We start from the raw sequence: 57,325 nt of genomic DNA on the forward strand, positions 1-57,325 counted from the left end.
GACTACGGGGCGGAAGAAGTGACGTATGACAACGCGACAAACGAAGTCTATTTGCGCGACGTCTCGATCGGCCGGACCGATGTCATCTTGAACGATTATTATTTATCGACTTTCGGGGTGGCGGCATTCCCGGAACTCAACATCACGATCCATCCGGACATTAAATATTTGCCGTCCGAAGTCGGCCTGGTCGTCAACAAGGACCATGAAGAATTGCTCGAACAAGTAAATGGCACACTTGAGGAAATGCTTTCGGATGGCACCATCAGTGATATTTCGGCTGAATTCTTCGGCGGTGCCGATGTCTCCATCGAACCGGACATCGAAGAGGAAAACTAAAGGAGGCCCATTTTTATGAGCGATATCGAATGGGGGTTGTTATTCGATCCTGAGCTTGCGATCAATTCCTTGCCATATGTGCTCGAAGGCATTTGGCTGACGCTATTGATTTCCATGGGCAGCATGCTCGGCGGCCTCGTCATCGGCTTTTTCCTCGCGCTCGCGAGGACTTCGAAACTGCCGTTGCTTCATTTGCCGGCACGGCTTTATATTTCCTTCATGCGCGGGGTGCCGATTCTTGTCATCTTGTTCTTGCTGTATTTTGCACTCCCTGTCATCGGCGTTGAGTTCACCGCCTTACAGGCTGCACTCATCGGCTTCACCATCAACAGCGCTGCCTATATCGCGGAAGTGTTCCGCTCGGCCCTGGCGTCCGTCGATAAAGGGCAATGGGAATCGTCCACCGCACTCGGCCTCACCTATTGGCAGACGATGCGCAGGATCATCCTGCCGCAATCGGTGCGCATTGCGGTGCCGCCTTTATCGAATGTCTACTTGGACCTGATCAAGGCCTCCTCGCTCGCTGCGATGATCACGGTGCCGGAAATTTTCCAGAAAGCGCGCATTGTCGGCGCGCGGGAATACGACCTGCTGACATTGCTCATCCTGGTCGCACTCATCTACTGGGCCATCTGCACAGTCATGACCGTGCTGCAGAACTACCTGGAAAAACGCTACGCGGAATACCTTTAAACCTTAAAAACCGCACCGGAACTTTATCCGGTGCGGTTTTGTTATTCGAAGGCTTCGTCTTCCATGTACATGACTTCCCATAAATGGCCGTCGGGGTCATAAAAGCTCCAGGAGTACATGAACTTGTTGTCCATTGGCTCATTAGCGGAACTGCCGCCTGCTGCCAGTGCCCTCTCCACCCATTCATCGACTTCCTTGCGGTTTGAAGCGGATAGGGCAATGATAGACTCGGCGCTATTCGACGTATCGGCAATGTCCTTGTGGGTAAAGCTTTTGAAAAAATCCTCCACCAATAGCATCGCGTACATATTCGGGCCGATGATCATGCACGTGGCGTTATTGTCTGTCATCCGCTCATCAAAATCAAACCCCATCTCCCCGAAAAACTTCATCGATCTCTCCAAGTCCTTAACCGGCAAATTAACGAAAATCTGGTTCGCTTGAATAGTCATATCTTCGCTTCCCTTCTTTTTCGTTTATCGTTCACTTTTCTATTCGTGGCATGGAATGAAATTCCTGCCTAGCGTTTCAGTTTCTCCAACCCTCTTGCATAAAAACCGGCCATCTCTTCTTCGGGCACGAGCGCCCCGCCAGTCAGCCAGACGATATGTGCCGCTTTTTCCGGATCAATTGAATGCTCTTCCGCATAGTTTGTCGCTGCCATCATGAAGGGCCCGGCAAAACCGGCTGCTGCGGAAGGTTCGATCTGGATCCCTTCACTATCTTTCAGCATGGCGAGCAGCGGGAACAATTCATTGTCCTCGACCGTCGCAATACCCGATATCAATTGTTCGGAACTCGCCGAGGCAAAACTTGACGCCCTGCCGACGGCGAGCCCGTCCGCTTCCGTCCTATTGTCGATGCCGATGTCCTGGACACAAATCCCGTTCTTCAAGCCTGTCATAAGCCCGAGCAGGACCGCTGGCGCATGTGTCGGCTCGATAAACACCGGATGTACGTAATCGCCGAACATGTAACGCAAACCGAATGCCATGCCACCCGGCGCCCTGCCGACACCGCATGGCAAATAGACGAACAGCGGATGTTCTTTATCCACTGCCACTCCCATATGTTCCAGTTGATGTTTCAATCGGAGCGCAGCCACGCTATAGCCAAGAAACAAGTCACGGGATTTTTCATCATCGACAAAATAACCGTTCGGCAGACGGAGCGTTTCTTCGCGCCCTGCTGTTACCGCTTCACTGAAATCCCCGCTGAACTCAACGACACGGACCCCTTTTTTCCGCAGCAATTCCTTCTTCCATTCTTTCGCGTCCGCTGACATATAGACAGAGACTTTGAATCCTAGTTCAGCGCTGATGATGCCGATGCTTAAGCCCAGGTTCCCGGTCGAGCCGACACCGATGGCATAGTTTCCGAAGTACTTTTTAGCTTCATCCGTCGCAAACCATTCATAGGAATCTCCAGGTGCAAGAAGCCCTTCTTTCAGCGCCAGCGTTTCCGCATGGCGCAGCACTTCAAAGAATCCGCCGCGAGCTTTCACCGACCCCGCAACAGGCAGCTCATTGTCACATTTAATGAATAATTTCCCAGGCAGGTGCTCGCCGTAATATGACTCCAATTGCGTTTGCATATTTCCTGCTTCCCGCAATTCCGACTCGATAATGCCTTCAGTCCCTTCCGTTTCAGGAAACACTGCCCTCAAATAAGGGGCAAAGCGCTGCCATAATCGTTCGGCCTCCTCCAAGTCTTCAAAACTGACCGGCAAGCCTTGGACGTGTTCCATCTCCCTGCGCTTCGGGTTGAGCCAAACGAGCGGCTGCAACTTGAGTAAATTGGCCATCTGCGGATATTCCTCCATCCAATTACCGATTTCCTGTTTGGTAAGTCCCATGCCTACCGCCTCCTTGTCGTTTGTTATACCATACCCTATTCACTTACTTTATTTCCCTTTATGGCTAAAAAAACCTTCCCCCATCCTGTCGATGGGGGAAGGTTTTCTTATGAAATCAATGTACCAGCTTTCAGTTTTTCATGCCAATCGCTAAGCATAGGCAAATCTTCTGCCGCGATCGAACCGCTTTCTTTTGCTTGTTCAACCAATGCCGGAAAATCCGTCAGTGTGTGGAAAGTGAATCCGGCTTCGTGTATCGCCTGTTCTGCTTGGGGCAACCCGTAAGTGAAAATCGCGGCGATACCGGCCACTTCAAAGCCGGCTTCTTGCAGCGCTTGCGCTGCCTGCAGCACCGACCCGCCTTTGGAGATCAAGTCTTCGATGACCACGGCTTTTTGGCCGGGCTCGATTTTACCTTCGATCAAATTCGATTGCCCATGCCCTTTCGGTTTCGAACGCACATAAACCATCGGCAGATCGAGGCGTTCCGCCACCCATGCAGCATGCGGGATACCCGCTGTCGCGGTTCCCGCTATCACTTGTGCATCCGGATATTCGCGGCGGATCGTTTCCGCCAGCCCATCGGCGATCGCCTTGCGGACTTTTGGATAGGACATCGTCAGCCGGTTGTCGCAGTAAATCGGCGATTTGACGCCGGATGCCCAGGTGAATGGATCGTTCGGGCGCAATTCAACTGCGTCGATGGATAATAGCTGTTGTGCGATTTGCTTTTTCATGAATGACCGCTCCATTCTCCGTTGATGTAATCGTAACTTTTTTGGGGGTTTTCCGAGCGGGTGATGGCTCTCCCGACGACGATATGCGTCGAACCCTGCATTTTTGCGTCGTAAGGAGTAGCGATGCGCTTCTGGTCGTGTGATTCAGAAGAAGCCGGGCGGATGCCGGGCGTCACGCGGAGGAAATCCTCCCCGCATGCATTCCCGATCGCTTCCGCTTCATGCACCGAACAGACAACGCCATCAAGCCCGGCCTGTTTCGCAAGTTTCGCGTAATGCAAAACCGACTCTTTTAAACTCACAGAGATCAATTGCTCTTGTTGCATTTGCTCTTCGCTCGTCGAAGTCAATTGCGTCACCGCAATCAATTTCGTCCCGCTGCCGGCAAGCCCCCGTTTCGCAGCTTCCATCATCGCAAGGCCGCCTGCTGCGTGGACATTGACCATATCGACGCCGAGCTCTGCGATGCGGCGCATGGCGGATTCGACGGTATTCGGTATATCGTGCAATTTCAAGTCCAGGAAAATGTCATGGCCATAGCGGTTCAATGCATGGACGAGTTCTGGCCCTTCCTGATAGAACAATTCCATTCCGACTTTCAGAAACAATGGTTCCGCAAACTCCGACAAGAATTCTTCCACATCGAGCTTCGACGGGAAGTCGAGCGCGATGATTGGTTTGGTAGTCATAAGCGGTGGCTCCTTCCAGTGAGTTCTTGTACAGATTCGTAACCCAGTTCGTGCAAACGTTCCGGCAGTTTATCGATCAGTTCCGGACAGACGAACGGATTGACGAAATTCGCCGTACCGACTGCGACAGCATTCGCTCCCGCTGACAAAAAGTCGATGACATCGTCCACTTCCGCTACGCCGCCCATGCCGATGATCGGCAAGTCGGTGTGACGCCGCACTTCATACACCATGCGCAGGGCGACCGGTTTGATCGCGGGCCCTGATAGGCCGCCTGTAAGGTTGGCGATGACCGGGCGGCCTGTTTTCGGGTCAAGCCGCATGCCAAGCAGCGTATTGATCATCGTGATCCCATCCGCCCCGCCTTCTTCGACCGCTTTGGCGAGTTCGACGACATCGGTGACGTTCGGCGATAATTTCACGTAAACCGGCACGTCCGAGACATCTTTCACCATGCGCGTCAATTCTTTTGCCACATATGGGTCCGTCCCGAAAGTGATGCCGCCTTGCTTGACGTTCGGGCAGGAAATATTCAATTCCAGCGCATGCACATTCGGCGCTTTGGAAATGGTTCTTGCCACTTCGACGTAATCCTCTGCGAGCGATCCCGCCACATTGGCGATGATCGGCACATCGAATTGATCGAGCCACGGAAGTTCTTCACCGACCACTTTTTCAAGTCCTGGGTTTTGCAACCCGATGGCATTGAGCATGCCGGATGAAGTTTCCGCCACGCGCGGTGTCGGGTTGCCGAGTCGCATCTCGGCAGTCGTCGCCTTGATCATGATCGAGCCGAGTTTCGACAAATCATAGAGCTGGGCGTATTCTTTCCCGAACCCGAAGCAGCCGGATGCCGGCATGATCGGGTTTTTCAAGTCAAGGCCAGGCAATTTTACGCTTAGATCCGTCATGAAATCACCACCCCTGCTGGAAATACAGGGCCATCGGAACATACTTTGATGTAATCCGTTTCGCTTCTCGTCGTCCGGCAGACGCACGCAAAGCATGCGCCGATGCCACAGCCCATGCGCTGTTCATAGGACAAAAACCCTTTTTTCTCCGGGTATGCCCATTGCACCGCTTCGAGCATCGGCGTCGGGCCGCAAGAATAATACGTGTCAAAATCATTCGGCAAACCATTTAAGATATGGGTCACGAAGCCTTCCGTCCCATGCGAACCGTCGACTGTGGCAATATGCGTATCGCCGAGAGCGCAGAATTTATCTTCATAAAACACCGCTTCGCTGCTTTCAAACCCGAGAATATGGACGGTCTCCACGCCTCTTGCATTCAATTGCCGTGCCAGTTCGTAAAGCGGCGGCACGCCAATCCCCCCTCCGATCAAATAGGCTTTTTTTCCGGCTTCATCAACCGGGAAACCGTGGCCAAGCGGCCCCAGCACATCCAATGTGTCGCGTTCTGTCTTCTGGGACAATAAGCTCGTGCCGCGCCCTTCCGAACGGTAGATCATCGTGAAGCTCGATGCGTCCTTATCGATTTTCGCCACGGAAATCGGCCGGCGCAGGAGCGGTTCAAAACTGTCCGCCACGCGCACATGGACAAATTGTCCTGGTTCGTTCATTTCCTGCACTAAAGAACCTGATACGGTCAGTTCGAAAATATTCTTGGCGATTTCGGATTGGGAGATAATTTCCATTTTCTCCTGTTTGATCATACACCTGCCCCCATTTCCTCTGCCTGGAATGTCATTGATTCGATGACTCTGAGCATCGCTTCTGCCGTGTCGAGTGAAGTCAAGCACGGTACACCGTTTTCGACCGATTCCCGGCGGATGCGGAACCCGTCGCGCTCCGGCTGCTTGCCTTTGGTCAAGGTGTTGATGACGATCTGTGCGTCGCCGTTTTGGATGACATCCAGCAACGTGCGGCCTTCCGCCCCGATTTTCCCCACTTCAGCCACGGCAATGCCTGCGGCTTCAAAAGCTTGAGCCGTCCCGCCAGTTGCCATGATCTGGTATCCGATATCCCGGAAGCGTTTCGCAAGCCCAACCGCTTCTTCTTTATCTTTATCGGAAACGGTCAGAAGCACAGTACCATGGTCTTTCACTTCCATGCCAGCTGCCGCTAATCCTTTATAGAGCGCTTTTTCAAGCGTGACGTCTTTGCCCATCACTTCCCCGGTCGATTTCATTTCCGGCCCGAGCGTGATGTCGACGCGGCGCAGTTTTGCGAATGAGAACACCGGCACTTTGACATACACCCCATTTTTCAACGGTGCAAGCCCTGGCGTATACCCTTGATCGATGATGCTTTGCCCCAAAATCGCTTTTGTGGCGATATTCGCCATCGGGATGCCGGTGATCTTGCTGAGGAACGGCACCGTGCGGCTTGAACGCGGGTTGACTTCGATGACAAACACTTCGCCTTTCGAGATGACGTACTGGATATTCAGCAAGCCGACAATCTTCAAGCCTTTGGCAAGCCGTGTCGTGTAATCGGTCAACGTCGCGATTTGCTGCTGCGAAATATTTTGCGGCGGATAGACGGCAATCGAATCTCCTGAGTGTACGCCTGCCCGTTCGATATGTTCCATGATGCCCGGAATCAAGACATTGTCCCCGTCGCAGATCGCATCGACTTCGATTTCTTCCCCTGTCAAGTAACGGTCGACCAATACCGGATGTTCTGGGCTAGCTTCGACTGCATGTTCCATATAATGGATCAAGTCGCTTTCGTTATAGACGATTTCCATCGCACGGCCCCCGAGTACATAAGATGGGCGGACCAGTACCGGATAGCCGATGTCGGAAGCAATGACGATCGCCTCTTCAGTCGACACCGCTGTTTTGCCGAGCGGCTGCGGGATGCCGATTGCATGGAGCGCCGCTTCGAATTTGTTGCGGTTTTCCGCTCTGTCGATGTCTTCAAGCGTCGTGCCGAGGATCTTCACGCCGTTTTCCTCGAGCTTATCGGCCAAGTTGATCGCTGTCTGCCCGCCGAATTGCACGACGACGCCTTTCGGCTGTTCGAGGTCGATGATGTGCATGACGTCTTCAATGGTCAAAGGCTCAAAATAGAGCTTGTCGGAAATGGAGAAATCAGTCGACACCGTCTCCGGGTTGTTGTTGATGATGATTGCCTCGTAGCCGGCTTCTTTGATCGCCCAGACGGAATGGACCGTTGCGTAATCGAATTCGACGCCCTGTCCGATGCGGATCGGGCCGGATCCAAGCACGATGACGCTTTCTTTGTCGGTGCGGATCGATTCGTTTTCGTCCTCGTAGCTGGCGTAGAAATAAGGCGTTTCCGATTCGAATTCCGCAGCGCATGTATCGACCATTTTATAGACCGGCATCAAGCCTTGTGCTTTACGCCATTCATAGACTTTTGCCTCTTCGGTTGACCATAGTTTGGCGATCGTTCTGTCGGCAAAGCCCATGCGTTTGGCTTTTCTCATAGTCTCATAATCAAATGGGTGTTGCTGCAACACTTTTTCAAAGCGCACGATCTTATCGAACTTCTCCAGGAAGAACAAATCGATTTGGCTCCAGTCATGGATCGTTTCGATCGTCACGCCGCGGCGAAGCGCTTCACCGATGAAGAACAACCTTTCGTCGCCTGCTTTACGTATGCGTTTTTCGATCCATTCATCGCTCATGTCCGTGCCGTTTTTCAGCTCCAAATGGAATTGGCCGGTTTCCAGTGAACGGACCGCTTTCAGCATCGATTCCTCAAACGTCCGGCCCATTGCCATGACTTCGCCTGTCGCTTTCATTTGCGTGCCGAGGTTGCGTTTGGCCGCTTCGAATTTATCGAACGGCCAGCGTGGGATTTTCGATACGACATAGTCAAGTGCAGGCTCGAATGCGGCGTAAGTACGGCCCGTCACGGGGTTCATCATTTCGCCGAGCGTCAAGCCGACCGCGATTTTCGCCGCCAGTTTCGCGATGGGGTAGCCGGTCGCCTTCGATGCCAGCGCAGACGAACGGCTGACACGCGGGTTCACTTCGATGATGTAGTAATCGAAGCTATACGGATCAAGTGCGAGCTGTACGTTGCAGCCGCCTTCGATCTTCAATGCGCGGATGATTTTCAGCGACACATTGCGGAGCATTTGGTATTCACGGTCCGATAAGGTCTGGCTCGGTGCCACGACGATCGAATCTCCGGTATGGATGCCGACCGGATCGATGTTTTCCATATTACAGACGACGATGGCGGTATCTTCCGCATCGCGCATCACTTCGTACTCGATTTCCTTGAATCCGGCGATCGATTTTTCCAGCAAGCATTGCGTCACCGGGCTGTACTTCAATCCTGATGCGACGATTTCATGCAATTGCTCATCATTATGGCAGATGCCGCCGCCCGTTCCGCCGAGCGTGAACGCAGGACGGACGATGACCGGATAGCCGATGCGTTCGACGAAACGCTTTGCCTCTTCCATATTGTGGATGATATCGGATTCCGGTACCGGTTCCCCTAGTTCGTTCATCAAGCTGCGGAACAAGTCCCGGTCTTCCGCTTTATGGATCGCTTCCAGCTTGGTTCCCAAGATCTCAACACCCAATTCATCCAATATCCCTGATTCGTCCAGCTCAATTGCCATATTGAGCCCTGTCTGTCCGCCAAGTGTCGCAAGCAGTGCATCCGGCCGTTCCTTGCGCAAGATTCGGCTGACGAATTCCAAAGTGATCGGCTCGATATATACTTTATCGGCGATTTCAGTATCGGTCATGATGGTCGCCGGATTCGAGTTGATCAAAATGACTCGGTATCCTTCTTCTTTCAAGGCGAGGCAGGCTTGTGTGCCCGCATAGTCGAATTCTGCTGCTTGGCCGATGACGATCGGGCCGGAACCAATTACGAGGATGCTTTTGATATCTTGTCTTTTAGGCATGTTGTTGCTCCTTCCGCTGTGCGTTCATCATTTCCAAAAATCGGTCGAATAGGTAATTCGAGTCTTCCGGCCCTGGAGAGGATTCCGGATGGTATTGCACGGTGAAAGCCGGGTAATCGAGATGTGCCAGCCCTTCGTTCGTTCCATCATTGAGTGCTGTATGTGTCACTTTCAATCGCGTGCCTTGCAAGGTTTCTTCATCGACTGCATAGCCGTGGTTTTGTGAGGTGATTTCGATTTTTCCGGTGACAAGATCACGCACGGGGTGATTGCCGCCGCGGTGGCCGAACTTCAGCTTGAATGTCTCGGCGCCGCACGCCCTTGCGAATAGTTGATGGCCGAGGCAAATCCCGAAAATCGGCACTTGGCCCAGCAATTCCCCGACAACGTCCACACATTCCGGCACGTTTTTCGGGTCTCCCGGCCCGTTTGACAGCATGACGCCGTCCGGGCCCCAGGCGAGGATTTCCTGCGCGCTCGTATTATGCGGCACGACGATGACGTCGCATTTGCGTTTGTTCAGTTCGCGCAAAATCCCGTGCTTCATGCCGTAATCGATCAAGACGACGCGCTTGCCGCGGCCCGGGCTTGGATATGGGCGTGTGATCGATACTTGCGCCACTTGATTAGTTGGCAAAGGGGTTTCTTTCAGTTTCTCGACCACTTGTGCCACATCCGGTTCTTCCCCAGCGGCAGTCAAGATGCCTTTGATCGATCCGTTAACGCGGATCAGCCGCGTCAGCTTCCGCGTATCGATTCCGGCGATACCAGGGATGCCTTTTTTCTCGAGCAATTCGCTCAAGCTCATCGTGCTTCTGAAATTCGACGGGAAATCCGCCGCTTCCCGGACGACCATGCCTTTGACGGCTGGATCGATCGATTCGAAATCGTCGCTATTGATGCCGTAATTGCCTTGCAGCGGGTACGTCATCGTGACGATCTGCCCGCAATACGATGGATCGGAGAGGATTTCCTGATAGCCGGTCATGCTCGTGTTAAACACTACTTCCCCGAATGATGCCGACTCTGCACCGAATGCTTCCCCCGTGAATACTGTTCCGTCTTCTAAGATCAAATAACGTTTCATCAGTTTTCCTCCTGCCATACGATGTCACCGCTGAAGATGGTCATGACCGGCCAGCCGGTGCAAGTTTGTCCGCCGAATGGCGTATTCGTTCCTTTTGAAAGGAAATCTTCCGTGCGGATTTCCTGCTGTTTCTCCAAATCGAGCAGCACTAAATCGGCTGCTTGCCCTGCCTCGAGCGTCCCGTAAGGAAGGCCGAACACATCCGCCGGTTTTTTCGTCAGCCAGCCGATCAACTGAGCGAGTGTCCATTTGCCGCTTTGGACAAATTCCGTATAAAGCAATGGGAATGCCGTTTCGAATCCGACGATGCCGAACGGCGCTTTTTCCATGCCGTTCGCTTTTTCTTCTGCAGCATGCGGGGCGTGATCGGTCGCGATGAAATCGAGCGTGCCGTCGAGCAGCCCTTCGTGTAGCGCTTCGTAATCTTCTTTCGCGCGAAGCGGCGGGTTCATTTTATAGTTCGCGTCATCGCCCGGGATGTCCTCTTCCGTCAGCAATAGATGGTGAGGCGTCACTTCCGCCGTGACGCGGACGCCTGCGCGTTTGGCGTCGCGGATGACGCGCACCGACTCTTTCGTGCTGACGTGGCAGACATGGTAATGGGCGCCTGCCGCTTCAGCGAGCAGGATGTCGCGCGCGATATGGACCGATTCCGCAACAGACGGGATTCCCGGAAGCCCAAGTTCTCGGCTTCGTTTGCCGTCGTGCATGACCCCGCCATAAATCAAGCTATTGTCTTCGCAATGCGCGACGACAGCCATATCAAGCCCAGCCGCTTCCTTCATCGTCTCGAGCATCATCCCGGCTTCTTGGATGCCTACGCCGTCATCTGTAAAGGCGAACGCACCGTGTTCTTTCAGTTCTTTTAGATTGGTCCGTTCTTTGCCCGCTTCGCGGATCGTGATGGACGCATACGGCAAAACCCGGATGAGCGCATTTTTTTCGATCAAGCTGTTGACGAGATCGAGATTTTCTTTCGTGTCCGGTACCGGCCGTGTATTCGGCATGGCGCAGATGGTTGTATAGCCGCCGCGCGCCGCTGACTTCGTGCCGCTTTGGATCGTTTCTTTTTTCTCTCCCCCCGGTTCACGCAAATGGACATGGACGTCCACAAATCCTGGTGCGATCATCCGGCCTTTGCCGTCGATTTCCGTTTCTCCTTGCGCCCGCAAATCATTGCCTATTTCCTCGATGCGGCCATCGTTGATGCGGATGTTCGTTTCCTCCAATTGTTCCCCATTCAACATTTTTACGTTCTTAATGAATAATCCCATTTTACTCTCTCCCTTTCATTGCATATTCAAGTACAGCCATCCGGACGAAAACGCCGTTTTCCATTTGCTTGAAGATCCTTGAGCGCTTGCATTCGACAAGGGAATCGGCGATCTCCACTCCCCGGTTGATCGGGGCTGGGTGCATGATGATGGCACCTTTTTTCATTTTCCGTTCGCGTGCTTCTGTCAAGCCGAATTCTTTATGGTAGCGTTCCTTGGAAAAAAGGGCGGATACCGCATGGCGTTCATGCTGCACGCGGAGCATCATGACGACGTCCGTTTCGCCGATCAAGGCGTCCAAGTCATCGCTCGTCTCGTACTCGCCGCTCCATTCCTCCGGGCAGACGAAGCTGACGTTCGCGCCAAGCTGTTTCAGTGCGGCGGCGTTCGATTTGGCGACACGGCTATGGGCAATGTCGCCAACGATTGTTACATGGATGCCGTCGATCCGCCCGAATTCCTGGTGGATCGTATACAAATCGAGCAAGGATTGTGTCGGGTGCTGGCCTGAACCGTCTCCGCCGTTGATGATCGCCACTTTGCAGCCCGTTAGTTGCTCGTAATACGCTTCTTCCTCGTGGCGGATGATCACCGCCTTGACGCCGATCGCTTCCATCGTTTTCACCGTGTCGTACAGGGTTTCGCCTTTTAATATGCTGGAAAACGCCGTCTCGAATGGCAGGACGGAAAGCCCAAGCCGGTGTTCAGCCATTTCGAAGCTCATTTTTGTCCTTGTGCTCGGCTCGAAAAACAAATTGACGACCGCGCCGTCGAGTGTGGCCACTTCGCCCTTTTCAAACTGCTCTGCACGCTTCAGCAAGTGCATGATTTTGTCGTTTTCAAGATTGTCCATCGTTAACAGATTCGGCAATTCGCTCACGCCCTTTCATTGACTGTACAAAAAAACACCTTCCCAGGGGCAGGAAGGTGTGAGGAAATAAGGGTAGACTGCACCCTCATCCAAAACCCTTTCCATGCCTCTCTGGACATTCCTTAAAAGGTAAATTTATTCAGTTCCATCATCCACTTCCTGTTTATCAAGCCCAGGCAGGACCAAGTTCAACACAACGCCGACGATAGCGGCCAGAGCCATGCCTTCGATCGCGAACGATTCGCTGAACTCCAGTTTCGCTCCGCCGATCCCGATGACCAGGATGACAGATGAGATAACCAAGTTGCGGTTGTTGCCGAAATCGATGCCGTTATCGACGAGCATCCGCAGTCCCGATGAGGCAATGATGCCGAACAAGAGGATCGAGATGCCCCCGAGTACCGCAGTCGGGATGGTGTCGATAACCGCCATCAGTTTGCCGAAGAAGGAAAACAGGATGGCGAATACGGCCGCGCCGAGGATGACGTAAACGCTGAACACTTTCGTGATGGCGAGTACGCCGATGTTCTCGCCGTAAGTCGTTTTCGGCGGCCCCCCGACAAGCGAGGAGATGAACGTCCCGATTCCGTCGCCCAGAATCGAGCGGTGAAGGCCTGGGTCTTTTATGTAGTTGCGGTCGACAATCTTTCCAAGTACTAGCTGGTGGCCGATGTGCTCAGAAATCGTGACGATGGCGATCGGCACCATGACGAACAGGAGCGTCGGCGTCACTTGGAACGAGTAATCGATACCTGGCACGAGAAATTCCGGCACTTGGAACCAGTTCGCAGCAGCGACCGGGCTGAAGTCGATGATGCCGATCATCGCCGAGTAGGCGTAACCCACGATGATGCCGATCAGGATCGGCATGAGCGAGATGATGTTCTTGAAGTAGATATTGCAGATGATCGCCGTAATGAGCGTCACTAAGGCTGCCGAGAAATGCAGCAGGCTGTATTCGGACCCCCCGTCTGCCGTGGGGATGTTCATGGCCATGTCGACCGCTGTCCCGGACAGTGCCAGCCCGATGACGATGATGACTGGGCCGACGACAATCGGCGGCAAGAGTTTCATGAGCCATTTATAGCCGGTCTTCCAGATGATCAGCGAGACGATTGCGTAGACCAAGGAGACGAACATGGCGCCGATCATCGCTGAGCCGATGCCGCCTGTTTCCGTCGCGATCTGGATCGGGACGATAAAGGCGAATGAGGAACCGAGATACGCCGGCACCTTGAATTGCGTGATGAGGACGAAAATGATGGTGGCGATGCCGCTCGTCAATAGCGCGATCGCAGGGCTCAATCCAACCAGCTGCGGCACGAGGATCGTTGCGCCGAACATGGCGAACATGTGCTGCAGGCTAAGGGAAATCCATTGCCCCGTTTTTGGTTTATCGTGTATGTCTAGAATGGCATTGCTCAAGCTGTTTCTCCCCTGTCCCTAATAGTAGTCCTTAGTCATTGATGGTGACGCGGTCGGTGCTGTCGCTTTCTGTCATCTCGACCACAATCCGTTCTTCGCTCGAGGTCGGGATGTTTTTCCCGACATAATCGGAGCGGATCGGCAACTCCCGGTGTCCCCGGTCGATCAGGACGGCGAGCTGGATCTGTGCCGGCCGGCCGAGGTCCATGACCGCGTCCATAGCTGCGCGTACAGTGCGTCCGGTGTAGAGGACGTCGTCAACCAGGATGACTTTCCGGTCTTTGATGCTGTGCTCAATATCGACTTGCTGGACGAGCGGCTCCTGCCCCGGGTTTTTCTGGCTCAGGTCATCCCGGTAAAGCGTGATGTCCAGTTCTCCAGTCAGAATGGCTTTGCCTTCGATTTGTTCGATTTTCTCCGCCAAACGCTTGGCGATGAATGCGCCTCTTGTTTTGATGCCGACCAAGATGCAGCCGTCGATTCCTTTATTGCGCTCGATGATTTCGTGGGCGATCCGTGTAATTGCGCGCCCGATTGCCTTGTCATCAAGAATGACCGCTTTTTCTGCCATGTGTTCCACTCCTTTATGATTGCATTGAAATTTCTGCATGAAAAAACCCTCCGCCAGAAGAGGCGAAGGGTGCATAAGCGCAGAAAAAAACCTTCCGGAAGACACACTTCCGGCTTTGCGAATATCCCTTTTCAGCCTCTCTGGACTGTTCTTAAAGGTGATGCGTATTCAGTTGACTGGTCTAAGTATAAAGAACAGCCATTTCATTTGTCAACCCCCTCAGCGGAGAGTCTCGAGAAGTTCTTCGAATTCAGCTGGCAAAGCAGACGAGAATTCCAAGTATTCCTTCGTCCGTGGATGGATAAAACCGATGACGGCGGCATGCAAAGCCTGGCCACCGATATCCATCGTTTTTCTCGGGCCGTATTTCGGGTCCCCGGCAAGCGGAAATCCGATATAGCGCATATGGACACGGATCTGGTGCGTACGGCCGGTTTCAAGCCGGCATTCCACCAATGTGAAATTGCCGAAACGCTCAAGTACGGTGAAATGCGTCACCGCATGCTTGCCTTTATCGACAACGGCCATCTTCTGGCGTTCCTTCGGGTCGCGTGCGATCGGTGCATCGATGGTGCCTTTATCATGGGCGATATGTCCATGGACAAGCGCGATGTATTTGCGCGTCACGGATTTTTCGACCAATTGCTCTACCAAAGAAGCATGCGCAAGGTCGTTTTTCGCAACCATCAACAAGCCCGACGTGTCTTTATCGATGCGGTGGACGATCCCCGGGCGCACCACGCCGTTGATGCCGGACAAGTCGGTGCAATGGTACATGAGGCCATTGACGAGCGTGCCGCTCGCGTGTCCCGGTGCCGGATGGACGACCATGCCTTTCGGTTTGTTGACGACGAGCACGTCTTCATCTTCGTAGACGATATCGAGATCCAGGTTTTCCGGTTCTGCATCCAATTCTTCCAATAGCGGCGGCGTGATGAGGATCTCGTCTTCCAGGCGCACTTTGTAATTGGGCTTCACCGTTTCACCGTTCACTTTGATATGGCCATCTTTGACCCAATTGCTGATCTGTGAGCGCGACCATTCCTCATCGACTGCAGAGATCACTTTGTCGATGCGTTCGCCTTTTTGTTCTTCTGTAATGTTTATTGTCAATTCTTCCATTAAGACACCTTTTTCTTTTGTTGTTTTTCATCCATGATCACGAAAATGACCATTAAGACGACCCCAATGGTCAATGCAGCATCCGCAACATTGAAGATCGGAAAGTCATAATTGATTACTGGAATCAGCACATCGACAAAATCGACGACTTCACCACGGTACATCCGGTCGATGAAATTACCGATTGCGCCTCCTAGTAGCACCATCAGCGCTAATTGAAACAGCGGCTGTCCGCCGGCATGCTTATGGAAATAATAAAGAATCGCCACAATCACTACGATAGTGATGACGGCAAATAGCCACATTTGCCCTTCGAGCATCCCCCACGCCGCGCCGCGGTTGCGGTGGGAAAGCCATCCGAGATACGGTTCGAGCACAGGAATCCGTTCCCCGAGCTCCATATTTTTGACGACCAGCCATTTGGTCCATTGATCCAATGCAATAATCAGTAAAGCAATCCCATAATAAATCACTTGTAGTTCCCCCGTCATTCATCAGTCTATTCATTTTAACACAGAGCAGGCGAAAAAAGAAAAAGTCCGAAAGCCGGATAACCGGCTTTCGGACCGTTCAAGCTCAAGCGTATTCGATTTCAACGACTTCCGCACAACGCGGGCAAAGTTCCGGATGTGCTTCCGATTCGCCGACATGCTTGGAGATCGTCCAGCAGCGGCCGCATTTCTCGCCTTGTGCTTTTTCGACGACGACTGACACTTCGTCAAGTGACAGCGCATTTTCCGGTGCTTGTTCTCTCGCCCCGCCGAATTCGTATTCGGAAACGATGAACAATTGCGCGAGGTTCGAATCGATCGCCGGCAATAAGTTCGCCAATTCGTCACTTGCGTAGAGCGTCACTTTCGCTTCGAGCGATTTCCCGATCGTTTTCGCAGCACGCGCTTCTTCCAATGCTTTCAAGACATCGTCGCGGACGTCCATGAAGCGTCCCCATTTCTCTTCAAGATCCTTGAACTCAGGACGCTCCACTGCCTCAGGGAAGTCGGTCAATTGGACGCTTTCTTCTGAAGCGGAATCCAAGTACGACCACATTTCATCCGCTGTATGCGGGAGGATCGGGGATGCCAGCTTGACGAGCGCCATCAAGCTGTCGAACATCACGGTCTGCATCGCACGGCGGTGCGGGTGGTCCGCGCGTTCGATATAGACGACATCTTTTGCGACATCAAGGTAGAATGAGCTAAGATCATTTGCGCAATAACTGTTCAGCGCATGGTAGACAGAGGAGAATTCATAATTCTCGTAGCCTTTAGTAGCCGTATCGATCAGTTTGTTCAATTTCATGGCCATATACTGGTCCATCTCGCGCATGTCTTCAAACGGCACGCGGTTTGTTTTCTCATCGAAATCAGCCAAGTTGCCGTGAAGGAATTTCAGCGTGTTGCGGATCTTGCGGTACACTTCAGACACTTGCTTGAAGTTATCATCCGATACGCGCACATCCGCCGTGTAATCGACAGAAGAAACCCATAGGCGCAGGATATCCGCTCCCATTTGGTTCATCACTTTTGCCGGCACGATGACGTTGCCGAGCGATTTGCTCATCTTGCGGCCGTTGCCGTCCAATGTAAAGCCGTGGCTCAAGACGCCTTTATACGGAGCGATGCCGTTGATGGCGACACTCGTCGTAAGCGATGAGTTGAACCAGCCGCGGTATTGATCGGAGCCTTCCAGGTACAGGTCTGCCGGATACTGCAGGTCTTCGCGCTCATCAAGCACCGCCTGATGGGATGATCCTGAATCGAACCAAACATCCATGATGTCCATTTCTTTCGTGAAGATGCCGTTCGGGCTGCTCGGGTGTGTAAAGCCTTCCGGCAATAGTTCAGCTGCTGTACGCTCGAACCAGATGTTCGATCCGTGTTCGCGGAAGAGATCCGCGATATGTGCAATCGTTTCTTCCGTGATGACCGGGTCGCCGTTTTCCGCATAGAATACCGGAATCGGCACGCCCCACACGCGCTGGCGGGAAATGTTCCAGTCACCGCGGTCACGCAGCATATTGTAAAGGCGTGTTTCACCCCATGCTGGCGTGAACTCCGTCTCGTCGATCGCTTTTAGGATCTGGTCGCGGAACGCATCGATCGATACGAACCATTGCGCCGTCGCCCGGTAGATGACCGGTTTTTTCGTGCGCCAGTCATGCGGGTATGAGTGGGTGATGAACGTCAAGGCTTCCAAGGCACCTGCCTCGTCGAGCGCTTCTGTGATCGATTTATTCGCTTTGTCGTAGAACTCACCGGCAAACCCTGGCGCTTCCTCTGTCATGACGCCGCGCTCATCGACCGGGCATAGAACATCCAAGCCATATTTCTTGCCGATCAAAAAGTCATCTTCCCCGTGTCCAGGAGCGGTGTGGACGCAGCCCGTACCGGAATCGGTCGTGACGTGCTCGCCGAGCATGACGAGTGACGTACGGTCATACAATGGGTGTTTCGCCTCGATATGTTCCAGTTCCTGGCCTTTCACTGTGCGGACGACTTCATGATCCGTCCATTCCAGCTCTTTAGCCACTTCTTCAAGCAAATCTTTTGCGACGACGAATGTCGAACCGCCATGAGCAACTTCTACGTAATCCAAATCCGCATGGACAGAAATCCCGAGGTTGGCAGGGATTGTCCAAGGCGTTGTCGTCCAGATGACCAGCTTCGTGCCTTCATCCAAAACGCCCTTTCCGTCCGTTACAGGGAAGGATACATAGATTGATGGGGATTTTTTGTCGTGATACTCAATCTCCGCTTCAGCAAGTGAGGATTCACTTGACGGAGACCAGTAGACCGGCTTCAAGCCTTTATAGATATAGCCCTTATTCGCCATTTTGCCGAATACTTCGATCTGGCGTGCTTCGTAAGAAGGTTTCAACGTGACATATGGGTTTTCCCAGTCGCCTCGTACGCCAATGCGCTTGAATTGTGAGCGCTGGCTGTCGATCTGCTCGTAAGCATATTCTTCGCAAAGCTTGCGGAATTCAGCGAGCGACAACTCTTTGCGGTTGACCCCTTTATTGGTCAACGCCTGTTCGATCGGCAAGCCGTGCGTATCCCAGCCCGGCACATACGGGGCATGGTAGCCCATCATGCTGCGCGAGCGGACGATCATGTCTTTCAGGACTTTGTTCAAGGCATGTCCCATGTGGAGGTCGCCGTTTGCGTACGGAGGCCCGTCATGAAGCACGAAGAACGGGCGGCCTTTCGTGCGGTCCTGCACTTTTTTATAGATGTCCATTTCTTCCCATTTCTTTTGCATTTCAGGTTCCCGGTTCGGCAAATTGCCGCGCATCGGAAACTCGGTTTTCGGCATCAATAATGTATCTTTATAATCCATTTTCCATTCCTCCTGTAAGCATAATAAAAAGCCTCCCATCCCTGGAAAGGGACGAGAAGCTCGCGGTACCACCCTTGTTGCAGCTAAATGCTGCCAACTCGACACCGTAACGTGGCGGGGACGGGCCCGGTTACTTAGCGTTCACCGGTCCAGCTCAGGAGTGATTTTCCAAGACGGTCCCGCGCCAGGCTTCCACCGCCCCCGGCTCGCTCGATCGGATGTCCGTTTCGTACTGTCTCCATCATTGCGTTTATAAGTATGTCGTAATTATAGAAGCTGAATAGATCCCAGTCAAGAGCGGGCTTATTCCTTTGCAGCGCTTTCTGCTTCGTTCTTCTCGATCCGGTCAAGGTTTTCCGTGTCCAGATCGTATTCAAGCAAGGTATTCCAGTCTTCCGTCTCGATCAAATCCAGCTGCGCTTCCACCAGCATCTTGAAACGGTTGCGGAAAATCTTCGACTGCTTTTTCAATTCTTCGATTTCGGTCGCGATGCGGCGTGCTTTCGCAAGCGATTCATTGACGATGCGGTCTGCATTTTTCTCTGCTTCCTGCACAATCAGGTCTGCTTCTTTTTGTGCGTTGCGGCGGACTTCTTCGGACGCTTCCTGCGCCACGAAGATGGACTTCTGCAAAGTCGTTTCCAGATTGGTGAAATGACCCATGCGCTCGTCCGTGGATTTCATGCGCTCTTCCATCTCATTCCGTTCTTTGATGACTTTTTCGTAATCCTTCATGATTTGCTCGAGGAATTCATTGACCTCATCTTCTTGATAACCGCGGAATGCGCGGCTGAACTCTTTATTATGTATATCTAATGGTGATAAAGGCATCGTATCTCTCCTTACTCTCTGCATGTTTACACTCATTATACCTGTCATGGCGAGAAATTTCAGTACTATTCGCTACATTCGGCATGGATTTATTTTTTCAATTCCAATTTACCGACCTGCAGGCGGATCTTGTCCTTTTTCGTCCGCCCTTCGATTGCGATGATTTGCACGCGCCCAAGCCCTCGCGTCGAAATCAAATCGGATTCGTGCAGTTCGAACGAGACGCTTTCTTGGGCCGTCCAATTGACTTTCACTTTCCCCCCATTGATCAGCGCCGCCGCTTTTTGCCGGGAGATATTATAGACCGAGCTCATGACCGTATCCAGCCGCAGCGAACTGACCGTATGCGCCTGTTCCGTCCACTCCTCGATGACCGGGAGATAATCGGCGGGGTCGCCCACTTCTTCAAGCTGGACTTTCACTTTTCCGGCGCTCGTGAAATTGGCGCGCAAATACGGCGCGATTTCCGCCATCACTGCCAGTTGCACGATGCCGTCATCGATCCGGATGTCCCCGAACTTCCCTCTTTCCAATCCCAGCGACATGAGTGCGCCAAGAATGTCCGGATGTTTCAACGTCACGAATTTGGCGGGGTAGCGCAGCTCGAACATGGTGATTTGGAAATCCCTTTCTTCCGGCACATAATAGGAGGGATGCAACAGGACGCGTTGGCGCTCTGCCTGGCCGAACAAGCCGGAAGCAGCCATTTGCACATCACGCCCGCCGATCAGCGATTTGACGATGAAGCGCTGGCGCGGGTCCAGGAAATCCGTGAGTTTCGGCGCATACATATCTTCCACATCTTGCAGCCAGTCCGATGCCTGCTCGATAAATTGTTGTTCGTCTTTACGGAAATGCTGGAATATCTCTTCCATGGGCCGTTCCCTCCGGTTTCTTGGATTCGTTCATTGTCTAACTAGCATTCTACATAGTCTCGGAAAATCCCTTTCACCGTTCGCCCCAACTAAAAAAGACAGAGAACTGGATTCTCCGTCTTCTTATATCAGCTGGCGATTATTCAGCTTCTTATCAGAGAAGGTACTGCGCCAATGTGATGATGCCTTGGCTCGCGAGGCTCAAAGTGAAAATGGCCACAATCGGCGAGATATCGATCATGCCGATCGGCGGGATGAAGCGGCGGAAAATATCCAGATACGGATCCGTGATCCGTGAGATCATCTGCCCGAATGCGGACTCCTTGATGCTCGGCACCCAGCTCATGAAGACGCTGATGATCAGGATATAAAAGTAGATGTTTATTGCGCTTAGCAATAAGTTTACGATAAGATACATTCGATTTTAAGCACCTTTCTATTGTTGATCGTCGTGATAATAATCGGAGATGGCGCCATCGACTTCGACCGTGTCCGGCACACAAAGGAAAATGTCAGTGCCGATGCGCTGGATATCCCCTCCCAGTGCATAGACGGTGCCGCTCAGGAAATCGATGATCCGAAGGCCCTGGTCCCGTTCGATGCGCTGCAAGTTGACCACGACGGCCTGTTTCGTTTTCAAGCTTTCCGCGATGTCCTGTGCTTCTGCATAGACACGTGGTTCCGCCAAGCTGACTTTTGATGATGAAGCAGATGCATTCTGCAAATTGACTATATTCTGCACGGTAGGTTCCTCCAAATTCTCACGGCGTTCTTTCACTGGCTTCGGTGCTTTCGCCACTTTCTTCTGCGGCTGTTCGGCAGCTGCCGGGGCAGGCTTTTCATAGCGCTGCACAGGGCGCTGCTTGCGTTCCTCCTGGACGGGCTCTTCTTCGTACTCGTCCAGGTAAAAGAAATTCTTGAATTTATCTTTCATGCTCATCTTTCCGCCTCACTTTCCGACCCCACCAATGCGGTCCCGACGCGGACGAATGTCGCGCCTTCTTCAGCCGCAATCAGGTAATCATTCGACATGCCCATCGACAGTTCCGTACAAGGGGCATGCGCCCATTTCTTGGCTGCAACTTGCAGCTGCAAATCTTTCAAGCCTCTGAATGTAGCTCTTAATAGCGCTTCGTCCTCTGTATTCGGCGCCATGGTCATCAAGCCGACCACCTGTATCTTATCAAAATCCTTCAAGGATTCGATAAACGCGGGAACTTCCACAGGAGAAAATCCGCTTTTTGATTCCTCCCCCGAAACATTGACCTGGACAAAGCACTTGACGGGTTTATCGGCACGTTTCTGGATCTCTTTCGCCAAACTCAGGCGGTCCAGTGAATGGAGGTAATCGATGAGTCCGATCACTTCTTTGACTTTCCGTGACTGGAGAGAACCGATATAATGCCAACAAACATCCCCTTCAATCGATCCATGCTTCAGCTTAAGGCCTTCAGGACGATTTTCGCCGAGATGGCGGATGCCCGCATCGACGGCTTCCTGTGTTCTGTCGATTCCGACTTGTTTGGTGACTGCGACGATTTCAATGCCGCTATGGATTCGATTTAATGTATGGGCCATTTCTTCAAATTTCGGTTTAATCGCTTTCATATGCTCACAACTTTTCTATAGACGTTCACTTTATTGTACCAAGCTGGAGCTGAATTATCAATTCAGCCTGGCATTAAAACAACAAAGCCGGACAATTTTCAACAAAATTATGAATGGCAGAGGGCAAGTGATTCCGAAACTGGCTTTTCGCGTCCAAACATATAAAAAAACAGCTGCCGGATCGGCAGCTGTTTTCCTATTAACGGCGCTTTTGTCTGTTGCGCAGGAATGTCGGGATATCCAAAGCATCTTCACTTTGCTTATCCTGGCGCTGAGGCTCCTGGTTGTAATAAGGAGCCTGCTCTTCGCGGCGCTGTGACTGTTCTTCGCGGCGTGCTTCACGGATGGAAGGGGCCGGGTTTTGCTGTTGGATCGATTGGATGCGGTTTGCATTCAATCCGGATCCGCGTGGCGCGCGTCCAGCCGGGTTCAACAATTCTTCGTTAAAGCCGGTAGCGATGACCGTGACAACGATTTCGTCTTTCAAGTTGTCATTGATGACGGAACCGAAGATCATGTTCACTTCTTCATCCGATGCTGACGCGACGATATCGGCAGCTTCCTGTACCTCATACAGGCTCAAGTTCGATCCGCCTGTAATGTTCATGAGGACACCTTTTGCCCCATCGACAGATACTTCAAGCAACGGGCTCGATACTGCTTTTTTCGCAGCTTCAGCAGCACGGTTCTCTCCTGAAGAGACACCGATACCCATGAGTGCAGAGCCTTTGTTGGACATGATCGTTTTCACATCGGCAAAGTCAAGGTTGATAAGACCAGGAACTGCGATCAAATCAGAGATGCCTTGTACACCTTGGCGAAGAACATTATCCGCTTCACGGAATGCTTCTAGCATCGGCGTATTTTTGTCTACGATTTCAAGTAGGCGGTCGTTCGGGATAACGATCAATGTATCGACTGACTCTTTCATCGTTGCGATTCCGCCGATAGCCTGAGTTGAGCGCTTGCGCCCTTCGAATGTGAACGGGCGAGTAACGACGCCCACTGTCAAAGCGCCAAGTTCTTTGGCGATGCCTGCGATGACAGGTGCAGCACCCGTACCAGTGCCTCCGCCCATACCGGCAGTGACGAAGACCATATCGGCTCCGCGCAAAGCTTCTTCTATCTGTTCTTTGCTTTCTTCTGCTGCTTTTTTCCCGACATCCGGGTTAGCGCCAGCGCCAAGGCCGCGCGTCAATTTTCCGCCGATTTGCAGGCGTGTTTCCGCTTTCGAAAGGTTCAAGGCTTGCGCATCTGTGTTGACAGCGATGAATTCCACCCCTTGAACTCCATGTTCGATCATCCGGTTGACTGCGTTGTTTCCGCCGCCACCGACACCAATGACTTTAATTACGGCTAATGCATCGATATTTGTATCAAATTCCAACATTCTTTTTTCCTCCTAAGATTGCTCAGCTTTTGAACATAAGCCGGACACAATGATGATTTTATTCAAAAAAACGATCAAACATTTTTTTGGCTTTGCTTACGACACCTTCGTTATCCTGTTTCGGTTGTTTCGGCTGCTTTTGCTTTTTCGGCTGCTGCTCCACATACTCAGGTTTCTGCGAATGTGTCGCTGCTGAACTATGGCCGACGTTTCCGTAGAACAAATCTTCTGCGTAAGCGTATTGGATCAATCCGACCGCTGTTGTGTACTGCGGCTCGCGAACTCCGATGAATTCAGGCGTGAACAAGCGCACCCGCGTTTGGAGAATGCTTCTAGCCAGCTCTGGAAGGCCGTCCATTTTGGCCATTCCGCCTGTCAATACGACACCACCAGGCAGCTCATCGACGCCGAGGCGGTACAACTCATCTAAAATCAATTCGAAAAGTTCTTCCATGCGAACTCCGATTATTTCAGATATGTATTTTTGGCTGTATTGTTCTCTTGAATCCGAACCGATTACCGGCACTTCGAACACTTCTTCTTCAGAAGCATCATCAAAGAATGCGTGGCCGTGCTCAAGCTTGATTTTTTCAGCTTGCTCCGTCGGGGTTTTCAAAACGATCGACAAATCTTTCGTTACATGGTCGCCCCCGACTGGAATGACGGATGCTGCACGCAGGTGGCCATCGCGGAATACTGCGATGGAAGTCGAACCTCCACCGATATCGATACAGGCCGTTCCGTGGTTTTTTTCATCTTCTGTTAATGCGTAGCTTCCGGCTACGAGCGGCTGCACATAGATCTCGCGGATTTCAAGGCCGGCACGTTCAACGCAGCGCAACACATTGTGCAAGACCGTTTTCGAAGTCGTCACCATTGTACCATCCATTTCAAGTCGGATGCCGATCATGCCCCTTGGATCTTTGATCTCGCCCAAGTGGTCGACAACATATTCTTCAGGAATGATATTGACCAGCTCACGTTCTGGCGGGATCGACATCACTTGTGCCGCTTCCAAAACGCGTTCCAGATCCTCATCTGTAATTTCACGGTTCTCGCTGTTCACTGCAACGATGCCCTTAACCGGCTGCAATGCCACCTGGTTGGCCGGGATGCCCAGCACCACTTCGTGTATTTCCTTGCCGATCATGCGCTCTGCTTGGTCGACGGCTTTTTTAATGGACTGGACAGTTGCATCTATATCAACAATCGCACCTTTTTTGATTCCATTAGATTTGACGTTGCCCACGCCGATGACGTGCAACGATTTATTGGTCATTTCCCCGATCAATACTTTGACGGAGGAAGACCCGATATCCAAACTTACATATAATTCTGATTGACTCAACTCGTGGCACCTCCTTATAAAACTTCTCTACATTACATTCTATTGTAAAATACACACCTTGTCTAAGTAAAATAGCGAAACTTAGAAAATTTTCCTGCAATTCGTCAATTTGCCTCACCAAGCTTCTTTTTTTCGGCCCATTTCGTAAGCAGAATGCGGCGGATCACCGCAATATTCTGGAATAGCCGGACGCCGAACGCGAAAATGGCTGCCAAATACAAATCTACACCTAAATGGACTCCGAGAAAAGCAAGGCCTGCAGCAAGCATAATATTGAAGAAAAAGCCCGATACGAAGACTTTATCGTCGTATACCTGCTGTAAATGGGCCCGTATGCCCCCGAAGAGTGTATCCAAGGAAGCCAGCACTGCTATCGACAAATAACTGGCGTATTCAGGCGGTATTCGGATATCCGTCAGCAAGCCGAGCGAAACGCCCAGCAGCAATCCAAGAATCGAGATCCACATGCCTATTCCCCCTCTCCAGCTTCAAGATGTTCCATGCTGATCTCTTCATCAAAAGCCGGCAGCTCCAAATCTTCTTGTGGCTCCGAAATGGCTATCGTCAAATCGTCTATGTAAAAATCGTCATGAATCGCGGATGCCGTCAAATAACTGGAAAGCTTTCGCGCTTCTTCCATGCTTTCTGCCGTGATGCCGATCGTGAACGGAGGTGTGGAAATGGGGTCCGCGTTCACCGTCGTGTAGCCATTGATATCGCGTATTGCCGTCGTATTGATGACACGCTCCCCAGCGATCGATAGTTCGATACTTTCGAAGCGGTTGATTTCATTCACTAAGCGGATCAACAAATCCGGCGGGATTTCCGTTATTTCGGTTCCGAGCGCAACCGCTTCAAGCGAAGGGCTGATCTCGAGTTCGACTCCCGGCCCCCTGATTTGCGTAAGGCCGGCTGCGACACGCAAATCTTCGACCGTTTCCTTCAAGATGGCTTCAGGGTCTTGAGTCGCTTTATCGCTATACTTGCCAAGTGTATCATCCAGCAAACTGATTTCCGACAGCAATTCTGAATGCACTTGCTTTTCACGCGATAATTGCTGGCGGATTTCCCATGTATCACGGGAGTCCCGGCTATCCTCCATGTTCACTGTATTGTATTGTGTGGCACTCATAAAACCGATGACAAAAAGAATGACCGTAAAACGGCCAGTGATGCGTTTTTTCATCGTGATCCCCCTGTATCCAATTCCGACAACAATGCCGGCATACGGATGGATTGTCCCGAATCGAGCGTGATAATGATGTTATCGTTGACGAGCTGGTCCTGGACGCCCCCCGGCAATTCCATGGAGGCAGTCAAAACTTCAGGGCTTCCGATCGCTTCGATGGTAAAAGGCGCAGGGTGCTGTATCCCATCCACTGTTATGACAGGGCCTGTACAGACAATATGGGAATTGCCATGAATCCGCTGCCCATTTACGGCAATCGCCTCGGCTCCGGAAATATAAAGTTCGTTGATGACTTGAAACACATGGCTTTCATGGACTATATAATCATTCGGGTTAACGTGATCAGCTGTGTAATCGCCATCCTCAAGAGTCACTTTCAAGCCTTTCCCCATAACCGGAACAAGCCCGAGGAAGCGTCTTAATTCTTCTGCCTCCCGGGCGTATTCCGTATAGTTTTCCTCGCCGTCCACCACGGACCGTTCGAATTCCTGAACGGCTTTTTGCTTGTCTCCCAGCTCTTCCCGCAATTCCTTATTGCGTTCCTGCTGCTCGATCAATTCTTTCCGGTATTGTTCTTTTTGTTCAAAAAAGCTGGCTCCCGTAAAATCACTTTCCGCTTCCCGCTGGTTCGACAAACTATAGGAATAGGCCATGATGAAGCCGAGCACCAAGAAGACCAGTGAAAAGATGATTGACTTGCTTATGCTTTTGCGGTCATTCTTCTTCGGCATTTTCAAGTTCCTCACCCGCTTCCGCCAAACCGAACACATCGTTATAGGAGCGGAAATAGATCCCGACCTCCATGTCGATGATGCCTTTCCGGTCTTCCAATTGGGCTGTGACAGAAGGATAGTAATTTATCTTCTCTGCCATGGTCGATAGAATCGCCTTGATTTCGTTTCCGTCATTCATGTAGATCGTGATGTAATCCGCGCGTTCCTGTTCCGTATCCAAAATAACTTGTGAGATGAGATTCTGGACTTCCGGATCGGTTTTGACCAATTCCTCGATCAGCGCTTCCCGTTTCGCCTCATCTTCGAAATTCGAAAAGATGGGGCCTTCCACGATACTGATTGGCTGGTTGAGCACCACGCCATTCGACAGGACCACCTGGTAGCTATTACCTTGGTCCAAATAACCCATTTCTACGAACTCCTCGATTTCAATTTCAACGGAGGTCAACCATTTCTTTTCGACAGTGGCAGATTTGACCCATTCAAGCGATTCAATTTCTTGCTCGATCTCCCCGCTGTCGAATGACCACATCGAATCCCCAACCGCCAAGGTGCTTGCTTGCCTATAGCTCTCTCCATCGAATAACTCAGCACCTGTGACTTTGATGTCACGGATTTCGCTATAAGTAGACTGGCTGTATAAAAGAATGAACAACAACGAAACGAAAACGGTCAATAAAGCTGCAAACTTGCGGTTCGACCTTTTCCTGCGCCGCTCCCGGAGCGTTGGTATGCGTTCTTCGATGTCTATAACTTTGTCCATATCCGCCGCTCCTTCGCCTTATTCGTTCGCTTCCGTATATTTTCGTACTGCTTCGATAAACGCATCGCCACGGACTTCGAAACTTTCGTATTGATCCCAGCTCGCACAAGCAGGAGACAACAGGATCGTATCTTCCGGCTCCGAATTGCTGACCGCTTTTTCGACAGCATCGTCCATCAAGCCTGCCTTGATGACTGTCGGAACACGGCAGCTATTTGCAAATTCAACAAAACGGTCCGCCGTCTCGCCGAAAGTGACGAGGACTTTCACCCGGCCCATGTATGGCCGCAATTCCTCCAGCGAATGCTGGCGTTCCAATCCGCCGGCGAGCAATACGATATTGTCGCTGAATGCTTCAAGCGCACTTTTGGTGGCAAGGGCATTCGTCGCCTTTGAATCGTTATAGAAGCGCCGCCCCTGCCATTCTCCCACATATTGGGAACGATGCTTGACCCCTGTGAAAGAAGTCAGCACGCGGATGATCGTTTCTTTCGTTCCTCCCGAAAGAAGCGCTGCCGCAGTGGCGGACAGGATGTTCTCGAGATTGTGTTCCCCCGCGAGCATGATCCGCTTGCGTTCAATCAGCGCTTCGCCCTGCCAGTATATATACTCGCCGTCCGCACTGATGCTTTTCTCTGTACGGCCTTTCAAGGTGAAAGGGATGCCTTGTGCTTTGACTGTTTTGGCATGGTCAACGAGCATTTGCTGGTCGGCATTATAGATGAAATAATCTTCACTGGTCTGGTTTGCCGTGATTTTCTTTTTCGATCCGATATAATCTTCCAGCGATCCGTGATAATCGAGATGCGCTTCATATAGATTGGTGATGATTGAGATATGCGGGCGGAAAGATTCCGTCCCTTTTAACTGGAAGGAAGAAAGCTCTGTGACGATGACCTGGTCAGCATTCGCTTTTTCCGCCACTCCGCTTGCCACCGTGCCGATATTCCCTGCGATAAGCGGTGACTTGCCATCCTGATTGAGCATATGGAACAAGAGCGTCGTTGTCGTGGTTTTCCCGTTCGATCCGGTGATGCCGATAAACGGCGCTTCGCTGATGAGGTAGGCTAGTTCGATTTCCGTCCAGACGGGGATGCCTTTTTCCAAGGCTTTCTGAATCAGCGTATTACGGTAAGGGATTCCTGGATTCTTGATGACCAATTCAAAGCCTTCGTCCAATAAATCTTCAGGGTGGCGGCCGCAGATGACGGTGACCCCCAGATTCAACAGCTCCTGGGCTTCAGGGTTTTCTTCGAACGGCTTGGAATCATTGACTGTTACGAATGCTCCCAGTTTATGTAAAAGGCGGGCAGCCGTAAAGCCACTTTTCGCCAATCCGAGAACGAGCACTTTCTTTTGATGCAATTGCGGCAAAGCTTTCATTTACATAACCTCCAATAGAACGGCAATGGCGGCGCTGATGAGTCCGACACCCCAAAAGACGGTGACCACTTTCCATTCAGACCAGCCACTCAACTCAAAATGGTGATGGATCGGGCTCATTTTGAAAATGCGTTTTTTTCGTAGTTTAAAGCTTCCGACCTGCAGGATGACCGAAGCGGTTTCGATGACGAAAACCAACCCGATCAAGAGCAGAAGCAGTTCCTGTTTCAATAGGATCGAAACCATGGCAAGTGCTCCTCCAAGGGCTAACGACCCCGTATCGCCCATGAACACTTTTGCGGGATATTTGTTGAAGACGAGGAATCCAAGCAACCCGCCTGCTACGGCAAACGTGAACAAGGCGATTCCGGTTTCCTGCTGGATGATCGCCAGGATGCCGAACGCGGCAAAAGCGATGGAGGCTGTTCCTGCGACCAATCCGTCCAGCCCGTCCGTCAAGTTGACGGCGTTAGAGAAGCCGACCAGCCAGAACACGATGAACAAGACGTATATCCATCCGAGTTCGATGGAGGCATCTGTAAACGGAATGCCAAGCGCTGTATCGAAACCGTTTGCGCGCAGCAAGAAGAATGACAAGACGGCGATGACGATCTGTCCCAGCAATTTCTGGAGAGAAGTCAGCCCAAGGTTACGCTTCAGCACCACTTTGATGAAGTCATCCAAAAATCCGATCAACCCGTAACCGAATAGGACGATCAGCAAAATGACCACTTGGGTCGTCAATTCCCCGTTAAATGCAGCTACCAATAGGACCGTCAGGATGATGGAAATGAGGAACACCAGTCCGCCCATCGTCGGGGTTCCTGTTTTTTTCAAATGCGATTCCGGGCCTTCCTCGCGAATGCTTTGCCCGAATTTCATGCGTTTCAATAGCGGGATGAAGACCGGCATCAATGCGACAGTCATGATCAATGCGATCCCAAAACCAAATATATTTATACCTACCATTAATAGAGCTCCTTTAAAGACGAGTACACTCGTTCATTTATTCATTTTCGTTGTTTACGGATTGTTCCGTTGGTTGTCCCGCGGGGTCCGTTGGTTCTTCAGTTGATGGTTCAGTGACTTCCGGGCTTGCCGTTTCCGGCGATTCTGCGCCAGCCTGCTGTTGCTTTTCGGCATTCAGCGACTGCTCCGGATAGAACACTTCCGGAGGCTGCAATTCGATGATAACAGATTCGCCGCTTTCTGGCACTGCGCCTTCTGCTACACTTTGTGTCATGGCAAATCCTTGCCCTGCAATCTCAAGCGGAAGCCCGCTGAGCGCCTGGAATGCCAGAAGCTCACGTTTTGACCAGCCTGTGAAATCAGGGATAGCCGTCGTGCCGCCGGTCCTCAAAATGACATTTTCACCAGCCACCAATTTCTCGCCGGCGTTTGGATATTGGTCACTTATTTGAGAATTATCGCCAGCAATGATTGGGTTCATTCCTTTGGCCTTGAGCTTGGATACCGCTTCTTCCACAGGAAGCCCTGAGTAGTCTTCGATATCGACAGTTTTGGCCTCTACAGAATTTTCAGGTGCGATGTTCAAATATTTCAACCCATTTTCCATTACAGAGGTGAAGATTTTGGATACGGGTACAGAACCATATTCATCCGCCGGCAATTGAGGCTGCTGTACGCCGATATAAATCAACAGTTCCGGATCTTCTGCCGGTGCCATCCCGAGGAATGAGAATAGATAATTGTTCGATCCGGTCATGTATCGGCCATCCTCGCCAGGAACTTGCGCTGTACCTGTTTTTCCGGCCACTGTGTAGTCTTGCAGGGCGAATCCTTGGGCCGACCCGACTTCCGATGTGACAGTGGAAGCCATGACTTCACGCACTTTTTTCGCCGTTTCTGCTGAGATCGGCGAACCGGCTTGTTCAGGTTCTGATTTCAAAGTCACATCGCCTGTATCCGGGTTCTTGATTTGGTCGATGATATATGGTTTCATCATCGTCCCTTCTCCGGCAATCGCGGTAGCAGCCTGGATCATTTGGATCGGCGTGACAGTCGATCCCTGTCCATAGGAAGTGGTCAATTTATTGATTGGATATTGATCCAGGATTTTTCCGGCCGCTTCATTCGGCAAATCAATGCCTGTTTTTTCGCCGAAGCCGAAAGCATCTACATAATTCATGAACGTATCCGGTCCAAGACGTTCCAGCAAATAGCCCATCGAAACGTTGGAAGAACGCTGGAAACCTTCAAGGAAGGTGATGCTGCCCCAGCCGCGGCCGCTGTTATGGTCGCCGATCGTGCGGTCCAGCAATGTATAGGTTCCCGAATCGTAATAAGCATTCGGGTCCCATTTGCCTTCTTCGACAGCAGCTGCCAAAGTGAATACTTTCATCGGCGAGCCAGGCTCGATTGTCAGTTCGATGCTCTCGTTCAACCAGTTGTCCGATAAGCCTTCACGCGTGTTCGGATTGAAAGTCGGGCGCTGAGACATGCCCAAGATCTCGCCGGTATCCGGATCTGCGATCACTGCAATCATGCGCGCCGGATTATATTCTTCCTGGACGCTCGACATGGCATCTTCCAAAAAGTTCTGAAGCGTGCGGTCCAGCGTCAATTGGAGATTGGATCCATCGATAGCGGGAGTCACAGCTTCTTGGCTATTCGGCAATAAATAGCCCCATTTATCCGTATCGAATTCCATTTTTCCGTTCTTGCCCGTCAAGACTTCATCGTGTATCGATTCCAGGCCCATCTTGCCCTTGGTTTTCACTTGCCCGCCCTCTAATTCTTCCTTCATGGCAAACCCGATCAGATGGGACGCGAAGACGCCATTTGGGTAAAGGCGCTTAAGGTCCTTGACGAACAATAAGCCCGGCAGATCCTTTTCTTTCATTTCAAGCATTTGCGTGTGGCTGATTTCCCTTCCGGCTGCGCCGAACTCCACCTGGTAACGGCCTTTTTCCATGCCATTCTCCAAAATGCTTAACAATTGCTCTTTCGGCGTCCCCAACTGCTCAGACAGGTAAGACGCCGTTTCTTCGGCATCGATGACGTGGTTCGGTTGTTCCGGGTTTGTCGTCACCGATTCATCCAGCACCGCCACTAATTTATACGTCAATGTGTCTTCTGCAATGACTTCACCGTTGCGGTCCAAAATCTTTCCGCGTTCTGCGGTCAACACTTCTTCCTGGCTGTATTTCGCTGCCGCCCTAGCAGCCAATTCCTGCCCTTCCACTTTGCCCGTCGCTTGAATTGTGATTATTCTGGCCATTAAAAGGAAAAAGAGCCCTGCAAATAGTAAAAATAGCAGAAAGGCTCCTCCTTGAAAACGAAATTTTTTCTTCATTGCCCTGGCACTACCTTTACATTTCGCTCATTTAATTTTAAGCCGTAATCCTTTGCTTTCGACCAAATGCGCTCATATGAAGACAGTTCACTTACTTGCACGGACAAATCGGTATTTTGTTTCGTCGCTTCGTTGATTGAATTTTCAATTGTCTGGATTTCCTGCGTGGAAGCTTGGATTGTCGACTGGTTTTGCAAGACGAGCAATGCGCACATGATGCAAACCGCCAGGAAAGCCGTATAAAGGATTTTCTCGCCTTTGGTGATGCGTTTTTTCTTTTTTGCCGGCTGTCTATTCGGGCTTTGCGGAACGGCCGGCTGCTGGATGTATGTTTGGGGTCTCGCATTCAACGCCATTTAAACACGTCCTTAGAGTTTGATTTTCTCCGCAATCCGCAACTTGGCGGAACGCGACCGATTATTATGCGCCAACTCTTCTTCAGATGGCAGGATCGGTTTTCGGGTGATTAATTTCAGTTTCGGTTCAAGCCCCTCCGGGATTACCGGCAAGTTCGGGGGCAGTTCGGGAAGCGATGAAGCTTCCTTGAATAAAGCTTTTGTCAACCGGTCTTCGAGAGAATGGAACGTAATGACACTGATTCTTCCTCCGACTGCAAGCATATCGATCGCATCCTGCAAGGAGGTTTCGGCAGCGCCGAGTTCGTCATTCACTGCGATGCGGATTGCCTGGAAGACGCGTTTGGCCGGATGCCCGCCTTTGCGCCTCGCAGGTGCCGGTATGCCATCTTTGATGCATTCAACCAGCTGTGCCGTCGTTTCGATCGGATGCTGTTCCCTGGCCGCCTCGATTTTCCGGGCGATTTGCTTGGAGAATTTCTCTTCCCCATAGCGGTAGAAGATGCGTACGAGATCTTCATAGCGCCATTCGTTGACCACGTGGTAAGCGCTCAGTTCCGCGCTTTGGTCCATACGCATGTCGAGCGGCGCGTCGTGATGGTAACTGAATCCACGTTCCGGCGTATCGAGTTGTGGCGACGAAACGCCAAGGTCATACAAGATGCCGTCGACTTGCCCGACTCCACGCTTCTCCAACTCTTCCTTTAGATACTTGAAGTTTGCATGGATAAAAGTGATCTTATGTAAATGGTCTTTCAGTTTTTCTTTTGCATGCTCGATTGCTGTTACATCCTGATCAAAGCAGTACAGATGTCCCTGATCGGATAGCTGCTGGGCCAAATATTCGCTATGGCCGGCACCGCCGAGTGTACAGTCTACATATATGCCATCAGGACGAATGTTCAGCCCATCGACAGTTTCATGCAGCAAAACTGTAGTATGATTGAACAACCCAGTCCCCCCGTTCGTTAATTAAAAATCAAAGTCAGTTAAGTTTTCAGCAATTTCATTAAAGGATTCTTCGGATTCTTCGAAATACGCTTCCCACGCCTCTTTCGCCCATATTTCAAACCGGTTGGAGACGCCGAGGATGACGCACTCTTTTTCGATTTTGGCATACGACAAAAGGTTGGCAGGTATATTGACGCGCCCCTGCTTATCAAGTTCCACTTCCTGGGCCCCTGAAAAGAAAAAACGGGTGAAAGCACGTGCGTCTTTTTTCGTGACTGGCATTTCTTTTAATTTTTCTTCAATTTTATTCCATTCATTCATCGGATAACCAAATAAGCACTGATCCAGGCCCCGGGTGATGACAAAGTGTTCACCCAGCAATTCACGGTATTTTGCAGGAACGATTAATCTGCCCTTAGCATCAACATTGTGTTGAAATTCGCCCATGAACATGCCTTTCACCCCACTTATTATAATTAATGTACCACATTCCCCCACATGCCACCACTTGTTTTTGAAATATTTCACTATTGTTACAGCATTTCATCTCAAAGAGTTTACTTCACATAAAAAAAACCTGCATAGGCAGGCTTTTCCAAGTTAAAGAATGACAATTTTGTGGGTGTTATCGTATTTCATCGGCAATGCAAGTAAATCTTCTACAAGGGCTTTGCCGTATTGGTTCAAATAAGGAATCGGGTTGTAGATCCGCTCCTGCAAACCTGCTTCAGGCAATAAGGCATTTTCGATGGCCGAAAGCTGGTTGAACTGCGTGCTGTTTTGAATGGCCACTTCATCCTGCAGTTTTTGTTTCAGGAAATCGAGTTGGCCCAAATGGATGCGCAAGTTTTTCTCGGCCAAAGGCGTAAGGCCGGCGCTGACCGACGCAAGACGGCTGATCAGCTCTTCGTACTCTTCAGCCAATCCTCGCTTGACTTCATCGATTTTCGCTTCAGTCTCTTCATCCCTGATATGGTCGAGCAATTCATTGCGCAGCTGGGGGATTTTCCGTTCGACAACTACATCTTCGAAACTCAGTTCCCTTTTCCCCAAAAGCGCCGCAGTCCGGCGGTCGATCAAGCTGACACTAAGCCGCGGCATGACGATCGGCATTTCCATCCCCATCAGTTCGAAGGCACCTTTGAGCGCTGCCCAATATGCGATTTCCCCCGGCCCCCGACAAATGCGAGCACCGGGAAGACAAGGTCCTGCATCAGCGGGCGAGTTACGACATTGTTGCTGAGGCGCTCGGGTTCATGCTTCGCGATATCCAGGAGCTCCTGTTCCGTGTAGCTTAACTCCGTATTCTTGACGGTAAAACGGCTTCCGTCACGCTCAAGCAACAGGCGCTCGCCTTCGATTGTGATGAAGAGATGCGCGGCTTCCTGCTTGGCATCGATCCCCGCAGTGTAACCATCCGCTTGAAGTGCGCTTTCGGTTTCCACCACGGTTTTCGCTATCGCTCCGCTTTTCTCGATGAGCTTTGAGAAAAAGCCTGATTCATAGGCGCGCAATTGTTCATTGGCAGCATCGATAAAAAGCAAGCCTTCCTTTTCGAAGAAATGGTTGAGCAAGCTTGCGAAAAAGGCGGTGAATGTTGCAGCTCTCCCGAGATGGCTGAATACCAAGGAGCGGATTTCCTTGGTATGGGCAGTTTCCGGCAAGCTGCGGAAATATTCGTCCAAAAACGCTTCGATTTCATCTGTCTTGAGCGGCGCCTGTGAAGCAGCGCATTTCCCTAGTTTCGCATGCGGGTAATTCAGTTTTTCGACACGGCCGTTCGTTTCGCGGTAAACATGGCAGATTTCTGCCAAATCATGGTCTTCACCGGCAATCCAGAATACCGGGACGACTGGCGAACTTAATTTTTCGGAAGCTTCTTTCGCCAATAAAATCGATGAAATGGCTTTATGTACCGTGTATAACGGCCCCGTCAACAGCCCTGCCTGCTGGCCTGTCACGACGACCGATGCGCCTTCTTCAAAGCGTGTTAAATTCTGTCTCGCCGCTTGTGATATCCCGAAAGGTTCCATATAGCCGGCGATGATGGAGGCCAGCCTTTTCCGGTCGACCGGGTGGCCTTTTAACGATTCATGCCGAGCACGGGCTTGTTCCAATGAAGGTTCATAAGAAAAGTATTGCAGGATCTTTTGTTCTTCGTTCGTATAATCAGCCATCAATCTGGAGGACGGCGGTATGTATTTTTCCTCTAATTTCATGAATTTGAATCCCCTTTTCGCTTTACATTCAAAGACTACTATAACAAAAGGTGGATTGCTTGAGAAAAAATCCGCTTAGCGGAATGATTCGACCGCTAAAAAGACGAGCCCGGCAAGCCAAGCGGCCGCATAAATGGCCGACAATGCCAAAAAGCAAATGCGCCAGACTTTGCGCAGGAATTTAACCACTTCCAGTTCTTTCTGGGTTTTCCATTCACGGATCAGCAGAAAAATCGCCAATAATAAAGCGGCCATGAAGATGAAAGGCTGGACTTCCATGCCAAACAGCAGCTCAATCGAAGCCGGCACCGAAAAGAACAGCAGAAAAGCAGTGACATCGGCCGCGATGCCGAGCGCTTTGCTTTTCTTTGATTTATAGGTCAAAGCATAGACAAATAAAAACAAGATAAACGGGACGTAAAGCAATACGTTCCCGGCAGTAGATACCCATTCCATCAGTTTTCCTCAACAGTCTTCAATAAATGGTAAAACGCTTTGAACAAGGGCAGATCCAATTTTGAAACCTGCAGGATATACAGCATCAGCCCATCTACATCCATCGGGTCCCCCGCCATGCGGTCTGCAAGCATGGACGAGATTTCTTCTGGGCGTGACGCACAATAAGCGGCGACGCGTTCGATCGGCTGTACGCTTTCGATTTCCGGAAATGCCAAATACATCTCATTATACAAGTTGCGGAATAATTCGTAGGCGTTCGGGTCGGTGATCAATTGGCCTTTTTCGATTTTCATCAAGGCCGTCAATGGATTGATGAGGCTGTCCCTCAATAGCTGTTCGAACAGCCGCTTCTCGATATCCTCCACCCACTGCACAGCCATATGGTCTACAGCCAAAAGCGGTTCGAAATGCGAAGGCTCGCCTTTCAATAAGCCAAAGTTGAGCTGAGGCGTTTTTGTGTACGTAATTTCATGCGTGTTGACTTTGACCGCATCGCAGTCCAATGTGCCGGCTGCAATCTGCCGGTGCGCCAACAAGCGGGCTTTTTCGACATAGAGCATGCCCTGCTGGATAAACACGAGCGGATTGCTCGGGCGGCGGATCTTCAACAGCCTCAGCATAGGCGGCAGTTCTTCTGAATGGACCGTAATGAATATATAAGCATCCGGGTCCACTTGTTCCAGGTCGGTATAGACAGCAATGCGCTGTTTTTCTGTCCCACATACAAGGCCATGTGCGTTAAGTTCAGCAGCTTGTGCTTCATTCGTGGCGATCAGCTGAACATCCCCTTGTTTTTCCAATAAATGTGCGAGCAACAATGCCTGGGCGTTTCCGCCGATAATTGCGAATTTCATGGAAACCCCTCCTTTTTGAGAGCAATCGTATGTAGCAGACACTCCGCTGTGTCGAGCGTCGGCTAAAAAAGAAGCCTGCCTTATCAGGCAGACTCCAAGTCTATTACTCATTATACAGGAATGATCGGATGTTTTCGATATGGCAAAGGCAAATCTTTCGTCGCATAAATCGATAAGCGCTTGGACAATTCCTCGCGGAGTGCATATGGCGCTACGATTTCATCGACAATGAGCTCTGATGCCAACCGGTAAATATTGATTTCTTCTTTGTATTCCTGATGCTTCTGCTGGACATAGGCAAGGCGTTCTTTCGGGTCTTCAATCGCTTCGATCTTGTTGGAATAGACTGCATTGACCGCTGCCTCAGGTCCCATGACGGCAATTTGCGCTGTAGGTAGCGCAATGCACACATCAGGCTCGAATGCCGGGCCGGCCATTGCATATAAACCGGCACCATAGGCTTTGCGGACGATGACAGATATTTTGGGCACAGTCGCCGCACTCATCGCGGAGATGAACTTGGCGCCATGGCGGATGATGCCTGCGCGTTCCACTTTCGTCCCGATCATGAATCCAGGGACATCGGCGAGGAACAGGAGCGGAATCGAGAACGCATCACAAAGATTGATGAATTTCGCCCCTTTATCCGCAGAATCCCCGAACAGCACCCCGCCTTTCACTTTCGGCTGGTTGGCGATGATGCCGACCGCTTTCCCATCGATGCGTGCAAGTCCGGTAATCAATTCCGGTGCGAACAACTTCTTGATGTCGAAGAAACTGCCTTCATCGATCAATTGATCGATCAATTCATACATATCAAACGGCGCGTTCTGGTTTTCCGGAATGATCTCTTCCAGGCTCCGTCCCGCCTTCTTCGCTTTTGCTTCAAGCACTTCCGGCTTGCCGGCAAAATTCGCCGGGAAGAATGCCATATAGCGGCGCGCTTCAGAAATCGCCTCTTCCTCAGTGGAGACGAGAACATCCCCTACGCCGCTGACAGTGCAATGCATGCGCGCGCCGCCCATTTCCTCGAGCGACACTTTTTCCCCGATGACTTTTTCCGCCATGCGCGGCGATCCCAAATACATGGAGGCGTTGCCTTCGACCATGATGACGATATCGCAAAAGGCCGGAATGTATGCCCCGCCCGCTGCTGATGGGCCGAACAATAAGCATACTTGCGGCACCATTCCGGACATGCGCACTTGGTTGTGGAAAATGCGCCCGGCGCCGCGGCGGTTCGGGAACATCTCCAATTGATCGGTGATGCGTGCACCTGCAGAGTCGACCAGGTAAAGCATCGGCACTTGCATCTTTTCAGCCGTTTCCTGGATGCGGATGATTTTCTCCACCGTCCGCGAACCCCATGAACCTGCTTTAACGGTGGAGTCGTTGGCCATGACGCAAACGGTTTCGCCGTTCACCTTGCCGATCGCCGTGACGACGCCGTCTGCCGGAAGATCGCCCGCTTCCACATTCGCGAAACGGCCGTCTTCAATGTAATCACCGTCATCAAACAGCAGATTTAGACGGTCGCGGACGAACAATTTATTGCTTTCTTTCAACTTCTCATGGTATTTCTCTTGCCCGCCTGCGAAAATCTTGGAAAGCTTTTCTTCAAGCCTTGTATTATATCCCGTTGTTTCAGTCGTTTTCGTCATTTCTTCCACCCCTTTGGATTCAAATGCCTTATTCGCCGAGCGTTACCAATGTGTCCCCTTCATTGACAAAGCTGCCAACTTCCACATCGATTTTTTCGACTTTCCCGCCAAATTCCGCTTCGACCGGAATTTCCATTTTCATGGATTCGAGGGTCATGATCGCCTGTCCCGCAGAGACGGACTCCCCTTCGGATACTGAAATATTCAAGACCGTCCCGGCCATGGTTGCTGTTAGTTGTTTCATACTGTTTTTTCCTCCTTTTGTTGTGTAAGCCACTGAGCCAATACGGCCGTCGCATAGTTTCCTGTTGTAAATGGTTCCGATTCAATGAATCGGTCGAATAACGGCAAATTGGTTTTAACCCCGTCAATGGCCGTTTCGTCAAAGAACTTTCTCGATTTCTCCAAAACCTCTTCCCGTGAAGCGCCTGTCAACACCACTTTAGCGATCATCGGGTCGTAGAAAGGCGTCACTTTATTGCCTTCTTCGTACCCCGTTTCGATGCGAGCGCCAGGGCCCCATTTCAAGACTGTCAATGTTCCCGGCGACGGGAAGAATGTTTTCGGGTCTTCTGCATAGATGCGGTATTCGATCGAATGGCCGTTTGTACGGATTGTCTCCTGGCCGGGCAAAGTTTGGCCCCTGGCCACGTTTATTTGCCATTCGACAAGGTCGACGCCCGTCACTTCTTCAGTGATTGGGTGTTCCACTTGCAGGCGGGTGTTCATTTCCAGGAAATAGAAGTCGTCGTTCTCATCGACGATAAACTCTACCGTTCCTGCGTTTGTATAGCCGACCGCACGCGCTGCTTGAACGGCCGCTTCACAAAGCTTGGTTCTGGCGGATTCCGGCAAATCGGGTGACGGTGATTCTTCGATGACTTTCTGGTTGCGGCGCTGAACAGAGCAATTGCGCTCATACAAGTGGACGATATTGCCTGACTCGTCCCCGAAAATCTGCACTTCGATGTGGCGTGCATTGGCAATGAATTTCTCTAAATAGACAATGTCGTTTCCGAAGTACGCCTTGGCACGGTTCTTGACCGATTCGAACTGCTGAGTGAGCGCTTGCTCATTTTCACACAACACCATACCGATGCCGCCACCGCCTGCACTCGCTTTCAACATCAACGGATAGCCGATCTCCCGCGCTTCCAATACAGCTGCTTCAATGTCTGATACCCCTTCAGCTGTCCCTGGAACGACAGGCACACCAGCTTGTTTCATCGTGCGCCTGGAGCCGAGCTTATCGCCCATCGTTTCGATGACTTCAGGTTTCGGGCCGATAAAGATTAGTCCCGCTTCTGTAACTTTGCGCGCGAACTCCGCGTTTTCCGACAGCAGGCCATAGCCTGGATGAATCGCTTCCGCATTGCGCTTTAGTGCTTCTTCAATGATATTATCTGCTTGTAAATAGGATTGCGCGACCGGATTTGGGCCGATCGCTGATGCTTCTGTCGCTTCACTCACATATGGCAGTTCCCCATCCGCCTCGGAGTGGATCGCGATGGTTTCGATGCCGAGGCGGTCGCATGTGCGAATGATGCGCCGCGCAATTTCGCCCCGGTTGGCAATAAGGATTTTTTTCATGTATGAAATACCCCCTAAGTTTTCTCCCTTCTCTAGCATATACGAATTTTGTAAGCGATTTCAACTGTTCAAATAAATATTTTCCATAATGTTCCGCCTATTCGCTTCGTTTATGGCTGCTGGACAATGTATCTCCATAAAAAAAAGCCCCATAGGAGCCTTATTTTTTGCTTTTGTTTAAAAATCCGTCTACAGCCTGATGATGCGCTTCCTCTGCCCATAACCTGGCGCACTCGCGGATCTCTTGGTCGACCCGCAGTTTCAAATTCGTCTCCTGCCATTTGCGGATCGCTATGGCTTTATACGCACGGTGGACGGATGGCAGCACATTGTTCATCGATGCCAGGAACCGGTCAATATCCCCGTTTTCCTCGATGATGGCACTGGCCCAGCCATTCTCCAGCAATTCAGTCGCCGTATAGGCGCGCGCCTCGCTAAGCATCTTGAGCGCTGCGTCATGCTTCAAGGATTCAAAAAGATAGGTGCCGCCTCCCCAGCCGCTTGTGATGGCAAGTGTCCCTTGGATGAACCCGCATTTGGCATGGCTTCTGACAAGGCGGTAGTCGCAAGCCGTCGCTATTTCGCAGCCGCCGCCGACTGCCGTGCCGTTGACGAGCGCAATGACCGGGACAGGGATCGTCTTGATGCGGTACAGAGCTTCCCCCATACGGCTGAGCATCGGCCACGCCTGCTGTTCTGTTTTCAGTTCATGAAAAACGGACAAGTCACCGCCTGAACAAAATGCCTGCTCGCCAGATGCCGTGATGATGACATAACGTATGTCTTCTTCTCTGGCGCGCTTTGCGAGTTCTTCAAACCCTTCCATCACTTCACTATTGACGGCATTGCGAATATGCGGCCGGTCGATCGTAAACCTCATCACCTGATTTTTCGTTTCAATTATGTATGCCATGTTTTACTCACCCCTGGCTTTATTCTACCCGTTTTTCGGCAAATGAAAAAGGTTATCCGGAGCCATGGCCTCCAGATAACCTCTTTCTTAGCAAATACTGTTTTATTTGCTAGCTACTACTTCTTTGCCTTTGTATGATCCACATGCTTTGCAGACATGGTGAGCCAATTTACTTTCGCCACAGCTTGGGCACGCTACCATACCAGGTACGGATAGCTTGAAATGCGTACGGCGTTTTCTTTTAGCGGTTTTGGATGTTCTTCTGAACGGTACAGCCATTGGTGACACCTCCTTACAATGATTCTATTCATCTGTCTGATCGAAATACTTGGCTAAATCAGCCAGTCTTGGATCCGGTTTTGATTGTGCTTCTTCCTTCTCGGCCTGAACTTCTTCATCTGTCGAATAAGACCAGTCGTTGCCGCCCTTGATGACGGTTTGTTCCGAGTCTTCCTTGAAGACCTGTATTGGCACTTCAAGGGCAATCAGCTCTTCCAAGATCGGCTGAAGATCAATGACTTCAGTCGTTACCGCGTGGACATATTCGTCCTCGCCTTCTTCACGGCCTTTTTCAGACCAATCGAAGATTTCCACGGTGTCGATGCTGAGCGGGTATTCGACATCTTCCCAAGTCCGTGCGCAGGGCAGCGTAAGCGTCCCTTCAAGATGGAGCATGCACGTCATTTGTTGCGAACCAATCGTACAGTGTCCTGTGACGTGTATAGGAGATACGGCGCGAATATCGCTATTGCGCTTTTTCACCTCATCCAATTGAACGTATTGGTCAATCGGCATCCCGTCGTTACGATACTTTTGTAGCTGTTGAATCGCTATTTTCATAAGTAATCACCTCAAGACAACAAAGTTGATTATATAATGTAGAACAAACGATGTCAAGAAAAAATCTTGTCACCATAATTCGCTCATCGTTATACTAAATAAGTTGAACAAATGCTTAAATAATTTAATATAAAAAGATATTCCGCAAAACAGCTAGCTTTCCTGGGGGCTTGCGCTGAACTAATTCGGGCTAGCCGCCCGAATGGATTTCAGCACTTCGTCGAAACGGAGTTGGAAAGCCACCTCCGTTTCTGCTCCCCAAGGAGTCTGCGCTATTTTGCTCCATATCTGCTAAATACCTCAAATGAAAGAGTGGAAAGCGTCCGTCTCGAGCGGTTTCATCTCTTACTTTTGCGGATTATAAAATTTTTGTTTAACTTATATACAACTAATCATACCAAAAGAAGGTGCTGTAATGAAAGCGACAGGAATCGTTGTTGAATATAACCCTTTCCATAATGGCCATTTGCATCACGCAGCGAAAGCAAAGGAGTTGTCAGGAGCCGATGCGGTCGTCGCCGTCATGAGCGGCCAGTTCCTCCAGCGCGGCGAGCCGGCGTTTGCCGATAAATGGACACGTACGGAAATGGGCCTGTCGGCTGGCGTCGACGTCGTCATCGAATTGCCTTACGTCTTTGCAACAGCGCAGGCTTCCGAATTCGCGCGGGGGCCATTGAATTACTCGACGCAGCAGGTTGCGCCTCATTTTGCTTCGGCAGTGAACAAGGCGAGATCGAGCCGTTTCTGAATAGCCTGGAATTATTGAACACGAAAAGAGGGCATTATGAAAAAGTCATCCATGACAGGGTCCAGACCGGCATCAGCTATCCGAAGGCGTTGAACGACGCTTATCTTTCTTTAACGAACGGCAGTAGCCGTTATGCCGACTTGACCAAGCCGAACAATATTCTCGGCTATCACTACATAGAAGCAGCACATTCGATCAATAGCGCGATGGCGCCGTTGACGATCCAGCGCATCGGTGCGGGCTATCACGATCCGCTGGAGCCGGGTGCTGCCATCGCCAGCGCGACCGGGATCCGCAATGCCTTTTTCGAAGGCGGGGAACTTGCGGAACTTGCGCCATATCTGCCGCCGAGCAGCATCCGCTTGCTCGAGCGCGTTCATTCGGAACAGGACGGATTCGTCGATTGGCAAAGGTTTTACCCAATGCTGCGCTTCACGATCTTACGCGAAGGGCCAAAAGCCCTTGCCCGCTTTGCCGAAGTGACGGAAGGCATCGAAAACCTCATCCATGAGTCGGCAAAGCGCTCAGAGACTTTCGAGGTATTCATCGACCGGGTGAAAAGCAAACGCTTTACACGCACACGAATCCAACGCATGCTGACCCATATTTTCACTGGATATACCCGTCCCGAAGCACACGCTTCCATCCGACCAGAATACCTTCGTTTGCTCGGCATGACAGATAAGGGGCGGCGTTATTTGAATGAACAGAAAAAAGCCATCCCGCTTCCTGTCATCAGCCGCGCCGCGGATTTGACAGGAGAAATGGGACAGCTCGATATCCGTGCCTCGGCACTTTATCTTCAGGCGATTGGTGCCGATTCATTGAAAAAAGAATACACGACACCCCCTATTTACCTCGGGGATAGTTCCGCTAAATAATCAAGTGCGGCATCGATGTCGGTGACCGGGACAATTTCCATCCCGGTGCCGATTTCCTCTGCCGTTTCCACAGCCTGCTCAAAATTGCTCGGAAGTTCCGAATCCGTTACATCCGCCGGGGCAAAGAAAATATCGATGCCCGCACGGTCCGCCGCCATGACTTTCTGATCGATGCCCCCGATTCGGCCGACCGTCCCATCACTTTCCATCGTCCCGGTTCCTGCTATATCATAACCTTTGGTAATATCTTCATCGAGCAATTGGTTCAAGATTTCCAAAGTGAACATCAAGCCCGCAGATGGCCCTCCGATAGCATCCGAATCGATCGACACTTCCGGGGTCGTTTCAATTTCCTTGTCTTCGACAAATGAAATGCCAATGCCCGCACGCTCAGGCTCTGTCGGCAAGGGCGCGAGCGTGACTGTTTGGTTGATCGTGCGCTCATCGCGCTCGATCACCAACTCCACTTCATCGCCCACTTCTTTGGTGCTTAAATAATCCAGGAATTCCTCCATTGAATCGTAGGCCTGCCCGTCGATTTCCATCAAGCGGTCGCCGGGCGATAACAGGCCGGCCGCAGCCCCGTCTTCCAGCACGTTCAGGATGAATACGCCGTTGCTCGACACCTCATAGGGCTTGCCGGCCTCTTCGAAGGCCACTTGCAGCGCGTTGACCTGGGAATCGGACATCAGCTTCAATTGCCTCACATTATATTCCTCATCGCTTTCATGAGGACTCCTTACTTGTTCCGGGTCGAGCACTTTATAACCTTCCTGGAATTGTGCCATGATGTATAAGGCAGGCGTCGCATTGAACATCGTCACAGTCATCAAGCTGAGTGTGCCCGCGTCATCTTCATCACGACCCTCGACTTCCACTAGCGGCGATAGCTCGTACGCATCGCCCGGGCGTGAAATGTAAGCATCCAATCGATAGGAGCTGACAAACACGACGAGCGCCATCACCAGCACAAAAAACCAAAGTTTTTTATTTTTCATCGGATATCCTCTCCTTTTGTACAGCCCACAACAAAAAGCCACGGGTCACGTGACTTATTTGAACTTTCCTATTAATGCTTTTTCCACCGCTTCCGGCACAAGGCCGGAGATCTTGCCTTGATACTTCGCCACTTCTTTAACGATGCTTGAACTAAGGAAAGAATATTGGTTGTTTGACACCATGAACAAAGTTTCGATGTTCTCATTCAAAAAACGGTTCATGGAAGTGATCTGCATCTCGTATTCAAAATCCGATACCGCCCTCAAGCCTCGGATGATCGCATTCGCATTCACTTCCACCGCATAGTCGATCAGCAAGCCTCCAAACGAATCGACGGTTACATTCGGAATGGTTCTGGTCACTTCGGCTATCAAAGCCATCCGTTCATCCACATCGAATAATGGGTTTTTCGATGAGTTGTTCATGACCACCACTTTCACTTCATCGAAAATCGATGATGCCCGTTTGACGATATCCAAATGGCCCATCGTAATCGGATCGAAACTCCCCGGTACTACTGCAATTTTATTCAATGCGTTCTCCCTCTTCCCCCTGGTAGCGGTAAATTGAAATGATCGTATTTCCATATAATTCCTTTTTGAACCGGACACACCCTGCCGTCTCGTCCGGCAATTCGATATCCCGCTCGTGTTCACACACGATGATCGCTTCGTCTTCAAGCAGGCCGAGTTCAGCCGCCTTCTCCATCAACCCATACGCTTTTTCCATATGATAAGGCGGATCGAGAAACAACAAACGCGCCTTTACGCCATTTTTTTTCATGGCTTTCAATCCGCGTTCAGCGTCGGCACGGTAAACTTCCGCCGATTCCTTGAATCTGGTTTTTTCCAAATTGGCCTGGATGGTTTCCACGGCCTTTTTGTCTTTATCTGTAAATATCGCGCGGTCGATGCCACGGCTTAACGCTTCGATCCCAAGCCCGCCGCTGCCGGCAAACAGGTCCACTGCCGTGCCGCCATCGAAAAATGGGCCGATCATATTGAAGATGGATTCTTTCACTTTATCGGTCGTCGGCCTGGTCGAATTTCCCGGAACCGCTTTCAAAGGCAGGCCTTTTGCCTGTCCTGCTACTACACGCATACTATCGCCTCTTACTTTTTCATTTTAGTACTGCAATTGCCGCCCACAATGGTAGAATGGATTCTGGAAAGGACGTGTTTTAAATGATACAACGTTTTATCGAACTTGGAGAAGGGTACGGCGATATATATGAACTGCGCCAATTGATGGAAAGCAATAAAGAGCGGTTCATGCATGGATTCGTTTTCGTTTCAAAAACGAAAGACGGGCATCCCGTCGTTTCCATCGCCGCTGCATTCAAGCCTGCCACAGAGGGCAATTTCATGCCGATCTATCTATGCCGCGAAGGCATACCGGACGAATCTAAACGGCTGGCCGTATTCGAGGAGGCCGTCAAGCAACTGGGCCATGAGCCGATTCGCCTGGATGTCAAGCATTCTACGCAATACGCAGACACCAAACTGTATTTCAGCCATCTCATTGCTATTCTCAGGCTCAACCATTATATTCCGCCGATGCAATGATCACAAGCCGATTTTATAATCGTATTCTTTCGCTTTGTCCGGCTTGGCGTTTTCATATTCCGTCTTGAGGAAAGGCCGCTGGGATTCCAGCACTTTCTTTACGTACGGAAGTTTGGATAGTTTTTCTTTCGTGGCTTCGATTTTGTCCTGGTCCATGTAGACGACGACATATTTCAATTTGCGGGAAATAAAATGGACATGCCCATACTTCCGCAGCGATTTTGCTTGTTTCAGCTGATGCACATAGACAATCAGACCTTGGCGATCATGCATATCTATCCCTCTTTTCTAAACTCTAGAATACCATAGGTCTAAAAAGAGCCGCAACCGAATAAACTGACAGCAAGCAGAGCATTCCGCTATAATGTGGATACTACCAAAATAGGGGGTTATACATATGGGTAAGAAAACGAAAATCGGCCTGGCCGCCGCAGCAGTCGGTGCCGCTGCCTGGGCCGGTTCCAAAGCATTTATCGAACCGCAAAAACGGCCGCAGAAAGCCGTTCTCGATTATAGGCATCCAATCGTCCTGGCCCACCGAGGCGGCAGCTCTCTTGCGCCTGAGCATACGATGGCAGCCTTTGACCGAGCCGCTGAGCTAGGGGTGCACGGGTTTGAAATCGATATCCGCATGACCAATGATGAAGAAATCCTGGTATTCCATGATGAGTTTGTCGACCGCACCTCAGGCTCTGCAGGCCGCGTGGCGGAAATGACGCTTGAAGAATTGCGCGCACTTGATTTCGGCTACCATTTCGTGGACGACAAAGGTGAGAATTCCTATCGCGGTAAAGGCGAAAAAGCCGTCCTGCTCCGTGAATTGCTGGAGAAATTCCCGCAGATGTATATCAATATCGACATTAAAGATGCCCCCGATACGTATGAAGGAAGCCTCGTCCCGTCTAAACTATGGCGCTTGATCGAATCCATGGGTGCGGAAGACCGCGTCGTCGTCACCAGCTTTTACGATGAGCAGATTGACCGCTTCAATTTATACGCACAGAACCGTGTCGCTCTCGGCGCTGGGGAAAATGAAGTGCGCAAAGCCTTCACTGCCTTCAACAGCCAGTTCGGGCACTTGTATGCACCGCGCGCGGATGTCGTGCAGATCCCGGTGAAGCATTCCGTGTTCCGACTTGACTCTGCACGGTTCATCGCCTTCCTTGATCGCCTGAATGTCCCGGTCCATTATTGGGTCATCGACGACAAGGAAGCGATGGAGAAATTGATCGGTGCCGGAGCAAGGGGCATCATCACAGACCGGCCGGATGTCGCCATCGAATTGATTTCGGCACTTGAAGAAAAACGCCAATAAAAAAGTGCAACCCGTTGAGGTTGCACTTTTTTCATTATGCGGAACAGGAACAGCCGCCTCCTGTGCCGCAGCCGCTCCCGCATGAGGAATCCGATGAGAAGAACGGATTGCTCGAAGGGATCTTGACCGCTTCGGAGACCGACCGCCCAAGGATGAAGCTGACCTGGTCCATCAAGTCCTGCAGCTCATTTTCCGCCAGCCGCAGCTCAGCCACCTTTTCATTCAAGTCCAGCCGCCGCTTGTCCACACGGATTTGCTTCATCACCCGTTTGTAATCCGGATGGTATTTGCCGAAGCGCTGCACTTCTTCGTACAGTTCCTTCAGCCTGGCGAAATCGTAAATCTCACTCGCCAATAGTTTATCGCTATAGACAGAGTCATAGGCATCGCGATATTTCGCAGCCTGCTCCGATTGCAGTATCATTTCACTCAGCTCGTCCGCAGAGTCAGTTATACCGACCCATTCGTAGGTCATGATCACTTTGCATTCCTCCTCTACGCTTACATCATATCAGATTTATTTCCAGATTCATACGCTATTCACTCTAGAAATGACTAGCGGCGAATGTCCATCCATTGAAGGGATTTCCCTATTGGCTTTCATAAGCACCCAAATCCTGCTTCAACAGGATCTGGCTGTAGTATTTGCCGAACACCCCGACGCCGACTTTATTGTATTGCGTGTTCAATAACGTTCCCCGGTGGCTCGGGGAATTGAACCAGCCGTGCAATGTCTCGGGGGCGTCGTAATAACGTGAAGCCGTGTTGATCGCGGCGAGGTCGAACGGGATATCCGCCCCTTGCAGCCGGGCTTCGAGATCTTCCACTTCCATCTCTTCGGAAGTGAATTCCATCCGCGCCATTTCCTCACTCGTTTGTTTAGCCAATAGACTGAGGCCGATATTTTCCTGGACCAAGGAACGTTGATGGCGCAGCCTGTAGACATTCGTCAAATCGACCAATTGCTTGGCATTCGCCTCGTCGATCGACCGTTGAAGCGTCGATGATGGCCTTGGCGTCACCAATAAATCACCTGCATACATCATATCGTACGGCTGATGGCGGATCAGCGTTTCTGCATCCATGAAACGGACTGCCTCCAATTGCTGGTCTTCAGCATCGATATATAATTGCGCGTATAAGTCCTCAAAGCTGACCAGGATCCGCTTATCCATATCCTGCTCGCTTAAATTGAACGTATAGGTATTGGTGCCGTATTTAACGGTTACTTCGTTCTGGATGATCGTGAACCTGTACAGGTCTTCCAGCGTCTGGCCGATTTCATACGGTTCGATATCGGTCGACTCCCCTGCCGCATACACTTGGACGATATGCCCGTCTTTCACGCCAGCCATGACAAAATTCGAATAAGCGGCATCATACACCCACCATTCGTAGCCATAAGCGGATGGCTCGATACGTTCGGGCTTGCCATGTTCCGTAAGCCACTCTTTTGCAGGCTTGCCGATGTGTACAGATAGCCCGCTTGCCGGGCGTTCCACATCGAGCCCCGATTCCGTCAAGTTATCGGCAGGCAAAGGGTCGGCAGGCCGCGGCGCTTCCAGCAATTCATTTTCACTGATGGACGGGTCCAAGTAAAACAGTCCGATCAGGACAATCGCCAAGAAAATCATGATGCGTAACAAGTCCTTCACTGAATCAGCTCCTGACACCCATTTTCCCCATTATAACAGCCGCCTGTATTCTGACACAATCTAGCCATTGCATGTACCTAAAATATGATCTATTATTAAAGGAGCATTCAGTCTTTTTTTGTTATAGAGGAGGAGATCCCATGTATTTTGAAAATACAGGACTAGAGAACATCGAAGTGGATATTACATTGCTTGAAGACATCATGAACAAGCATGGTTTGACGAAAGAAGGCCAATGGGATTATGAGCGCGTCACATACGACCGCAAATTTATGGTCCGTGAAGGCACTTATTATTTGCGTGTTTTCGCATACGCCATCGATGGGGATGTTGATGCAAACGATGCGATTGTCCGCGTCTTGAAGCCGGTCATCGGCAAGCATTACTACCCGCACGGCGTCGAATATGGCGAAGACGAGCATTTTCCGGACCACCTATTAAAAACTAGCGCTGAAATTTTGGCTTCCATCAAAAAAGAAATTTCCGAGTTCGAAATCAAAGCGTAAAATTTCCGCAGTTCAATACGAACTGCGGTTTTTTTAAACGAACGCTTTGCCGTGAAATTTCACGCAGCCAATTGAAGGAGGTTTATTGTGGGCAAGTGGTTTAATAAAAAACTGGCGACAATCTTGCTAGTCATCGCTGTACTGGTGTTAGTCTCTATATACATATTGCCGATCGCTGTTCCGCTGATCATCGCCTTGCTTACAGCCATCTTCCTTGAACCATTTGTGAAATTCGTGCAGACAAGGTTCAAATGGGAACGCAAAGGCGCAGTCATCACAGTGTTCATCCTGTTCCTGGTCATCGCTTCAGGCTTGGTTTATTGGATCATCACGCAGTTGGTTGGACAAATTATCCAATTCTCAAAAATGGTTCCAGAGTATACAAATTCTCTATCGCATATGTGGGGTGAAGTGGAAGCTTTCTTCCTGCGCTCCACAGCTGAAATGCCGGTAGAAGTCGTTAATTCATTCGAAACTGAAATGATTGCGTTTGCCGAGGGCATCCGCGATTGGATCTTGACTTTCGTCAATTACGATACTGTCACCAATCTCTTGACTGGCATCCCGTCGTTTTTGGTGAGTTTCATCGTTTTCCTCATCGCCTTGTTCTTATTCATGCTAGACTTGATGGATCTAAAAGGCATGATGTTCAATCGATTGAAGGAATCGACTGCCGAAAAAGTGCGCTTCATGAGCGCCAGGCTGAATAATGTGGTCTTCGGTTTCCTGAAAGCGCAGTTTCTTGTCAGCTTGATCATCTTTGCCGTTTCTTTGATTGCCTTGTTGTTTATCGCTCCTGAATATGCGATCGTCATGTCGCTGGTCATTTGGGTAATCGATTTCATTCCGATTCTCGGTTCGATTATCGTCCTGACCCCATGGTTCATCTATATGTTCATCGTTGGCGATATAGTACAAGGAACGCAGCTTGCCATCCTGGCTTTGGTCTTATTGGTCATCCGCAGAACGGTCGAACCTAAAGTGATGGGCACCCAGATCGGCCTCTCCCCGCTCGCCACATTGATCGCCATGTTCATCGGCCTTCAATTGATCGGGTTTCTCGGTTTCTTCATCGGGCCATTACTGGTCATTCTCTTTACTTCTGCACGTGAAGCGGGAATCATCAAAATGGAGTTTAAAATTTAAAGCCCATAAAAAAGCACTGAGCAAATTTTGCTCAGTGCTTTTTATTATCCGCCCAGGATGGCTTTGAAAACCGATGTCGTATGCCCGCCTTCATAGAATACATACAGCAATAAGTAGACGGTCACGCCTGTAATCGCGGTGAAGAACCAGATGACACTCGTGAACGGGCCGATTTTACGGTGTTTGTCGAGACGGTTTTTCAAGCCCCAGTAGATGGTCAGCAATCCCATCACTGCCCCGATGGTCGCAAGCGTGATATGGAAAATCAAGAATACAGTGTAATAGATCTTCAGCTCATCGGGGCCCCCGAATGCGGTGTTTCCGACAAAAAGGGTACGCGAAACATAGATGATGAAAAACGTCAGCGCAGCGGCCCCGGCAGCGAGCATCATTTTTTTATGTGCTTCGATACGGCGTTTGCGGATCAAGTTCCATCCGATCGCCACCAATATGGCGCTCAAGACGATAAAGAAGGTGCTGATAGTTGGCAATAGCGGCAAATTCATTTAATTAAACTCCTTTTGGGTCATTGCCCATTATGTCTGTAATACGCCATATCTTTACGGTCCTGCAAGACTTTGGCAGTGATTTCATCTGCATTGGCAGTTTCGTTCTTGAGCCATTCATGGAAAACCAGCCAGATGAAGACTGTAAATACCAATTCCTGGATGATCTTCATCGTGATGCCGCCTGTGCGTTGGTCTTCGATCAGCGACATATTCGTGAAGAGTTCCGGGCCGGACAAGTTCAGCTGGGCCAGGGTGCCGGCGGGCACGCAGAGGGCCATTGCCTGCATCCATGCCTCCCCATCCGAGTAAGTGGCATAGAATGGTGTCGTGCTGAAAATGATCAATGCACAAGCCGGTGTCATCAAGACACTCAATCCGAATAGATAACCCAGTTTCTTCAGTCCATGGAATTTATGCATGCCTTCCAGGTTGTTGACGACTGGCCACCAGTATAGAAGGGCCGATACGAACAGCAAAGTGCTGACGATGCTGTGGATCAGCATATCCTGCTTGACAAAATCGAAGACAAGCGGCAAGTGGTAAACCGAAAAGAACAAGCTGAACAATAGCAAAGCGATCAACGGTTTAGTGAAGAACATGAACAAAGGGTTGATGATCGGCAAACCGATGAAAGCCCGCCACAAGTATGAAGGGATTCCCATGATGATGAGAGGGGCAGCCAATAGCAAGAGCAGCGCCATCTGGACCATGTGCATCGTCAAGGTGATGTGGCCAAGCAAATCGACCGGCGACCCTTTCAAGAGATAGATCAATGCCACGCCTGATACAAAGAGCAGGGCTTGTTTCGTTTGAAGCGGTTCACTATCAGTGAATTTATGTCTCCACTTTGTGGTAAGCAGAAAGTAGAAAAGCGTAATCAGTACGAGAAATCCGAAATACCAGGGGCTCCATAACGCCTCGAAGCCAAAAATGCTGATCGGCATTAGACCGTACCTCCTTTTTCCTTAAGTAACCTCATTATATCGGGGATGCCCCGCCATATCAATGAACGAATCATGACATTTGATAGCTTTCGACCGCAAACAAAAAAACTCCGGACTGTGAAAAGTCCGGAGTTTTACCTTTTACCACCAAACGATGGTGACCATCGCAAGGACAGTCAAGAACGCGACAAACATGCCGCTGAACATGAAGAATGCCATCACGCCATGGCCTTTATTGCTCATGTGCATGAAATGATACAGTTGAAGCACTACTTGGATGGCCGCCAATAATAGGATGATCGGCACGATCAAGTAATTGGAGAAGTCAGCTGCCACCAGCGTGAACGCGATCAATGTCAGGAAGATCATCATAGCGAACGATGTCAACTGGCCGCGCATTTCAGCGGCACGTTTTTTCTTTATGAATTCGAATTCTGCTCTGGATCTGTGAATATCGTGAGTATCGTGTGCCATATTAACCGATCACTCCCATCAGATAGACTACAGTGAAGATGAACACCCACACTACGTCAATGAAATGCCAATAAAGAGCAGCAAGATAGAACTTCGGCGCGTTGTACATGTTCAATCCGCGTTTAGCGTTACGGATCATCAAAGCGATGAACCAGCTAAGCCCGAAGACTACGTGGGCACCGTGCGTCCCGACTAAGGTATAGAAAGCGGAACTGAAAGCACTATTGGTATAGCCAAAGCCAAGATGTACATAGTGGTTAAACTCGTAAATTTCCAAGCCGAGGAACGCGAGCCCCAATAGGACCGTAATTCCAAGCCATGCTTGCATCGCCTTGAAATTATGGTTCTTCATATGGTAGATCGCATAGACACTTGTCAATGAAGATGTCAAAAGGATCATCGTCATGGCGAAAACGAGCGGCAATTCGAACAAGCCGGCAGCGGAAAATTCCATTCCGCTTGGGCCTTTGTCTTTCAACGCAAGATATGTTGCGAAGAGAGAGGCGAAGGTGACGGTCTCAGCTGCCAATAGCAGCCAGAAACCAACGAACTTATTCTTCCCTTCGAGCGTCGCCGTTTCAGGATGATCGGGCCAGGTTTGTGGGGTATATCGTTTATTTAAGTCCACCTTTTTTGCCTCCTTCCAGCGCTCTCGCTTCTCTTTGAATGCGTTCATGGTCCGCAATCAATTCTTCTTTCGTTACATGGAAACCAAGGTCATCTTTCAATGAACGGACGAGCATTGAACCGAATGTAATCGCAAGACCGCCGATCAATACCGGCAGCGCCCATGCTTTATCGTCCATGAAGTACATGGCACCGAATGATGCGATGAACATCCCAAGAGAGATGACGAAAGGAATGAATGAACCGTTCGGCATGTGGATGTCGCCGAGTGGTTCTGCGTAGACCATGCCTTCTTTATTGCCTTCCATTTTCTCGATCCAATACGGGTCAAGTCCACGGACAAGCGGTGTTTGTGCAAAGTTATAGAATGGCGGTGGTGACGGGATCGCCCATTCAAGTGTACGGCCGTCGCCCCATGGGTCATTTCCGACGCGCTCATTCTTCGCAACCGTCATGACGACGTTGACGAGAAGGATGATGACACCGATCGCCATGAACAAAGCACCTGCCGAGCTGATTGCGTTAAATAGATCCCAGCCTTGATCTGCTCCGAACGTGTAAACACGGCGAGGCATGCCCATTAGGCCGAGGAAATGCTGGATAAAGAATGTCAAATGGAATCCGATGAAGAAGAACCAGAATGTCCACTTTCCGAGTTTTTCGCTTAACATCGTACCGAACATTTTCGGCCAGTACAAGTGCGTACCTGCCAGGATAGCCAATACGACACCACCGACGATTACGTAATGGAAGTGGGCAACGATGAAGTAAGAATCGTGAAGCTGGTAATCAAGCGGCGCAATCGCCTGCATGACACCTGTTACCCCACCGGCAACGAATGACGGGATAAACGCAACAGCGTAAATCATCGGTACTGTGAAAGAAATGCTTCCTCCCCAGATCGTAAGTAGCCAGTTAAAGATCTTGATCCCTGTCGGAACTGCGATGATCATCGTTGCGAGGGCGAATACCGCGTTAGCTGTCGGCCCAAGACCAACTGTAAACATGTGGTGTGCCCAGACCATGAAGCCGTAGAAACCGATCAGGATTGTCGCAAAGACCAAAGCGGTATAACCGAATAGGCGTTTGCGCGAGAAAATCGCAAAGATTTCAGAGAAAATACCGAACGCCGGCAAAATCAAGATGTAAACTTCCGGGTGACCGAAAATCCAGAAGAAGTGCTCCCAGATGATCGTGTTACCGCCCATCGTTACATCAAAGAAATTAGCCCCGAACAAACGGTCGAATACCATGAAGAAGATCCCGACAGTCAGTGGAGGGAATGCCAAGAGAATCAACGCGGACGCTACGAAAGTCGTCCAAGTGAAAAGCGGCATTCTCATGTAGGTCATACCCGGGGCACGCATATTGATGATCGTAACAAGGAAGTTAATCCCCGCGATCAATGTACCGAAACCGGAGATCGTCAAACCGAGTGAATAGAAATCGATTCCGTGGCCTTCAGAGGCAAGCGCCAAAGAAGCGTAGTTTGTCCATCCTGCATCCGGTGCCCCGCCTAGGAACCATGAAAGGTTCAGGAATACGCCCCCGAAGAAGAATAGCCAGAACCCAAGTGAGTTCAGGAAAGGAAACGCAACATCACGCGCGCCGATTTGCAAAGGCGAGACGGCGTTCATGAATGCCAAGAGGATTGGCATGGCCGCAAGGAAGATCATGGTCGTTCCATGCATTGTTAAAACTTCGTTGTATGTTCCGGCACTAAGGAAATCGTTTCCGGCTTTCATCAGCTGAATCCGGATCAACATCGCTTCCACGCCGCCGACTAGGAAGAAGAATCCGCCGGAGATCAAGTAAAGGATCGCGATTTTCTTATGGTCTACCGTTGTCAAGTAGTCCCATATTGTAGCGCCGAAACCCTTTTTCTGAGAGTTAGAACTCACAATAGTTTACCTCCTTTTTTAACTTTTACTCTTCAACTTTCAAGCTCATCAAGTATGCTGCAAGCGCATCGAGCTCTTGATCAGAGAATGGTTCTCCATTGTTGATTTCTTCTGGATTAGGCATCAAGTTGCCTGGCTTGTATTGCTGAGGGTCAGCAATCCAGTTTTTCAGTGTTTCTTCATCATGTTCCATGAAGCCGGCGATTGTATTGCGGTCGCCGAATGTTGTAAGGTTTGGCCCTACTCCAGGAGCTGCTCCTGCTGCATTAGTTGCGTGGCAGGCGATACAGCTTTGCTCGAAGATTTCCTGTCCTTCTTGAGCAACAGTTTCTGTAGGCGCAGCTTGTTCTTCCTGCATTGCAGCTACCCATGCATCAAAGTCTTCGCGGTTAAGCGTCTTGACCTTGAAATCCATCAAAGCGTGGGATGGCCCGCAAAGCTCGGCGCATTTACCGAAGTAAACGCCTTCTTCAAGTTCTGAAGATTCCTTGTCGAATTCCAGATAGAACGTGTTGACGTTTTCAGGGTTGACGTCGAGTTTACCGCCGACAGAAGGGATCCAGAACGAGTGCTTAACGTCTGCGGCAATCAAGTTGAAGTAGACGCGTTCGCCAGTCGGGACGACCAGTTCCTGTGCAGTGATGATCTCCTGTTCAGGATACTCGAATTCCCACCAGTAAAGCTTACCGGTAACATTGACCGTCAAGTTCTCAGCCGCACCTTCTTCGTCCGTTGCGTCCATCGCCGTGACATCAGCCAAGTCGAATGTTGCATAGACCGTCGGAACAGCGAGGATTAAAAGCAGGACGATTGGAATCGCTGTCCAGATAAACTCAAGACGCGCGCTTCCTTCAACTTGTTCAGGGATCATATCCTCCCCTACTTTTGAACGGCGGAATTTAACAATTGCCAATACATAGATGATAGTGACGACGATGATAACGAATAACATGACAATGGAAGACAAAATCAGCAAGTTGAACTGATCTTGGGCGACCTTACCAGCCGGTATCAGCGTCGAGATCTCTTCACGCCCACAGCCTGAAAGAAAAACAAGCAATGCGGTCATCAATGCGAAGAGGCGCCATTTCTTAGGTCCTTTCATCATAGCTTTTCATACCCCTCTCTGAATAAAATGTTTTACAGTTAAGTAAAAGAGAAATTTAGGCGAATACAGCGAAAATGATCATCGAGACAAATAGGATCGTCATATAGTTCAACGAATAGATGAACATTTTCTTCGCCCATTTCAAATCATCCGCTGCCTTGAAACCACGAATCGCCAGAACAAGCCATCCGATATTCAACGCTGTCGCTAAGATGATGAAGCCTATCCCAAGTTCCATAAGCAGGAACGGCAATGGGAAAAGCAGTAAAACCCATGCAAGCATCGATTTCTTTGTCCGGTGGAATCCTTTGACCACCGGAAGCATCGGAATATTTGCGGCCCGATACTCTTCCGTCCGTTTCATCGCAAGCGCATAAAAATGCGGCGGCTGCCAGATGAACATAATCAGAAACAGCGCCCACGCGCCCGTGCCGAGCGTCGGCTCCACCGCAGCCCAGCCGATTAAAGGCGGGATTGCGCCGGAAATGCTGCCGACGATCGTATTGCCGACATGCTTTCTCTTCGACCACATCGAGTAAAGAACGACATAGGCCAAGATGCCGGCGATTCCAAACAGACCTGCTGAAACAGAAGCGGAAAACAAAAAGAGTTCGCCTATAACAATGAAAGAAATGGCGAGTGCCAAGACAGCAGATGGCTTGAACCTGCCCGTAACTGTCGGGCGGGCTTTCTTGCTGGCCATCAACGGGTCGATATCTGTGTCGATATAATTATTCATCGCCGCAGACCCTGCAATGATCAATGCCGAACCGACGATGGTATAGACGAGAATATCCATATGGTC

60 protein-coding genes, 2 pseudogenes and 1 other annotated feature (2 of these 63 only partly in view) are annotated in these 57,325 nt (G+C 50.5%); of the genes and pseudogenes, 7 read left to right on the forward strand and 55 right to left on the reverse strand.

Features of this window, described 5'->3' with window-relative positions; translation table 11 throughout:
* On the forward strand, positions 1–339 hold the final stretch of the coding sequence (locus BBI15_RS10045) for a transporter substrate-binding domain-containing protein (protein WP_084632823.1). Its footprint begins 510 nt before the window's first position; 339 of the gene's 849 nt are visible here — the last part of the coding sequence; the start codon falls outside the window, past its left edge; its stop codon occupies positions 337–339.
* Positions 340–354: 15 nt separating this feature from the next.
* Entirely contained in the window at positions 355–1,032 is a 678-nt protein-coding gene (locus BBI15_RS10050; protein ID WP_068869433.1) for an amino acid ABC transporter permease, read from the forward strand.
* Between the two features lie 41 nt (positions 1,033–1,073).
* Here the strand turns inward: BBI15_RS10050 and BBI15_RS10055 are convergent, their stop codons facing one another.
* From BBI15_RS10055 to BBI15_RS10250, 42 genes and pseudogenes are all read right to left on the reverse strand, one after another.
* The gene (locus tag BBI15_RS10055; protein WP_068869434.1) at positions 1,074–1,484 is read right to left on the reverse strand and encodes a VOC family protein; all 411 of its coding nucleotides are present in this window, start codon (positions 1,482–1,484) and stop codon (positions 1,074–1,076) included.
* A gap of 68 nt (positions 1,485–1,552) precedes the next feature.
* On the reverse strand, positions 1,553–2,887 hold the full coding sequence (locus BBI15_RS10060) for a D-serine ammonia-lyase (RefSeq protein ID WP_068869435.1): 1,335 nt from the start codon (positions 2,885–2,887) through the stop codon (positions 1,553–1,555).
* Between the two features lie 107 nt (positions 2,888–2,994).
* A complete protein-coding gene (pyrE, locus tag BBI15_RS10065) occupies positions 2,995–3,624 on the reverse strand; it encodes an orotate phosphoribosyltransferase (RefSeq protein ID WP_068869436.1) in 630 nt (209 codons plus the stop codon).
* A complete protein-coding gene (pyrF, locus tag BBI15_RS10070; protein ID WP_068869437.1) occupies positions 3,621–4,313 on the reverse strand; it encodes an orotidine-5'-phosphate decarboxylase in 693 nt (230 codons plus the stop codon). The genes pyrE and pyrF overlap by 4 nt, the downstream gene beginning before the upstream one ends.
* Positions 4,310–5,224 carry a dihydroorotate dehydrogenase gene (locus BBI15_RS10075; RefSeq protein ID WP_068869438.1) on the reverse strand — a complete coding sequence of 305 codons (915 nt, stop codon included), beginning with the start codon at positions 5,222–5,224 and terminating at the stop codon, positions 4,310–4,312. The genes pyrF and BBI15_RS10075 overlap by 4 nt, the downstream gene beginning before the upstream one ends.
* Positions 5,221–5,988, reverse strand: coding sequence for a dihydroorotate dehydrogenase electron transfer subunit (locus BBI15_RS10080; protein ID WP_068869439.1), 768 nt, complete (start codon positions 5,986–5,988; stop codon positions 5,221–5,223). The genes BBI15_RS10075 and BBI15_RS10080 overlap by 4 nt, the downstream gene beginning before the upstream one ends.
* Complete coding sequence (carB, locus tag BBI15_RS10085; protein ID WP_068869440.1) at positions 5,985–9,173, reverse strand: carbamoyl-phosphate synthase large subunit; 3,189 nt, start codon at positions 9,171–9,173, stop codon at positions 5,985–5,987. The genes BBI15_RS10080 and carB overlap by 4 nt, the downstream gene beginning before the upstream one ends.
* Complete coding sequence (locus tag BBI15_RS10090; protein WP_068869441.1) at positions 9,166–10,260, reverse strand: carbamoyl phosphate synthase small subunit; 1,095 nt, start codon at positions 10,258–10,260, stop codon at positions 9,166–9,168. The genes carB and BBI15_RS10090 overlap by 8 nt, the downstream gene beginning before the upstream one ends.
* On the reverse strand, positions 10,260–11,534 hold the full coding sequence (locus BBI15_RS10095; RefSeq protein ID WP_068869442.1) for a dihydroorotase: 1,275 nt from the start codon (positions 11,532–11,534) through the stop codon (positions 10,260–10,262). Before BBI15_RS10095 ends, BBI15_RS10090 begins: the two co-directional genes overlap by 1 nt.
* A 1-nt stretch (position 11,535) precedes the next feature.
* Entirely contained in the window at positions 11,536–12,405 is an 870-nt protein-coding gene (locus BBI15_RS10100) for an aspartate carbamoyltransferase catalytic subunit (RefSeq protein WP_068872571.1), read from the reverse strand.
* Positions 12,406–12,540: 135 nt separating this feature from the next.
* The gene (locus tag BBI15_RS10105) at positions 12,541–13,830 is read right to left on the reverse strand and encodes a solute carrier family 23 protein (protein ID WP_068869443.1); all 1,290 of its coding nucleotides are present in this window, start codon (positions 13,828–13,830) and stop codon (positions 12,541–12,543) included.
* A 31-nt stretch (positions 13,831–13,861) separates the two neighbouring features.
* A complete protein-coding gene (gene pyrR / locus BBI15_RS10110) occupies positions 13,862–14,401 on the reverse strand; it encodes a bifunctional pyr operon transcriptional regulator/uracil phosphoribosyltransferase PyrR (protein ID WP_068872572.1) in 540 nt (179 codons plus the stop codon).
* A 219-nt stretch (positions 14,402–14,620) separates the two neighbouring features.
* Complete coding sequence (locus BBI15_RS10115) at positions 14,621–15,523, reverse strand: RluA family pseudouridine synthase (protein WP_068869444.1); 903 nt, start codon at positions 15,521–15,523, stop codon at positions 14,621–14,623.
* Positions 15,523–15,996: a signal peptidase II gene (gene lspA, locus BBI15_RS10120; RefSeq protein ID WP_208599429.1), complete on the reverse strand. Its 474-nt coding sequence runs from the start codon at positions 15,994–15,996 to the stop codon at positions 15,523–15,525. The genes BBI15_RS10115 and lspA overlap by 1 nt, the downstream gene beginning before the upstream one ends.
* 103 nt (positions 15,997–16,099) lie before the next feature.
* Positions 16,100–18,862, reverse strand: coding sequence for an isoleucine--tRNA ligase (gene ileS / locus BBI15_RS10125; RefSeq protein ID WP_068869446.1), 2,763 nt, complete (start codon positions 18,860–18,862; stop codon positions 16,100–16,102).
* 44 nt (positions 18,863–18,906) lie between these two features.
* Positions 18,907–19,116, reverse strand: a binding site (T-box leader).
* 49 nt (positions 19,117–19,165) lie between these two features.
* Positions 19,166–19,693, reverse strand: coding sequence for a DivIVA domain-containing protein (locus BBI15_RS10130; RefSeq protein ID WP_068869447.1), 528 nt, complete (start codon positions 19,691–19,693; stop codon positions 19,166–19,168).
* An 89-nt stretch (positions 19,694–19,782) separates the two neighbouring features.
* A complete protein-coding gene (locus BBI15_RS10135; protein ID WP_068869448.1) occupies positions 19,783–20,568 on the reverse strand; it encodes a YlmH family RNA-binding protein in 786 nt (261 codons plus the stop codon).
* A gap of 154 nt (positions 20,569–20,722) precedes the next feature.
* Complete coding sequence (locus BBI15_RS10140; protein WP_068869449.1) at positions 20,723–20,986, reverse strand: YggT family protein; 264 nt, start codon at positions 20,984–20,986, stop codon at positions 20,723–20,725.
* An 18-nt stretch (positions 20,987–21,004) separates the two neighbouring features.
* A complete protein-coding gene (locus tag BBI15_RS10145; RefSeq protein ID WP_068869450.1) occupies positions 21,005–21,508 on the reverse strand; it encodes a cell division protein SepF in 504 nt (167 codons plus the stop codon).
* Complete coding sequence (locus tag BBI15_RS10150; RefSeq protein WP_068869451.1) at positions 21,505–22,176, reverse strand: YggS family pyridoxal phosphate-dependent enzyme; 672 nt, start codon at positions 22,174–22,176, stop codon at positions 21,505–21,507. Before BBI15_RS10150 ends, BBI15_RS10145 begins: the two co-directional genes overlap by 4 nt.
* A 199-nt stretch (positions 22,177–22,375) precedes the next feature.
* Positions 22,376–23,566, reverse strand: a complete 1,191-nt coding sequence (gene ftsZ / locus BBI15_RS10155) for a cell division protein FtsZ (protein WP_068869452.1) — start codon at positions 23,564–23,566, stop codon at positions 22,376–22,378.
* A 58-nt stretch (positions 23,567–23,624) separates the two neighbouring features.
* Positions 23,625–24,914, reverse strand: a complete 1,290-nt coding sequence (gene ftsA, locus BBI15_RS10160; protein WP_058383515.1) for a cell division protein FtsA — start codon at positions 24,912–24,914, stop codon at positions 23,625–23,627.
* 104 nt (positions 24,915–25,018) lie between these two features.
* Positions 25,019–25,381, reverse strand: a complete 363-nt coding sequence (locus BBI15_RS10165) for a small basic family protein (protein ID WP_068869453.1) — start codon at positions 25,379–25,381, stop codon at positions 25,019–25,021.
* A gap of 2 nt (positions 25,382–25,383) precedes the next feature.
* The gene (locus BBI15_RS10170; protein WP_068869454.1) at positions 25,384–26,100 is read right to left on the reverse strand and encodes a DUF881 domain-containing protein; all 717 of its coding nucleotides are present in this window, start codon (positions 26,098–26,100) and stop codon (positions 25,384–25,386) included.
* The gene (locus BBI15_RS10175; RefSeq protein WP_084632825.1) at positions 26,097–26,840 is read right to left on the reverse strand and encodes a DUF881 domain-containing protein; all 744 of its coding nucleotides are present in this window, start codon (positions 26,838–26,840) and stop codon (positions 26,097–26,099) included. The genes BBI15_RS10170 and BBI15_RS10175 overlap by 4 nt, the downstream gene beginning before the upstream one ends.
* Positions 26,818–27,600, reverse strand: coding sequence for a cell division protein FtsQ/DivIB (locus BBI15_RS10180; protein WP_068869456.1), 783 nt, complete (start codon positions 27,598–27,600; stop codon positions 26,818–26,820). The genes BBI15_RS10175 and BBI15_RS10180 overlap by 23 nt, the downstream gene beginning before the upstream one ends.
* 18 nt (positions 27,601–27,618) lie before the next feature.
* Positions 27,619–28,983: a UDP-N-acetylmuramoyl-L-alanine--D-glutamate ligase gene (gene murD, locus BBI15_RS10185; protein WP_068869457.1), complete on the reverse strand. Its 1,365-nt coding sequence runs from the start codon at positions 28,981–28,983 to the stop codon at positions 27,619–27,621.
* Complete coding sequence (gene mraY / locus BBI15_RS10190; RefSeq protein WP_068869458.1) at positions 28,984–29,952, reverse strand: phospho-N-acetylmuramoyl-pentapeptide-transferase; 969 nt, start codon at positions 29,950–29,952, stop codon at positions 28,984–28,986.
* A gap of 37 nt (positions 29,953–29,989) precedes the next feature.
* Positions 29,990–32,224, reverse strand: coding sequence for a penicillin-binding protein (locus BBI15_RS10195; protein WP_335645676.1), 2,235 nt, complete (start codon positions 32,222–32,224; stop codon positions 29,990–29,992).
* Between the two features lie 71 nt (positions 32,225–32,295).
* A complete protein-coding gene (gene ftsL, locus BBI15_RS10200) occupies positions 32,296–32,655 on the reverse strand; it encodes a cell division protein FtsL (RefSeq protein ID WP_068869460.1) in 360 nt (119 codons plus the stop codon).
* Between the two features lie 12 nt (positions 32,656–32,667).
* Entirely contained in the window at positions 32,668–33,606 is a 939-nt protein-coding gene (gene rsmH, locus BBI15_RS10205; RefSeq protein ID WP_068869461.1) for a 16S rRNA (cytosine(1402)-N(4))-methyltransferase RsmH, read from the reverse strand.
* 21 nt (positions 33,607–33,627) lie between these two features.
* The gene (mraZ, locus tag BBI15_RS10210; RefSeq protein ID WP_068869462.1) at positions 33,628–34,059 is read right to left on the reverse strand and encodes a division/cell wall cluster transcriptional repressor MraZ; all 432 of its coding nucleotides are present in this window, start codon (positions 34,057–34,059) and stop codon (positions 33,628–33,630) included.
* Between the two features lie 147 nt (positions 34,060–34,206).
* A complete protein-coding gene (locus BBI15_RS16645; protein ID WP_418312496.1) occupies positions 34,207–34,731 on the reverse strand; it encodes a hypothetical protein in 525 nt (174 codons plus the stop codon).
* A 24-nt stretch (positions 34,732–34,755) separates the two neighbouring features.
* Positions 34,756–35,825 (reverse strand): annotated as a pseudogene (gene bshC, locus BBI15_RS10215) (bacillithiol biosynthesis cysteine-adding enzyme BshC); the annotation flags it as partial.
* 75 nt (positions 35,826–35,900) lie between these two features.
* On the reverse strand, positions 35,901–36,281 hold the full coding sequence (locus BBI15_RS10220) for a DUF3397 family protein (RefSeq protein WP_068869463.1): 381 nt from the start codon (positions 36,279–36,281) through the stop codon (positions 35,901–35,903).
* Positions 36,281–37,138, reverse strand: a complete 858-nt coding sequence (locus tag BBI15_RS10225) for a ketopantoate reductase C-terminal domain-containing protein (protein WP_068869464.1) — start codon at positions 37,136–37,138, stop codon at positions 36,281–36,283. Before BBI15_RS10225 ends, BBI15_RS10220 begins: the two co-directional genes overlap by 1 nt.
* Positions 37,139–37,248: 110 nt before the next feature.
* Positions 37,249–38,799, reverse strand: coding sequence for an acyl-CoA carboxylase subunit beta (locus BBI15_RS10230; protein ID WP_068869465.1), 1,551 nt, complete (start codon positions 38,797–38,799; stop codon positions 37,249–37,251).
* Positions 38,800–38,827: 28 nt separating this feature from the next.
* Entirely contained in the window at positions 38,828–39,043 is a 216-nt protein-coding gene (locus BBI15_RS10235; RefSeq protein WP_068869466.1) for an acyl-CoA carboxylase biotin carboxyl carrier protein subunit, read from the reverse strand.
* Positions 39,040–40,389, reverse strand: a complete 1,350-nt coding sequence (locus tag BBI15_RS10240; protein ID WP_068869467.1) for an acetyl-CoA carboxylase biotin carboxylase subunit — start codon at positions 40,387–40,389, stop codon at positions 39,040–39,042. Before BBI15_RS10240 ends, BBI15_RS10235 begins: the two co-directional genes overlap by 4 nt.
* 160 nt (positions 40,390–40,549) lie before the next feature.
* Positions 40,550–41,302 carry an enoyl-CoA hydratase/isomerase family protein gene (locus tag BBI15_RS10245; RefSeq protein WP_068869468.1) on the reverse strand — a complete coding sequence of 251 codons (753 nt, stop codon included), beginning with the start codon at positions 41,300–41,302 and terminating at the stop codon, positions 40,550–40,552.
* Between the two features lie 102 nt (positions 41,303–41,404).
* Entirely contained in the window at positions 41,405–41,581 is a 177-nt protein-coding gene (rpmF, locus tag BBI15_RS16280) for a 50S ribosomal protein L32 (RefSeq protein ID WP_082799159.1), read from the reverse strand.
* Between the two features lie 24 nt (positions 41,582–41,605).
* Complete coding sequence (locus BBI15_RS10250; RefSeq protein WP_068869469.1) at positions 41,606–42,142, reverse strand: YceD family protein; 537 nt, start codon at positions 42,140–42,142, stop codon at positions 41,606–41,608.
* 415 nt (positions 42,143–42,557) lie between these two features.
* Between BBI15_RS10250 and BBI15_RS10255 the strand changes: the two are divergent.
* Positions 42,558–43,771: pseudogene (locus tag BBI15_RS10255) on the forward strand (nucleotidyltransferase).
* On the opposite strand, the gene BBI15_RS10260 reads toward BBI15_RS10255, so the two are convergent.
* From BBI15_RS10260 to rsmD, 3 genes are read right to left on the reverse strand one after another with little or no spacing between them, the layout of a single operon-like run.
* Positions 43,744–44,769, reverse strand: coding sequence for a SepM family pheromone-processing serine protease (locus BBI15_RS10260; RefSeq protein ID WP_068869470.1), 1,026 nt, complete (start codon positions 44,767–44,769; stop codon positions 43,744–43,746). The pseudogene BBI15_RS10255 and the gene BBI15_RS10260 sit on opposite strands and share 28 nt — an antisense overlap.
* Before the next feature lie 54 nt (positions 44,770–44,823).
* Entirely contained in the window at positions 44,824–45,303 is a 480-nt protein-coding gene (coaD, locus tag BBI15_RS10265) for a pantetheine-phosphate adenylyltransferase (RefSeq protein ID WP_068869471.1), read from the reverse strand.
* Positions 45,296–45,871 (reverse strand): 16S rRNA (guanine(966)-N(2))-methyltransferase RsmD, encoded by a 576-nt coding sequence (rsmD, locus tag BBI15_RS10270; RefSeq protein WP_068869472.1) that lies wholly within the window; start codon positions 45,869–45,871, stop codon positions 45,296–45,298. Before rsmD ends, coaD begins: the two co-directional genes overlap by 8 nt.
* Before the next feature lie 83 nt (positions 45,872–45,954).
* On the opposite strand from rsmD, the gene BBI15_RS10275 reads away from it, so the two are divergent.
* A complete protein-coding gene (locus tag BBI15_RS10275) occupies positions 45,955–46,335 on the forward strand; it encodes a DUF7147 family protein (protein WP_068869473.1) in 381 nt (126 codons plus the stop codon).
* On the opposite strand, the gene BBI15_RS10280 is transcribed toward BBI15_RS10275, so the two are convergent.
* On the reverse strand, positions 46,336–46,608 hold the full coding sequence (locus BBI15_RS10280; RefSeq protein ID WP_058383491.1) for a YlbG family protein: 273 nt from the start codon (positions 46,606–46,608) through the stop codon (positions 46,336–46,338).
* Between the two features lie 124 nt (positions 46,609–46,732).
* Between BBI15_RS10280 and BBI15_RS10285 the strand changes: the two genes are divergently transcribed.
* Positions 46,733–47,650, forward strand: a complete 918-nt coding sequence (locus BBI15_RS10285; protein WP_068869474.1) for a glycerophosphodiester phosphodiesterase family protein — start codon at positions 46,733–46,735, stop codon at positions 47,648–47,650.
* 34 nt (positions 47,651–47,684) lie between these two features.
* Here the strand turns inward: BBI15_RS10285 and BBI15_RS10290 are convergent, their stop codons facing one another.
* Together BBI15_RS10290 and BBI15_RS10295 are read right to left on the reverse strand one after the other, a co-directional pair.
* Positions 47,685–48,131: a YlbF/YmcA family competence regulator gene (locus BBI15_RS10290; RefSeq protein ID WP_068869475.1), complete on the reverse strand. Its 447-nt coding sequence runs from the start codon at positions 48,129–48,131 to the stop codon at positions 47,685–47,687.
* 109 nt (positions 48,132–48,240) lie between these two features.
* Complete coding sequence (locus tag BBI15_RS10295; RefSeq protein ID WP_068869476.1) at positions 48,241–49,305, reverse strand: CAP domain-containing protein; 1,065 nt, start codon at positions 49,303–49,305, stop codon at positions 48,241–48,243.
* Between the two features lie 140 nt (positions 49,306–49,445).
* Here BBI15_RS10295 and BBI15_RS10300 point away from each other — a divergent pair, with 140 nt between their 5' ends.
* Together BBI15_RS10300 and ytvI are read left to right on the forward strand one after the other, a co-directional pair.
* Positions 49,446–49,811 (forward strand): YugN family protein, encoded by a 366-nt coding sequence (locus BBI15_RS10300; RefSeq protein WP_068869477.1) that lies wholly within the window; start codon positions 49,446–49,448, stop codon positions 49,809–49,811.
* An 87-nt stretch (positions 49,812–49,898) separates the two neighbouring features.
* A complete protein-coding gene (gene ytvI, locus BBI15_RS10305) occupies positions 49,899–50,957 on the forward strand; it encodes a sporulation integral membrane protein YtvI (RefSeq protein WP_068869478.1) in 1,059 nt (352 codons plus the stop codon).
* 44 nt (positions 50,958–51,001) lie between these two features.
* Here the strand turns inward: ytvI and BBI15_RS10310 are convergent, their stop codons facing one another.
* The 7 genes from BBI15_RS10310 to cyoE form a co-directional block, all read right to left on the reverse strand.
* Positions 51,002–51,463 (reverse strand): DUF420 domain-containing protein, encoded by a 462-nt coding sequence (locus BBI15_RS10310; protein ID WP_068869479.1) that lies wholly within the window; start codon positions 51,461–51,463, stop codon positions 51,002–51,004.
* A 20-nt stretch (positions 51,464–51,483) separates the two neighbouring features.
* Complete coding sequence (gene ctaG, locus BBI15_RS10315; RefSeq protein WP_068869480.1) at positions 51,484–52,410, reverse strand: cytochrome c oxidase assembly factor CtaG; 927 nt, start codon at positions 52,408–52,410, stop codon at positions 51,484–51,486.
* Between the two features lie 141 nt (positions 52,411–52,551).
* Positions 52,552–52,884: a cytochrome c oxidase subunit IVB gene (gene ctaF / locus BBI15_RS10320; protein ID WP_068486106.1), complete on the reverse strand. Its 333-nt coding sequence runs from the start codon at positions 52,882–52,884 to the stop codon at positions 52,552–52,554.
* Between the two features lies 1 nt (position 52,885).
* Positions 52,886–53,512, reverse strand: a complete 627-nt coding sequence (locus BBI15_RS10325; RefSeq protein WP_068869481.1) for a cytochrome (ubi)quinol oxidase subunit III — start codon at positions 53,510–53,512, stop codon at positions 52,886–52,888.
* Positions 53,499–55,412, reverse strand: a complete 1,914-nt coding sequence (locus BBI15_RS10330; protein WP_068869482.1) for a cytochrome c oxidase subunit I — start codon at positions 55,410–55,412, stop codon at positions 53,499–53,501. Before BBI15_RS10330 ends, BBI15_RS10325 begins: the two co-directional genes overlap by 14 nt.
* 25 nt (positions 55,413–55,437) lie before the next feature.
* Positions 55,438–56,520, reverse strand: a complete 1,083-nt coding sequence (coxB, locus tag BBI15_RS10335; protein ID WP_068869483.1) for a cytochrome c oxidase subunit II — start codon at positions 56,518–56,520, stop codon at positions 55,438–55,440.
* Positions 56,521–56,575: 55 nt separating this feature from the next.
* Positions 56,576–57,325: the 3' portion of a heme o synthase gene (gene cyoE / locus BBI15_RS10340; protein ID WP_068869484.1), read on the reverse strand. The gene runs 168 nt beyond the window's last position; 750 of the gene's 918 nt are visible here — the last part of the coding sequence; the start codon falls outside the window, past its right edge; the stop codon is at positions 56,576–56,578.

The organism is Planococcus plakortidis (genome assembly GCF_001687605.2).
GTDB classification, from domain to species: Bacteria; Bacillota; Bacilli; order Bacillales_A; family Planococcaceae; genus Planococcus; species Planococcus plakortidis.

Excerpts from the sequence above, each read along its gene's own strand:
- BBI15_RS10050 (WP_068869433.1), top strand. The coding sequence starts at position 355 with ATGAGCGATATCGAATGGGGGTTGTTATTCGATCCTGAGCTTGCGATC.
- BBI15_RS10055 (WP_068869434.1), bottom strand. The coding sequence starts at position 1,484 with ATGACTATTCAAGCGAACCAGATTTTCGTTAATTTGCCGGTTAAGGAC.
- BBI15_RS10060 (WP_068869435.1), bottom strand. The coding sequence starts at position 2,887 with ATGGGACTTACCAAACAGGAAATCGGTAATTGGATGGAGGAATATCCG.
- pyrE (WP_068869436.1), bottom strand. The coding sequence starts at position 3,624 with ATGAAAAAGCAAATCGCACAACAGCTATTATCCATCGACGCAGTTGAA.
- pyrF (WP_068869437.1), bottom strand. The coding sequence starts at position 4,313 with ATGACTACCAAACCAATCATCGCGCTCGACTTCCCGTCGAAGCTCGAT.
- BBI15_RS10075 (WP_068869438.1), bottom strand. The coding sequence starts at position 5,224 with ATGACGGATCTAAGCGTAAAATTGCCTGGCCTTGACTTGAAAAACCCG.
- BBI15_RS10080 (WP_068869439.1), bottom strand. The coding sequence starts at position 5,988 with ATGATCAAACAGGAGAAAATGGAAATTATCTCCCAATCCGAAATCGCC.
- carB (WP_068869440.1), bottom strand. The coding sequence starts at position 9,173 with ATGCCTAAAAGACAAGATATCAAAAGCATCCTCGTAATTGGTTCCGGC.
- BBI15_RS10090 (WP_068869441.1), bottom strand. The coding sequence starts at position 10,260 with ATGAAACGTTATTTGATCTTAGAAGACGGAACAGTATTCACGGGGGAA.
- BBI15_RS10095 (WP_068869442.1), bottom strand. The coding sequence starts at position 11,534 with ATGGGATTATTCATTAAGAACGTAAAAATGTTGAATGGGGAACAATTG.
- pyrR (WP_068872572.1), bottom strand. The coding sequence starts at position 14,401 with ATGGCAGAAAAAGCGGTCATTCTTGATGACAAGGCAATCGGGCGCGCA.
- BBI15_RS10115 (WP_068869444.1), bottom strand. The coding sequence starts at position 15,523 with ATGGAAGAATTGACAATAAACATTACAGAAGAACAAAAAGGCGAACGC.
- ileS (WP_068869446.1), bottom strand. The coding sequence starts at position 18,862 with ATGGATTATAAAGATACATTATTGATGCCGAAAACCGAGTTTCCGATG.
- BBI15_RS10130 (WP_068869447.1), bottom strand. The coding sequence starts at position 19,693 with ATGCCTTTATCACCATTAGATATACATAATAAAGAGTTCAGCCGCGCA.
- BBI15_RS10135 (WP_068869448.1), bottom strand. The coding sequence starts at position 20,568 with ATGGAAGAGATATTCCAGCATTTCCGTAAAGACGAACAACAATTTATC.
- BBI15_RS10140 (WP_068869449.1), bottom strand. The coding sequence starts at position 20,986 with ATGTATCTTATCGTAAACTTATTGCTAAGCGCAATAAACATCTACTTT.
- BBI15_RS10145 (WP_068869450.1), bottom strand. The coding sequence starts at position 21,508 with ATGAGCATGAAAGATAAATTCAAGAATTTCTTTTACCTGGACGAGTAC.
- BBI15_RS10150 (WP_068869451.1), bottom strand. The coding sequence starts at position 22,176 with ATGAAAGCGATTAAACCGAAATTTGAAGAAATGGCCCATACATTAAAT.
- ftsZ (WP_068869452.1), bottom strand. The coding sequence starts at position 23,566 with ATGTTGGAATTTGATACAAATATCGATGCATTAGCCGTAATTAAAGTC.
- BBI15_RS10165 (WP_068869453.1), bottom strand. The coding sequence starts at position 25,381 with ATGTGGATCTCGATTCTTGGATTGCTGCTGGGCGTTTCGCTCGGCTTG.
- BBI15_RS10170 (WP_068869454.1), bottom strand. The coding sequence starts at position 26,100 with ATGAAAAAACGCATCACTGGCCGTTTTACGGTCATTCTTTTTGTCATC.
- BBI15_RS10180 (WP_068869456.1), bottom strand. The coding sequence starts at position 27,600 with ATGGACAAAGTTATAGACATCGAAGAACGCATACCAACGCTCCGGGAG.
- murD (WP_068869457.1), bottom strand. The coding sequence starts at position 28,983 with ATGAAAGCTTTGCCGCAATTGCATCAAAAGAAAGTGCTCGTTCTCGGA.
- mraY (WP_068869458.1), bottom strand. The coding sequence starts at position 29,952 with ATGGTAGGTATAAATATATTTGGTTTTGGGATCGCATTGATCATGACT.
- BBI15_RS10195 (WP_335645676.1), bottom strand. The coding sequence starts at position 32,224 with ATGGCCAGAATAATCACAATTCAAGCGACGGGCAAAGTGGAAGGGCAG.
- ftsL (WP_068869460.1), bottom strand. The coding sequence starts at position 32,655 with ATGGCGTTGAATGCGAGACCCCAAACATACATCCAGCAGCCGGCCGTT.
- mraZ (WP_068869462.1), bottom strand. The coding sequence starts at position 34,059 with ATGTTCATGGGCGAATTTCAACACAATGTTGATGCTAAGGGCAGATTA.
- BBI15_RS16645 (WP_418312496.1), bottom strand. The coding sequence starts at position 34,731 with ATGGGGATGGAAATGCCGATCGTCATGCCGCGGCTTAGTGTCAGCTTG.
- BBI15_RS10220 (WP_068869463.1), bottom strand. The coding sequence starts at position 36,281 with ATGGAATGGGTATCTACTGCCGGGAACGTATTGCTTTACGTCCCGTTT.
- BBI15_RS10225 (WP_068869464.1), bottom strand. The coding sequence starts at position 37,138 with ATGAAATTCGCAATTATCGGCGGAAACGCCCAGGCATTGTTGCTCGCA.
- BBI15_RS10230 (WP_068869465.1), bottom strand. The coding sequence starts at position 38,799 with ATGACGAAAACGACTGAAACAACGGGATATAATACAAGGCTTGAAGAA.
- BBI15_RS10235 (WP_068869466.1), bottom strand. The coding sequence starts at position 39,043 with ATGAAACAACTAACAGCAACCATGGCCGGGACGGTCTTGAATATTTCA.
- BBI15_RS10240 (WP_068869467.1), bottom strand. The coding sequence starts at position 40,389 with ATGAAAAAAATCCTTATTGCCAACCGGGGCGAAATTGCGCGGCGCATC.
- BBI15_RS10245 (WP_068869468.1), bottom strand. The coding sequence starts at position 41,302 with ATGGCATACATAATTGAAACGAAAAATCAGGTGATGAGGTTTACGATC.
- rpmF (WP_082799159.1), bottom strand. The coding sequence starts at position 41,581 with ATGGCTGTACCGTTCAGAAGAACATCCAAAACCGCTAAAAGAAAACGC.
- BBI15_RS10250 (WP_068869469.1), bottom strand. The coding sequence starts at position 42,142 with ATGAAAATAGCGATTCAACAGCTACAAAAGTATCGTAACGACGGGATG.
- BBI15_RS10260 (WP_068869470.1), bottom strand. The coding sequence starts at position 44,769 with ATGAAAAATAAAAAACTTTGGTTTTTTGTGCTGGTGATGGCGCTCGTC.
- rsmD (WP_068869472.1), bottom strand. The coding sequence starts at position 45,871 with ATGCGTGTAGTAGCAGGACAGGCAAAAGGCCTGCCTTTGAAAGCGGTT.
- BBI15_RS10275 (WP_068869473.1), top strand. The coding sequence starts at position 45,955 with ATGATACAACGTTTTATCGAACTTGGAGAAGGGTACGGCGATATATAT.
- BBI15_RS10280 (WP_058383491.1), bottom strand. The coding sequence starts at position 46,608 with ATGCATGATCGCCAAGGTCTGATTGTCTATGTGCATCAGCTGAAACAA.
- BBI15_RS10285 (WP_068869474.1), top strand. The coding sequence starts at position 46,733 with ATGGGTAAGAAAACGAAAATCGGCCTGGCCGCCGCAGCAGTCGGTGCC.
- BBI15_RS10300 (WP_068869477.1), top strand. The coding sequence starts at position 49,446 with ATGTATTTTGAAAATACAGGACTAGAGAACATCGAAGTGGATATTACA.
- BBI15_RS10310 (WP_068869479.1), bottom strand. The coding sequence starts at position 51,463 with ATGAATTTGCCGCTATTGCCAACTATCAGCACCTTCTTTATCGTCTTG.
- ctaG (WP_068869480.1), bottom strand. The coding sequence starts at position 52,410 with ATGCCGATCAGCATTTTTGGCTTCGAGGCGTTATGGAGCCCCTGGTAT.
- ctaF (WP_068486106.1), bottom strand. The coding sequence starts at position 52,884 with ATGGCACACGATACTCACGATATTCACAGATCCAGAGCAGAATTCGAA.
- coxB (WP_068869483.1), bottom strand. The coding sequence starts at position 56,520 with ATGATGAAAGGACCTAAGAAATGGCGCCTCTTCGCATTGATGACCGCA.